Source organism: Kitasatospora sp. NPDC001225 (assembly GCF_053597855.1).
In genome coordinates this window covers 1-46,886 of record NZ_JBSFJC010000068.1, presented here as the reverse complement: position 1 = coordinate 46,886, position 46,886 = coordinate 1, and the positions used below count along the sequence as shown (strand labels likewise).

The following is a 46,886-nucleotide window of genomic DNA, read 5'->3' as shown; positions in this document are numbered from 1 at the left end:
CCTCCGTCGTCGTTCGTCAGCCCTGAACGTAGCCCGTCTGACCTGGGCATTTCCAGCAAAGTAAGGCTGACCGAACACCACTGAGGCCACCCTCCGGGAGCCCCGGGGCGCCGTGCGCCGGGGCAGGGAGCCCCGGGGCGCCGTGCGCCGGACCGCCGTACGTCAGACCGCCGTGCTCAACTCCGGCAGGTCCTGCGGCAGGACGGTGGTCAGGTCCTCGGCCGTCGGGGCGTCGAGGTCGGCGATCCGCTGGGCGTGCCGCTCCGTGATCCACTGGAAGACCTGGCGGGCGGTGCGGCCGTTGCCGAAGCCCTCGTCGCGCGGCAGCTCCGTGAAGTACCCGGCCAGCGCGGCCAGGGTCGGCTCCGGCAGGTCGTAGCGGTGCTGCTCGGCCTGGTGGGCGACGATGTCGACCAGCTCCGGGCCGAGGTAGTCGTCGAAGGTCAGCGTGCGGGTGAACCGGGAGGCCAGGCCCGGGTTGGCGTCGATGAAGCGCTGCATGTCCCCGGGGTAGCCGGCCACGATCACCACGACCTCGTCGCGGTGGTCCTCCATCAGCTTGACCAGCGTCGAGATGGCCTCCTGGCCGAAGTCGCCGCCCTGGCCGTGCGGCACCAGCGCGTAGGCCTCGTCGATGAAGAGCACCCCGCCCAGCGCCCGGCGGAACACCGCCGTGGTCTTGGGCGCGGTGTGCCCGACGTACTCGCCGACCAGGTCGCCGCGGTCCGCCTCGACCAGGTGGCCGCTGGAGAGCATGCCCAGCGCGTGCAGGATCCGCCCGTACAGCCGGGCCACGGTGGTCTTGCCGGTGCCCGGGTTCCCCGCGAAGACCACGTGGCGGCTGGTGGGCGGCGGCGGCAGGCCCAGCTCCTTGCGGCGCCGGACCAGCTGCATCAGCTTGACCATGGTCTCGACGTCGCGCTTGACCCGCTCCAGGCCGACCAGCCGGTGCAACTCCGCGAGCAGGGCCGCCAGTTCGGCCTCGGCGCGGTCCCGCTCCTCCGTCCCGTCCGCCTCGCCGTCGCCCGCCGGCGCGCCGGCCCCCGCCGTCGCCCCGGCCGTCGCTCCGGCCGTCGTTCCCGGCAGCGACCAGGGCCGGGCGATCCCGGCCGGGGTGCCCGGGGCGACCGGCTCGCCGACGGCTGGCAGGGTGGCCTGCTCGACCCGCTCCGTCCGGCAGTCCTCCAGCACGGCGGCGGCCCGCTCGGCCAGCGCGACGTCCTCGGCGGTGTCGTGGACGAGGCAGCGGCGCAGCACCGGATCGGCGCCCGCGCCGACGTACAGGGCCGGGTAGCCGGTCTCGGACAGCGCGCAGTCCTCCAGCAGGCCGTGCGCGCCCTCGTCCAGGTACAGGCCGTTCTTGGCGGTGCGCGCGATCGTGCTCGCCCGCACCCGCGGGTCGGCGCCCGCCCGCACCACGATGCCGCTGCCCGCCGTGTCGGTGATCTCGCAGCCGTCCAGCACGGGGGTGCTCCGCTCGGCGGCGAGCAGGCCGGAGCCGCCGGTGTCGTGGATCCTGGTGCGGTTCAGCAGCACGCCGGTGCGCTCGCCGACCTCCACGCCCGCGCCCGCCGTGGCGGCGATCTCGCAGTCCTCCAGCAGCGGGCGGTGGCGGGTGTCCAGGCGTACGCCGACGCCGGTGGCCCGTACGGTGCAGCCGCGCAGCACCGCGTCGGCCCGCTCCTCCACCGAGACGCCGGCCATCCGGGCCTGCTCGACGGTGGTGCCCTCGGCGCTCAGCAGGGAGTTGCCGGTGACCCTGATGCCGTGCTCCGGCGTGCCGTGCAGGCGGCAGTCGGCCAGGTCGGCGGAGCCGCCCTCGCCCAGGTGCAGGCAGCTGAAGCCCGCGTCCGCCACCTCGCTGCCGCTCAGCGCCAGTTCGGCCTCGCCCGCCACGTACACGCCGTTGCCGGTGGCGCGCAGGAAGCCGCCGCCCTCGACCCGCGCCGAGGCGCTCTGGCCCAGGGCCAGCCCGGTGTCGCCGGTGTCGGTGGTGACGGTGTCGTACAGGCGCAGGCGGCTGCGGTCCACGGCCACGATCCCGGCGCCGCCGGTCCGCGAGACCCGGCAGTCCCGCAGCAGCACCCGGGCGTCCTCGTCGGCGAGGACGCCCACGGTGGCGGCGCCCGTGATCTCGCAGTCCGTCAGCACGGTGCCGCCCTCGGCCGGCTCGGCCGACCCGGCCGCGAGCGGCTCGGGGGTGTCGGCCGAGACGTGCAGGCCCGCCGCGTGGTTGCCGTGCAGGCGGCAGGCGCGCAGCACCGGGGCCGCCGCGTCGGCCACCCGGACGGCCGCGCCACCGCTGCCGGTCACCTCGCAGCCCTCGAACGAGCCGCCGCCGGTGCCGCCGACGTACAGGCCCTGGGCGCTGCTCGGGCCGATCCTGGTGCTCCGCACCTCGGGGACGGCGCCCTCGGCGACCAGCAGCCCGACGCCCTCGGTGTCGGCCACCGCGCAGCCCTCGACCACGGCCCGGCTGTCCCCGCCCAGGCGCAGGCCGACGCCGACCGCCCCGCGGACGGCGCAGTCGCGCAGCACCGGCGCGGCCCGCCCGGCCACCTCGACCCGGCCGCCGACCACCTCGCAGTGCTCCAGCACGGGTGCGCCGCCGCCGATCAGCACGGCCGGCTCCCGCGGGTCGGCGCCGCGCAGCAGCAGCCCCCGCACGGTGGGGCTGCCGCCGGCCACGGTGAGCGCGGGCCCGCGCGCCGGCGCGATCGTGACCGTCCCCGGCCCCTCGGCCGCCTCCAGGCTGACCCCGCGCTCCAGCAGCACGCTCTCCGCGTACTCGCCCGGCATCACCGAGACGACCCCGCCGTCGGCGGCCGTGCGCACCGCCGCGCCGATGCTGCGCTGGACGCCCCAGCCCCGCTGGGCGACCTTGACCCACGTCTTGCTCATGCGCGCACCCCTTCGGGGCCTGGTACCGCACCCACAGGGCTCAATTGCAGGTCGCCCGCATCTGGGCGACCGCCAGGTGGGCGTTGGTCTTCGTCTTCCCGTGCCAGTCCAGGCCCCGGCTGTCCAGCTTGATCATCAGCACCCCGGTCGTGGTCCTGAAGGTGCCGACGTCCTTCCACTCGCCGAGGTGGCCCCGCTGGTCGACGTCGAAGGCGTTCAGCATCGCGGAGGAGAGGCTGGACGACCCGTAGGCCTCGAAGTGCGCCGGCTCCCCGCCGACGTGCGTGATGTCGCCGTCCTTGGGCGTGTACACCTGGACCTGGCAGGTGGCCGTGCGCAGGCCCGCCGCACCCGGGGAGAAGGTCCACAGGGCGTAGTTGCTCCGGTCGTCCTCCTTCGCGTCGCCCGACATCGGCATCGCGTCGAACTGGCCCTTGCAACCGTCCTGCGCCCAGCCGGCGCTGCCCACGCTGACCCAGCCGGCGCTGCCGTTGGAGTACCGGCCGGCCTCGGAGAAGCCCTGGAGGCTGTTGGACGGGCAGCCGTAGCCGGCCACCGCCGTGTAGGCGGCGGACTTGGCCGCCGCCAGGTTGGGCGCCGGGACCGCCGGGGCCGGGGCCGCCGGGGCGGGAGCGGCCGGGGCGGGAGCCGCCGGCGCCGGGGCCGCCTGGTTGTTCCGGGGCGCGAGCGGCGCGCCGCCGGCCGGGGCGGGCGCGTTGTCGCCCGAGGGCGCGGGCGCGTTGTCGCCGGGCGCGGGGGCCGGCCGGCCCTGCGGGTTGCCGCCCGAACCGCCGGCACCGGTGTCGGTGTTCGCCAGGGGCGGGGCCGCGTTGCCCGGGGTGCCGGGCGCCGGCTGGCCGGAGCCGGTCGAGGCGCTCGGCGAGGGGGTGGCCGTCACCGGGTGCTCGGCGGCCGCCTTCGCCGGCCCGTGCTGACCGCCCTTGGCCAGCATGCCGACGCCGACCGCGCCCGCGCCGACGACGAGCACGGTGAGGCCCACCGCCCAGGCGCGCGGCACCACCTTCGAAGGGCCGCCGTCCCCGCCCCGGACCTCCTTGACGAAGGCCGCCACCATGTTCCGCCGGTCCGTACCGTCCTGCTCGGCCTCAGCCATGATCAACCTCCACGGGCGCGGGCGGGCGCGCGGCCCCCCGACCGAATACGACATGTTCCGGTGCGGGCGCCCGGACGAACAGCCCGTGCCGCTCCGCACACTGATGGTTCGACGGAGCGTGCGCGAGCGGGCGCCGTCGCCGTCTCGCAACCGATCCGAACATCTCAGGCCCCGGCTGCGTAGAACGGAGTGACGGCACGTGACGCAGACCTCCCGACGCGGCTCAGCTGGCGCGACCGCACGGGAGACGGAGAGAGGGAAGGCCGGTTATGCCGACCATAGGCATCGTCGAGGACCACCGCATGACACGCATGGGGATCGAGCAGGTCCTGGCCCGCAGCCCCCGGCTGGAAGTGATCGCCTCGGTGGACACCGTGCACGACCTGGCCGAGAGCGGGCTCCGCCCCGACGTGGTGGTGCTGGACCCCACCCCCTACTCCGGCACGTCCGTCCTGCACGTGATCGGCGCCCTGAGCGCCACCAGCGCGGTCCTGGTCCTCTCCCCGTCGGCCGAGCCCAGGGACCTGCTGACCGCGCTCAAGGCCGGCGCGTACGGCTTCGTCACCAAGCACGCCGACGACACCGAGTTCCTGTCCGCCGTCGAGGCGGTCGCCCGCGGCAGCTTCTACCTCGCGGCGGGCCTGGGCGGCCACCTCCACTCCGAGCTGAGCCGTCGCAGCCCCGGCGAGAGCCAGGGCCTGGCCCGCCGCGAGGTGGAGACGCTGCGGCTGATCGCCCAGGGCTACACCCACGGCCAGATCGCCCGGCTGATGGCGCTCAGCGAAGCCACCGTCAACACCTACGTGAAGCGGATCCGGGCCAAGCTCAACGCCGGCAACAAGGCGGAGCTGACCCGCAAGGCGATCGAACTGGGCTACGTCGACGAGACCGGTCCCGAGCCGGCGGCCTCCCCCGGCCCGACGGCTCCCGCCGCGGTGGCGGACCCCCTCCGGTTCGGCGTCCCGGAGCAGCTGAGGGTCCACCAGCTCAGCGGGCGCTAGGCCCTCCGACCAGTCGTCCGACCGGCCGCCCGGGACCGGCCGGGGCAGGACCGGGCGGCGGTCCGCCCGGCAGGCCGTCCGGCTCACAGGTGGTGTCCGAACGCGGCGAGGTTCTGGAACACGCCGAACACCCCGAGCGCCAGCGGCACCGCGGCCACCCCGCAGAGCGTGCCCAGCACGTTCAGCGCCGGCGGCCGCGCGGCCTCGCGGGCCGCCGTACGGCGGAAGGACAGCGCCACCCCGGTGCCCGCCATCAGCACCCCGACCACGCAGAGCGCCACCGGGCCGACCCAGCCGGGAGCCGCCATCGCCTCGGGCGCGAACAGCAGGGTGGTGGCCAGGCCGACCGCGCCGGCCACCACCACGGGGGCCGCCTCGGCCAGCAGCCGGAAGGTTCCCGCCCGCAGCAGCGCGGCGACCGCCAGGCAGCCCGCCAGCGCCGGCGGGTAGCCGCCGTGCGCCGAGCCGAGCACGGCCAGCGCGACGGCCAGCAGCAGGGAGACCGCGGCGGTCCAGCAGAGCAGCAGGGTCCGTGCCCGGTGCACCATCACGCGGACCGCGCCGTCCTCCGACCCGCGCTCGGTGGGCCACAGCGCGGCCAGCTGGCCGGCCAGCCAGGGCGCGATCAGCAGCATCCCGTACCCGACCACGGCCACCGCGGCCGCGCCCTGGGCGAGGTCCGCGTGCACCGCCTCCAGCAGTCCCACCACGGCCGCCCCGGCCACGCCGAACAGCAGCACGGCGGCGGCGACCACCGAGGGCGCCGCCCAGAGCGCGGCCCCGGCGCCGACCATCGCCCCCAGCGCCGCCGCGGTGGCGTTGCCGTCCACGGGGTCGGGCAGGAACCAGCCGGCCACCGCCGCGCAGGGCACGGCGGCCAGCGCGATCGGCAGGCCCAGCCGGGACGGCAGGTCCAGGGTGGAACGGCCCAGCAGCCAGCCGGTGATGACCAGGACGAACGCGGCGCCGACCGCCACCGGGCCGGCCACCGCCCCGGACCAGCCGCCGCGCGAGGCGGCCGTCACGCAGGCGGCGGCCAGGCCGAGCGCGCCCAGGACCGTCGCGCAGACCGCGCGGGCGCGCGAGGTCCAGCGCAGGTCGCCGAAGGAGTCGGCGACGTCGGCGACCAGCTCGTCGACGTCGCGGACCAGCGGTTCCTCGAACTCGCCCTCGGCGGCGTCCCGCAGGTACAGCAGCTGGCCGTCCTGCACCCCGGCCTCGCGCAGCGAGGAGACGGGGTGGAGCGTCGGCCCGCCCGGCACCGCCAGCGACCACGCCGCCGGCAGCGCCTCCAGCTCCTCCTGGCCGACCAGCCGGGCCAGCGTCGTGACGTATTCCGCGATCGGGGCGGCGGCGGGGACCGCGAGGTCCACCCGCTTGTGTTCGCCGACCACTGTCACTCGGCAGTGCCCGTCAGCCATGCGTAGCTCTCTTGCCCTCGTTCATGCGGAATGTCGTACGGATGGCGGCCGCCCACGACGACGGCGGCGGCCCCGGCCTCAGCGCCGGCCGGCGGTGTTGTTCCAGGTCTGCGAGTTGGCCCACTCGGCGCTGCTGTAGTTCGCCCAGTTGACGTTCATGGCGTGCGCGATCTGGCCGAGCACGCCGTCGGGGCCGAACAGCCCCTCGGCCGCGATGTTCCACTCGGCCTGGAGCCCCTGGTAGTAGCCGGAGGCCGCGCCCTGCCAGAGCTCCGGCAGCTGGTTCAGGTACATGGCCAGCTCGTGCAGCTGCTGGGCGATGTCGGCCGCCTGCGCGTTGAGGTAGGGGCCGGCGTGCTCCAGGTCCTGCTGGACGCTGATCGGGACGGCGTCGGAGAAACTCATCGCGGTGCTCCTGGGAGGGGGTGGGGAGGGACGCGGCGTCAGAACTTGGCGGCGGGCAGCGTCACCTTGCGGAGGTTGGCGAGGTTCGCCTGCTCCGACTCGACATAGTTGACGTAGTTGCCGCGCAGGCCGGAGGCGATGTCGGTGAGCGCGTCGTGCATCATGCGCGCGTAGATGTCGTAGTCGGCCATCAGCACCTCGAAGGCGCCGTGCGCCGAGCCCTGCCAGCAGCCGCTCAGCCCCGCGACGTACGTCCGCAGCGTGGCGATCTTGGTGTCGATCTCGCCGGCCTGGTTGGTCACGTAGACGGACGCCGCGGAGACGTCGTCGGGCGTGACCTTGTAGCCGCCCATCGACGGACCGCCACTGCCCGTGGTGTTGCCCGGCGTCGTCATCCCTGGCCCCTTCGACGTCTGCTGACGGAGAGCGAGCGGCGGCCGGCCGCCACCCGTCGGGGCGCGGCCGCGAGCACCACGCCCGGATTGTCGCCGCCAGCCTCCCCCACCACCCCGGGACGCCTCCAGTCACCGTTTCGGATGTCCCTCGCCCCCGCCCCGGCACCGCCCCGCCGTGGCGCCGCCCCCTCCCCGCCGCGGTCCCGGCCGGGAGCCCGGTCCCGGCCGGGGCGGCTCCCGGGAGCCCGCTCCCGGGTGCGCTCTCGTCCTGGGAACCGATGAACTCCCGTGCCCCTGAATGGTCTTCTTGCCGCAGGCCGGGAATCCCCGGCGCCAACCACCAGAGGGGACCCCCGTGTACGAGCACGCACCGCACCACCGCCTTCCGCTCCGCCGCCGCAACGGCCGGCACCGGGTGGCGGTGGCCGTGGCGGCGGCCGCCGCCGTGGCCGCCGGCGTTCTGGCCCCGACCGCGGCGTTCGCGGGCGGCAGGCCCGACAGCGTCCAGTCGAGCCTGGACACCCTGGTCAAGGACGACGGCGTGCCCGCCGCGCTGGCCGCCGTCAAGGGCCGCGACGGCCGCACCCGCACCTACACCGCCGGCGTCGGCGACCTCGCCACCGGGGCCAAGGTCCCCACGGACGGCCAGATACGGATCGGCAGCAACACCAAGCCCTTCACCGCCGTCGTCGTCCTCCAGCTCGTCGCCGAAGGAAAGGTGGGCCTGGACTCGCCCGTCGAGACCTACCTGCCGGGCCTGCTGCGCGGCGACGGCATCGACGGGCGCGGCATCACCGTCCGCCAGCTGCTCCAGCACACCAGCGGCCTGCCCGAGTACGTGGACAAGGGCGCCATCCTCGCCAACCCGAACCGGTACTACGAACCGCGCGAGCTCCTCGACGCGGCCCTGGCCCAGAAGGCCCACTTCGCCCCGGGTACGCGGTGGGAGTACAACAACACCAACTACCTGGTGGCCGGCCTGATCATCCAGAAGGTCACCGGGCGGCCGCTCGGCGAGGAGATCAACCGGCGCGTCGTCGACCGGATCGGCCTGCGCCACACCTACTTCCCCACCCCCGGCGACACCACCTTCCGCGAGGCCCACCCCAAGGGCTACCACCAGGAAGCCGACGGCTCGTTCCGCGAGTACACGGACCTGGACCCGTCCTGGGGCTGGGCGGCGGGCGCCGTCGTCTCCACCACGAGCGACCTCAGCCGCTTCTACGCCGCGCTCCTCGGCGGCCGGCTCCTGCCCGCGGCGCAGCTCGCCGAGATGCGCACCACCGTCCCCGCCGACTCGGTGGGTCCCGGCACCCGCTACGGGCTGGGCCTGCTGAGCCGCCCGCTGTCCTGCGGCGGCCTGTACTGGGGCCACCTCGGGACCATCCCGGGCTACTTCAGCTCCGGGGGCGCCACCGACGACGGCCGCGCCGCCGGTATCGCGGTGACCATGATCCCGGGCGAGGAGGCCGAGCAGCACGTCGGGGCCGCGGTGGACACGGCCCTCTGCCGCTGACCCGGTCCGAGCGTCCGCACCGGCACGACCACGACCAGCGGGTTCCGCGCGCCTCGGCGCGCGGAACCCGCCCGCCCCGCCAATTCCCGCCTCCAGCAGAGGAGTTCCTCCATGAACGAGCGCGTACAGCACAGCCGGACCCGCCGCAGCCGCCGTGGCCGGCACCGGGTGGTGGCGGCCGTGGCGACCGTCACCGCCGTGGCCGCCGGCGTTCTGGCACCGACCGCGGCGTTCGCCGGCGGCCGGCCCGACACCGTCCAACAGAGCCTGAACGCCCTGGTCAAGGACGACGGCCTGCCCGCCGCACTGGCCGCCGTCAAGGGCCGCGACGGCCGCACCCGCAACTACACCGCCGGCGTCGGCGACCTCGTCACCGGGGCCAAGGTCCCCGTGGACGGGCAGATCCGCGCCGGCAGCAACACCAAGACCTTCACCGCCGTCGTCGTCCTCCAGCTCGTCGCCGAAGGAAAGGTGGGCCTGGACTCCCCCATCGAGACCTACCTGCCGGGCCTGCTGCGCGGCGACGGCATCGACGGGCGCGGCATCACCGTCCGCCAACTGCTCCAGCACACCAGCGGCCTGCCCGACTACATGGACTCCCCCGAACTCTCGGACTTCACCACGGTGCAGTACCGCTACTTCGAGCCCCGCGACCTCCTCGACGGCGCCCTCGCCCAGAAGGCCCTCTTCCCCGCGGGTACCGGCTGGGCGTACAGCAACACCAACTACATCGTCGCCGGACTCCTCGTCCAGAAGATCACCGGACGGCCCGTCGGCGAGGAGATCACCAAGCGCGTCATCGACCGCATCGGCCTGCGCCACACCTACTTCCCCGCCGTCGGTGACACCACCGTCCACGAGGCCCACCCCCACGGCTACCTCCCCGGCACACCGGGCGCACCCCGGTTCGACTACACCGAGATGGACTCCTCGATGGCCTGGGCGACGGGGGCGATCGTCTCGACCAACACCGACCTCAACACGTTCTTCGCCGCGCTCCTCGGCGGGCGGCTCCTGCCCGCGGCGCAGCTCGCCGAGATGCGCACCACCGTCCCCGCCGATCTGATCGGCCAGGGGATCCGCTACGGACTGGGCCTGCAGAGCAGGCCGCTCTCCTGCGGCGGCCTCGTCTGGGGCCACGGCGGCACCGCCCCCGGCTACCGGACCCGCGGCGGCGTCACCGAGGACGGCCGCGCCGCCACCATCACCGTCACCACCGTCCCGGGCGAGGCCGGCGCGCAGCACATGACGGACGCCCTGGACGCGGCCCTCTGCCGCTGACCCGGGCCTCGGGCCGGCCCCCTGCCCACGCCGGGGGCCGGCCCGACCCTGCTCGCTTCCGCCTGGTCCGACCCGCTTCAGCCCGACTCCAGCCCTGCTCGGCCCGCTTCAGCCGGCCGGGTTCGCGGACCGGGCCTCGACCAGACCGGACTCGTAGGCCGCGATCACCGCCTGGGCGCGGTCGCGGACGCTCAGCTTGGCGAAGACGCTGGTGATGTAGTTCTTGACCGTGGAGACGCTGATGCCCATCGCCGAGGCGATCTCGGCGTTGTCGAGGCCGGTGGCCAGCAGGTGCCACACCTCGATCTCACGGGGCGTCAGTTCACCCGGAGCGGACACCGGCACCGGCGCCGACACCGGCGGCCGCGGCAGCCGGGGCGAGGTGACGTAGGTGGAGATCAGCCGGGTGAGCAGGCGCGGCGCCACCACCGCCTCCCCGCCGTGCACCGTCCGCACGGCCGCCGAAAGCTCCTCCGGGGAGACGTCCTTGGGCAGGAACCCGGAGGCGCCGGCGCGCAGGGCGGCGACCACGTACTCGTCCATGTCGAAGGTGCTCAACGCCAGGACCCGGCACGCGGGCAGCTCCTGGGAGAGCCGCTCGGTCGCCTGGACCCCGTCGAGGACCGGCATCCGGATGTCCATCACCACGACGTCGGGCCGGTGCTGGTGCGCGAGGTCCACCGCCCGCTGCCCGTTGTCCGCCTCGGCCACCACCTCGAACGCCGGGTCGGGGGCCAGGATCAGCGCCAGGCCTCGCCGCACCAGCGGCTGGTCGTCCGCGATCAGCACCCTGATCCGCTCCGCGGTTCCCGTCATCCGAGCTGTTCCTCTCCGTCCGCCGGCGCCACCGGCAGACTGGCCACCACCCGGAAGCCACCACCGTCGATGCCCCCGGCCACCATGCTGCCGCCCTGCAGCGCGACGCGCTCGCGCATGCCCATCAGACCGTACCCGGTGCGGCCGGCCCGCGGTCCGGGCGCACCACCCGCGCCCACCAGGGCGTCCACCGGGGAGTCGGGCGGCGCGGCGGTGCCGTTGTCGGACACCTCGACGGTGACCCAGTCCGGGTGGTAGGTCAGCCGGACCCTCGCCCGGGCGGCCCGGCCCGCGTGCTTGCGGGTGTTGGTGAGGGCCTCCTGGACGATCCGGAACACCGCCAGGCCGGCGCTCGGCGGCAGCGGGCGCTCCTCCCCCAGGACGGCGAAGTCGGTGGGCAGGCCGGCCCTGCGGGACTCCTCGACGAGCTGTCCGAGCTGCCCGACCCCGGGTTGCGGCGCGGACGGCGCCTCACCCGACGCCCCGCCCGGTGCCTTGCCCGGAGCCCGGTCCGACCCGTCCGGCTCGTCGTCGGCCCGCAGCACGTCGAGCAGGTGGCGCATCTCGCGCAGTGCCATCCGGCCGGAGCCCTCCAGGGTGGCCAGGGCCTCGCGCACCACCTCGGTGTCACCGCCGAGGTTGGCCCTGGCACCGGCGGCCATCAGCTGCATGGTGGTGATGTGGTGGGCGACGATGTCGTGCAGCTCCCGCGCGATGCGCCGCCGTTCCTGCGCCACCGCGCGGTCGGCCAGCAGCCCGCGCCTGACCTCCGCCTCGCGCTGCCACCACGTCAGCCCCTCGGCCGTGACGACGACCAGCGCCGCGGCGACCACGTTGCCCGCCACGTCCCCCACCGCGGGCGGCAGCGGATACCCCCGGCCCACCAGCGGTACGGCGGCCGCCACGAGGCCGGTCGGCACGGCCACCGCGACGCCGCGGGACCGGGCCACGGCGAACAGCGCGACGCAGAGCGTGCCGGTGAAGTGCGGCGGCATCGACACACTCAGGTTCAGCGCCAGGCCGAGGACCAGCACCCCCGCCAGCGACGCCAGCGGGTGGCGGCGCCTGGTGAGCAGCGGCACGGCCGCCAGTACCAGCAGGACCAGCGCGGTCGCGGCGATCGGCGGTCTTCCGTCCGAGCCGCCGATCGTGTAGCCGAGGAGGTCCAGGACGGCCACCCCGACGGCCACCAGCGCGTCACCGGCCGTCCAGGGCAGGCCGGCGCCGCTCGGCTCCGGCGACGGCCGCAGTGGCAGTGGCAGTGGCAGCAGTGGCCCGTGGTGCGTCGACATGCTGTGGCGCTCCTCTCTACGGCCGGTCGGCGGCCCCGGGCCTCGCCGGTCCACCGAGACCGCCGCCCGTGAGCCGTCCCCTCGCGGCGGCCCGCGGCCCGGGGAGCGCTCCGGCGTCCCCGGTCGATCCTCCCAGCGGCCCCCGGCCCCGGGCAGGCTCCCGGGACCGATCCCGGACCGGGCCCCTGGTCCTGGCCGGGGCCGTACCCCGGGGCCCCGGTCCTGATCGCGTTCCCGCCCTTGTTCCCGCCCCCGGCGCCGCCGTCGGCGCCGTTACCGCCGGGCCGGGGCCTGCTCCCAGGCCTGCCCGCCCGCCGGGTAGGCGTACAGCGGCCGGTCCTTCACCGCGCTGGTGCGGAACGGGGTGCCGTGGCCGAGGTCGACGGGCAGCATCCCCTTCCGGTTGCCGCTGGTCCACTCCAGTTCCAGGTACCAGCTGACGTCGTGGGTGGTGGTCTCGGCGGTGACCTCGATGACCGCCGGTTCGCTCTGGGTCACGACCACCGGCAGGCTGCCGCTGCCGTCGGCCACGACCGGGACGGGGCGGGCCGCGTCCAGGTCGATGCGGTAGGAGCGGGCGCCGACTCCACCGGCGCAGCCCTCGCCCATGGAGTAGGCGTTCCAGGCGAGCGGGGCCGCGACCCGGGTGACCCGGACGTTGAGACCCGTCAGCAGCACGGTGTCCCAGCCGGTGCCCTGCACGGTGAGCTTGACCGACCGGGAGTGGCCCGGCACCGCGCCGACCTGGGAGGCCCAGCCCGCCGCCTCCGGCACGGCGGGCGGTCGGGGGACCTCGGACGGCGGGCGGTTGACGACGTACTGGTCGCACTTGGCGTCCCAGCCGGACGGGTGGACGGCGACGCTGATCGGTGCGCTGGTGCTCGGGTCCGCCCCGCCGGTCGCCCCGGACGGGCTCGCCCCGGCAGCGGCGACGGCGGCGGCGACGGCGGCCGCGGACAGCTGCGGGGACAGGGACGGGGCCGGGGATCCGGTGGACGACCCGGCGTCGGCGGCCCGGGCGGGGTCGGTCTCCCCGTCCGGACGGAGCCTCAGGCCGGTGACGACGACCCCGACGGCGACCAGCAGCGCGATGGCCGTCACCGCGGCGAGGACGCCCCGGCGGCGGGTGCGCCGCCGCGACGGCACCGCGGGGGCGCGGTCCGGGACGGGCTCCGGTGCCGGGGCCGCCTCCGGTATCGGGGTCGCGGGCGGTACCGGGGTCGCGGGCGGTGCGGGTGCCACCGGCTCAGGGGCGGCGGTCGGCCTGTTCCCACGCGTCGCACGGACGACGACCCACAGCCGGTACAGCTCGACGCGTTCCTGCGGCGTCGCCTCGCACACCCGCGAGAAGTGGTCCAGCGGGGCGAACTCCGTCGGCATCACATCGCCGTTGCAGTAGCGGTGCAGGGCCGACGTGCTCAGGTGCAGCCGCTTCGCCAGCGCTCCGTAACTGAGCCCCGACCGGCTCTTCAGCTCCTGCAGCAGCCGGGCGACCTCGTCCGTCTCCCTCAACTTCCCGATTCCCTTCGGCACTGTTCCTTCACCCGCCCCCGGCAGTCGGGCTCGGCACCGTCACGTCCCCCGCCCCCGCCCCCGACGGCTGTGGCGCGGGCTCCGGCAGACAAGCACGCGGCACGCCGTCCCACGGTTCCGCCATCCCGCGAACACGTCCCAGGAAGCTTACGTCTTCCCAGCTCAGAGCGGGTACGGGCGTCCCCGGGTCCCTGATCGCCGGCTCACCGTTGTGGCCGGGACGAGCAGCCGGACAAGCTGGCGACCAACACCGAGAAGGAGCACCTGTGAGCACTGTTCGGGCGGCCCGTTCCGCCATACGCACCACCGACCGTTTCAACCGCGGCGCGGTGGCACTGACGATGGGCGGGGTCCTGCTGATGACCGCGGCCTGCGGTGACGAGCAGGGCAAGGGCGGTGCAGCGGCCGGCCCGGCGGGCGCCTCCGCCACCGCCGCCCCCGGCGCCACCGGGGACGGGAACGCGAACACGACCACCTCGAAGACGTCCGCCGCCGTGCTGGACGTCGAGCCGAAGGACGGCGCCCGCGGCGTCGCGCCGAACGCCCTGCGGGTGTCCGTCTCCAAGGGCAGGCTCACCACCGTCGACGTGACCGACAAGGACGGCAAGCCCGTCCAGGGCTCGATCACCCCGGACGGCACCGGCTGGAAGCCCGCCGCCGCGCTCACCCCCGGCACGGCGTACACGGTGAACGCCCAGGCGGCGGACGCCGACGGCCTGGTGGCCGCGTCCACCTCCGCCTTCACCACGCTCACGCCCGAGAAGCAGGTGTCCACCAACGACAACATCGGCGACGGCCAGACGTACGGCGTGGGCATGATCGTCAAGGTGGACTTCAGCACGAAGGTCGTGAACAAGGACGCCGTCGCCAAGGCGATCACCTTCGAGACGGACAACGGCACCGAGGTGAAGGGCCACTGGTTCGACGACAACCGGCTGGACTTCCGCCCGGCCGACTACTGGAAGCCGGGCACCAAAGTGACCATCCACTACCGGCTGAAGAACGTCGAGGTCGCCCCGGGCGTGTGGGGCGACGTCGACAAGGACGAGCCGTTCAGCATCGGCCGCTCCCAGGTCTCCACCGCGGACGCCGCCACGCACCAGATGACGGTCGTCCGGGACGGCAAGAGCACCACCGTGCCCGCCACGCTCGGCGACGCGAAGCACCCGTCGTGGGGCGGCACCATGGTGATCATGTCCAAGGAGAAGGTCACCCACATGAACTCCCAGACCGTCGGCCTCGGCAACGAGTACGACATCCCCGCCGTCCCGCACGCGATGCGGCTGACCAGGAGCGGCACCTACCTCCACGGCAACTACTGGTACGAGGGCGACCCCTTCGGCAAGGCGAACACCAGCCACGGCTGCGTCGCGCTCAAGGACACCGAGGGCGGCAGCGACACCTCCAGCGCGGGGGCGTTCTTCAACAGCTCGCTGATCGGCGACGTCGTCACGATCGTGAACACCAAGGAGAAGACCGTCGCCCCCGACAACGGCCTGGGCGGCTGGAACCTCCCCTGGGCGAACTGGTAGCCCCCGGCGGCACCGACCGGCTCCGGAAGCCGACGGACTGCCACCGACCGCGACCACAACAGCGGAGCCGCCGTGGAAGAGGCCCCCGGGCTCCTCCCCACCACGGCGGCTCCGCCACGCCCGGGCGCGGCCTCGGGCAGGCGGCAGGCGTCAGGCGGGCATGCCCGGCTCGGCGAGACCGCTCTCGTAGGCGATGATGACCAGTTGGGCCCGGTCCCGGACGTTCAGCTTGGCCAGAAGGCTGCTCACATGCGTCTTCACGGTGGGCAGGCTGATCACCAGCCGCTGGGCGATCTCGGCGTTCGACAGCCCGTTCGCGATCAGCACGAGCACCTCCTGCTCCCGCCTGGTGAGCCCGACGAGCCGCGGAGCCGGCCGCGCCGTCGGCCGGGTGCGGGAGACGGTCTCGATGAGGCGGCGTGTGACCGTGGGCGCCAGGACGGCCTCGCCGGTGGCGATGACGCGAATGCCGGCGACCAGGTCCGAGGGCGAGGCGTCCTTCAGCATGAATCCGCTCGCGCCCGCCTGGAGGGCCGGGTAGACGTACTCGTCCATGTCGAACATCGTCAGGGCCAGCACCCGTACGCCGGCCATGGTCTCGTCGGAGCAGATCTCCCGGGTGGCCGCGATGCCGTCCATGACAGGCATCCGCAGGTCCATCAGGACGACGTCGGGCCTGAGCTCCCGGGCGAGTTCCACCGCCCGGGCGCCGTCACCGGCCTCGCCGACGGTCTCCATCCCCGGTGTCGAGTCGACGAGGACGCGGAAGCTCCCGCGCAACAGCGCCTGATCGTCCGCGATCAGCACCCGGACCGCCTCGGCCATCCCGCATTCCCCGCAAACTGCTCATCGAGCCCTCGAAGTCCGCGATTCTAGCAGCAGCGCCTGTTCCGTCTCCTCAACTGCCTTTGGACATAAGCCCTGTTGAGGGCGGTCGGCCGGGGCCGGAGCACGCCGGCCGGCCGCGCCCGTCACGCGACGTCGAGTCCCTCCCCGCCCGTCCCGTCAACCGTCCCAACGCCGGTGGCGCAGCCAGCCGGCCGCCAGTGCCACGACGGTCCACGCGAGGAGGACGGCGAACCCGGTGAGCGCGTCGTCCGAGCCGACCGTGAGCATCCGCATGCCGGCCCGGTCGGGGAGGTACCGGACCATCTCCTTGGTCGCGCCGATGGTGGACAGGATCTGGGAGCCGGCGAGCACCATCGGGAGCAGGACGGCCAGCGGGACGACGGCGCCGCGGGCCGTCGAGGCCACGCCCGCCGCGAACAGGCTCATCATCGTCAGATAGACCACGGCGCCGGCGAGGGCGCGGGGGACACCACTCGTGTCGATGCCGGCGCCGTGGGGACCGAGGGCGAACTGCGTGAGCAGGTAGCCGAGGACGGTGACGGGGATCGCGACGGCCACCGCGGCGGCGGCGGTGACGGCCGCCTTCGCCAGGTAGAGCCGCCCGCGCCGGGGCACGGCGAGCAGCGAGACCCGCATCATGCCGGACGAGTACTCGCTCGAGACGAGGAGCACGGCGAACACGATCAGCGCCAGCTGGCCGTAGAGGACGCCGTCCATGCCGGTCTGCTCGGGGGTGAAGTCGGAGCGGAGCAGGGGGTTGTCCGACTCGATCGCCTTCCTCGCGGACCAGCCGCCCAGGGCGGAGAGGAAGAGGCTGGCGGGGGCGAACAGCAGCAGCGCGACGAACGTGCCGCGGACGCCGCGCAGTTTGGTGAACTCGGCCCGCATGGCCGCGGCCGTCTCAGACACGGGTGCTGCTCCCTTCGGGGCCGGTGAGCTTGAGGAAGGTGTCCTCGAGCGATCCCGTGTGGGTGCTCAGCTCTTCGAGCGGGAGGTCGCCCGCCGCGGCCAGCCGGTTGATCTCGGCCGCCGTCATGCCGTCGACCTCCAGGCTGCCGTCGTGCGCGAGGCTCAGCGAGGCGCCGTTCCGTTCCAGTTCCCGGTGCAGGCGCAGGGGTTCGGAGGTCCGCACCCGCACGTAGGTCCGTGCGTGGCGCCGGATGAACTCCTCCGTGCCGGTCTGGGTAAGCAGTCGTCCGCGGCCGATGACGACCAGGTCGTCCGCGACCACGGACATCTCGGCCATCAAGTGGCTGGAGACGAGGACGGTCCGGCCCTCGGCGGCCATCGAGCGCAGCAGGTCGCGCAGCCATCGGATGCCCTCGGCGTCCAGGCCGTTGACCGGCTCGTCGAGCACCAGGACGGGCGGGTCGCCGAGCAGGGCCGCGGCCAGGCCGAGCCGCTGTCCCATGCCGAGGGAGAACGTGCCGACCCGCCGCCGGGCCGCTCCGGTCAGGCCGACCGCCTCCAGGACCTCCGCGACCCGTCGCCGGTCGATCCGGTTGCTCTGCGCGATCCAGCGCAGATGGTCGGCGGCGGTCAGGCTGCGGTGCGCGACCGCCGTCTCCAGCAGGGCGCCGACCTGCCGGGCGGGGTACGTCAGTTCGTGATAGGGGCGGCCGCCGATGAGGGCGGTTCCGGCATCCGGGCGGGTGAGGCCGAGGATCATGCGCATCGTCGTGGACTTCCCGGCCCCGTTGGGGCCCAGGAATCCGGTGACGGCGCCCGGCCGCACCGTGAAGGTGAGGCCTGCCACGACGGTGGTCTCCCCGTACCGCTTGGTCAGGTTCTGGACTTCGATCACGGGACGAGTCTCGTCGGGCGGGCCGGCCGGCCGCATCGGTCCGGGGTCGGGATTCCGCGGCGGCCCGCGCGGGCCGAACCCATACCTGCGGATGAGTCCGGCACCCGGGAACGGGTCGGGCTCAGTACGGCAGTGTCACCACGATCCGGAAGCCGCCGCCCGGCCGCGGCCCGGCGCCGAAGGTGCCGCTGTGCGCGGCGACCCGCTCCTTCATCCCGACCAGGCCCATCCCCCCGCCGGGCACGGTGGGCCGGTGCCCGGGCCCGGGGCCCTCGTCGGTGATGTCGATCGTCAACGTGCCCTGGACGGCCGCGATCCGGACCCGGCAGCGGGTGGGCGCGGCATGCTTGACGACGTTGGTCAGGGCCTCCTGGACGATCCGGAACACGGACAGCGCGACACCGTTCGGGGGCTCCTCCTCGTACTCGCTCCGCAGGTCGACGCGGACTCCGGCGGCCTCGGCCGTGCGCACCAGGGCCGGCAGGTCCGTCAGCCCCTGGACCGGCCGCAGGTCGCCGGCGCCGCCGTCCTGCTCGCGGCGCAGCACCTTGAGGGTGGCCCGCATGTCACGCAGCGCCCGGCGGCTGATGTCCTCGATCACCGCCAGGGCTTCCCGCGCCTCCTCGGGGCGGGTGGTGGCCACGTGGTTGGCGACGCTCGCCTTGATCGCGATCACGCCCACGCTGTGGGTGACGACGTCGTGGATGTCACGGGCGATGCGCAGGCGTTCCTCGGCCTTCGCCTGCTCGGCCGCGTGCTCGATGGCGCGCCGCAGGCTCTCCCGCCGTTCCCTGACCGCGGCCCCCGTCGCCCAGGTGGCGCCGAGGACGAGCACTCCGAGCACGACCTGTACGGCCCTGCTCCCGCCCTGGTACCCCTGCCCTCCCGACACCGTCATCAGGACCGCGCCGGCCGTGCACAGCCCGGCGACGAGGGCCACGGAAAGCCCCGGTCGCCCCCTCCTGGTGGTGGCCACCAGGTACAGGGCGTAGGCGGCGGCGAGGAAGGGGGTCGGCCCGACCCCGGCGACCAGCGCCACCCAGGCGGCGGTGAACGCGACCGCGAACACCGGGACCGGCCACAGCCTCCGTACGACCAGCGGCAGCGCGGTGCCCAGGGACAGCAGCCACACGGCGGTGGCGCTCACCTCGCCGCCGTCGGCCGGACGCAGCACCGACACCTGCGGGAGGATCACGAACCCGAGCGCGGCCAGCACGTCCAGTGTGATCAGGCGCCGACGAGGAGCATTACCCATGTGCCGAACGTAGGGGGCCGGTTCGAGGCGCGTCCAGTACGGGTGTGGATCAAGGTCGGCGTGTACCGCAATTCGCCCTGCGGGTGTACTGTCGCCCGCCGGCGACCAGGCCCATTGGTCCACACCATATGCCTGTCGACAATGCCCCCCCTGTCTCTGGATAAACATCCGTTCCTCGGGAAACAGTCGTCACCTCCCCGTTTCGGCCACCGTCCGCCGCGCCCGCACGGTGCCCGGCGCGGAGGGAGGGCAACCGGTGACGGGGCCGCGCCGGGCCCATGGCCCCAGGGACTCCGGGCTCACCCGCGAGCCCAGGGGACCGCCGGCGTCCCCGCGCCACACCCGTCCGGCGAAGACATACCGGATGACCGGATAGTCACTCATCAAGCGGAACGATCCCTTGCAGTTAAGAGCGGAACTTGCGTTTCGATCATTCGTCTACCCATACTCGCTGGAGCACCGGACCGGCCTTTCTCCTGCAAAGAATGACGCACCGAAGAAAAACGAGCCGTACGACGTGCCAAACGGGGGACGTACAAATGGAGATCAACCTGTTCATCATCAGCGACAATCCGGTTTCACTCGCCGGACTGGAGACAATCATCGAACAGGATGGCAGATTCACACTCGTCGGCCGGGCCGTGGGCGTCCTCGACGGCATGCGATGTCTCGAGAACACCGAATTACAGCCGCACGTGGTCATCCTGGGCGAGCCGTCCTCGAAGAGGTCCATCTACGAGAACGCCCAGCAGATCGTCTCGACATTCCGCCGCCACAAGACCAGGCCCAAAATGATGGTGGTGTCGCAGAACGACGACGACGACGCCGTCTTCACCGCCCTGCGCGTCGGGGTCAGCGGATACCTCTCGCACATGAGGTCCTCCGAGGAACTCCTCCACTCCATCGAGATCGTGGCCAAGGGGGGCGCCGTCTTCAGCCGGACCATCGCCTCCCGGCTCAGCCAGCATTTCTCCACCGTGCGGATCCTGCCGGAGACGACCGGGCTGTCCGAACTGACCAGCAGGGAACTCGAGATCCTGGAACTGGTCGCCGGCGGACTGAGCAACCACCAGATCGCCCGTCGGATCTTCCTGGCGGAAAAGACCGTACGCAATTACGTCTCGCGGATCTTCGCGAAACTGGAGGTGCACGACCGGGCCTCCGCCGCCGTGCTGGCCCGCGACGCCGGTCTCGGGAAGGAGACACGGGAAGTCCGCACCGCGTAGCACGAGTTCACCTCAGGCGTGGCATGACATAGCTCTGCCGAACGCGCCTGACCCGCAGGAAGAAGCTCCGGTTGGAGCGGGTGGCCGACGACGGCCCCGCCGAGCCGGGGCTTCGGCGTGCCATGCCCGAAATCAGCATTCCGGCCCCATCGGAACACAAGGAGTGAACGAGTCGTGTCCCCCACCGAGTTGCCCCTCGTCTGCCTTCCCTTCGCGGGCAGCGGAGCCGGGTTCTACCGCGCCTGGAACGTCGCACCGCCCGGCCTCAAGGTCGTACCCCTCCAACTTCCCGGCCGCGAGGAGCTGTTCCTGGAGGAGCCGTTCACCGACGCGTCGGAGGCCGCCGCCGCCCTCGCCCCGCGAATACTGGAACTCGTGGGCGGCGAGGCGCCGTTCGCGCTCTTCGGGCACAGCCTGGGTGCCGTCCTCGCGTACGAGCTGGCCCGCGAGCTGGGCGGACGCTCCGGACTCCGCCACCTCTTCGTGAGCGGGTCCCCCGGCCCCGGCAGCGGGCGCGAGCGGCGGGCGACCGGGCTGGACGACGAGGAGTTCCTGGCCCGCGTCGGCGAGTTCGCCGGCTACCGGCACGCGGCCTTCGACGACCCCGACCTGCGGGAGCTGCTCCTGCCCCTGCTGCGCGCCGACGTGGCGATGCACGAGGACTACGTCCCCGCCTCCGACACCCCGCTGCCGCTCCCGGTCACCTCGCTGCGCGGCGCCGAGGACGGGCTCGTCTCCCGGACGCAGGCGGAGGAGTGGCGGAGCACCACCGGGGCGTCCTTCGACTACCGGGAACTGCCCGGCAGTCACATGTACCTGGTCGACTCCCCGGAGGTGCTGCTGGCCACGGTCGCGCAGGTACTCTCCGACGGCGGCGCCGCCCCGGCCGACCCCGACCGCGGAGGGTCGCCGTGCAGCTGAAGGGCAAGACGGCCGTGATCACGGGGGCGGCGCGCGGGCTCGGCCGCGCCTGTGCCGTCCGGTTCGCGGCGGAGGGCGCCGACCTGCTGCTGCTCGACATCGCCGACGACCTCCCCGGCGTGGGCTACCCCATGGGGTCGGCCGCCCAGCTCGCGCACACGGCCGACCTGTGCGCGCGGCACGGCGTCACGGTGCTCCCGGCCCACTGCGACGTGCGCGACCTCCGAAGGGTCACCTCGGTTGTGGCGGAGTGCCTCGACCGGTTCGGACGGCTGGACGTCCTGGTCAACGGCGCGGGGATCGCCGCGCCCTCCGGCCGCAGGGTCCACGAGATCACCGAGGACGAGTGGTCGCTCATGCTGGACGTCGACCTGTCGGGCGCCTGGCGGATGACCAAGGCCGTGGTCCCGGCGATGATCGAGCAGCGCTCGGGCAGCATCATCAACATCGCCTCGACGGCCGGTCTCGTGGGCTACCGGCACTTCGCCGGCTACGTCGCCGCCAAGCACGGCATGATCGGCCTGACCAAGGCGGCGGCACTGGACTACGCGCCGCACCGCGTCCGGGTGAACGCGCTCTGCCCCGGCTCCGTCCGGGACGACCCCCTGGTCGAGGGCCGGATGCTCTCCGAGATAGCGCGCTCGCTCGACGTCCGCGTCGACGAACACGAGGAGGTGTTCGTCCAGGCCCAGCCGATGAACGCCCTCATCGAGCCCCCGGACGTCGCCGGTGCGGCCCTCTGGCTGGCGGGCGACGACTCGCGCCAGGTGACCGGCAGTGTGCTCACGGTCGACGGCGGCTTCAGCGCCCGGTGACCGTGCCCGCCCGCCCCCCTTCGGAGACGGAGATCTGATGACCGTACGCACTCCTGCCTGCCACAGCCTGGTGGTACGCGCCCGGTACCCGGTCGACCGGGAACAGAGCCGGACGTTGTTGGAACAAGAGAGCGGGGAACGGCCGGAGCGGGCGGGGTCGAGGCTGTGGACCCTGCCGCTCGCGGTGGACTCCTCGACCGGCCCCGGGCACGCCCGCGTCCGCCAGGAGGCCGAGCGGCCCCTGCACCCCTGCGGACCCCCGTTGCGCGCCGTGCTCGTGGAGTACGCCGACGGGGTCGTCGACGCGGTCCTGGTGGCGCGGCGTTCGGTGCCCTACGGCGTCCTCGTGCGGCTGGCGGCGCTCCTCCTGGACGGTGAGCCCCTCGACGGCGACCCGCTGCCCTCCCTCGACACACCGGACACACCGGACGCGCAGGACGCGCAGGACCCGTCGGACGGGGACACCACGCCGCTCACGGTGCCCTGGGGCCTGGGGGACCGCCAGGCGCCGGACCCCACCGCCGCCGGGACGGTCCCGCTGACGGACCGTCCGGAGTGGCCCGGGGAGGAGCCGCTGGTGGCCGCGGCGGCGCTGGCGCTGGCGCGCTACCAGGGCGGGCCGGAGGCGCGCATCGCGGTGTTCGACCGCGCGTTTCGGATGGGCGGTCCCGCGGTGCGCTCCGTCCGGGTCGACGCGGACGGCACGGTCGCGGACCTCCTCGCGGCCGGTACCGGCACTCCGCTGCCCGGCGCTGCGGTCGCGAGCGTGGGCGTGGTCCTCGGTGACGCCGCCTCCGGGACGTCCTACACCCCGTTCCCGGGGTCGGGGCTCTCCCTGGTCCTCCATCTGGAGCGGCAGCCCGACGGCACCTGCGCCGCCCGCCTCCACCACGATCCGCGCACGGTGGCCCCGTTGACCGCGGAGTGGTTCGGACGGAGCGTCCTGCACCTGGCCGAGCGGCTGCGCACCCTGCCCGGGACGACTCCGACGGCGCGGCTGGGCCTGCTGGACCACGCCGCGGCCGAGGCCGTGACCCGGCTGGGCGGCTTCCGTCCCGCGGCCGACCCCGGCGAGCCCGCGCCCGCCGGGCCCGGGCCCGGGCCGGAGCGGCGGACGCCGCCGGAGACCATCGACGGGCGGATCGCGGAGCTGGCCCGGCAACGGCCGGACGCCGTCGCGGTGACCGACGACGAGAGCAGTCTGACGTACGGCCAGCTGGACGACCGGGCGGAGCGGGTGGCCGCCGGGCTGCGCGCCCTCGGGGTGGGCGGCGCACGGGTGGGGGTGTGCCTGGAGCGGGACACCACGCTCGTCGCCACCCTGCTGGGCGTGCTGAAGGCGGGCTGCGCCTACGTCCCGATGGACGCCCGGTACCCCGAGGAGCGGCTGCGCTACACCGCGACCGACGCCCGGGTGCCGGTCGTCATCGGGGACCCGGCGCGCTTCCCCCGGATCGAGGGGGTGACCGTGGTCTCGCCCCAGGAACTGATGGACGCGCAGGAACCCCTGGAGACCGGGAAGACCGGCAACACCGACACGGCCGCCTACGTCATCTACACCTCGGGATCCACTGGCCGCCCGAAGGGGGTCGTGGTCCCCCACCGCAACGTGCTGGCCCTGGTCGGTGCCACGTCCGCGGACCTCGGGCTCGGACCGGACGACGTGTGGACGTTCTTCCACTCCAGCGCCTTCGACTTCTCCGTGTGGGAGATCTGGGGCTGCCTGCTCACCGGGGGCCGGCTGGTCGTCGTACCACACTGGGCGGCGCGTGACCCGGACGAGTTCCACGAGCTGCTGGCCCGGCGGCGGGTGACCGTCCTCAGCCAGACCCCGTCCGCGTTCTCCCAGCTCATCGAGGCCGACACCCGGTCGGCCCCGGGCGCCGCACCGCTCGCCCTGCGGCTGGTCGTCTTCGGCGGCGAACCGCTGAACACGGCGATGCTGGGGCGGTGGTTCGCCCGTCACTCCCCCGCCCGGTGCCGGCTGGTCAACATGTACGGCATCACGGAGACGACCGTCCACGTCACCGCGCAGGAGGTGACCCCGCGCGAGGTCCTGGAGCGGTCCCGGTCCGTGGGCCGGGCGCTGCCCGGCTGGTGGGTGTCGGTCCGGGACGAGCACGGCCACGTCCTGCCGCCGGGGCCCGCCGGTGAGATCTACGTGGGTGGTGCCGGGGTGGCCGACGGCTATCTCGGCCGTCCCGAGCTGACGGCGGACCGTTTCGTCGACGACCCGGTGACCGGGGAGCGGGTCTACCGCAGCGGCGACCGGGGCCGGCTGAGGCCGGACGGCCGGCTCGACCACCTCGGCCGGCTGGACAACCAGGTGAAGGTGCGGGGCCACCGGATCGAGCTGGACGAGATCACCTCCGTCCTGGCCTCGGACCCCGGGGTCGCCGACGCGGCGGTCGTCTTCCGGGAGGGCGAGGCGGGGGACCCGGCCGGCGCCCGCATCGACGCCTACGTGGTGCTCCGGGACGGCGGTTCGGTGGACCAGGTCTGGCGGACGGCCCGGCGCGTGCTGCCGGACCACATGCTGCCGGCCGGCCTCACCGGGGTGTCCGGCATCCCGCTGACCCTCAACGGCAAGCCGGACCTCTCCCGGCTCCCGGCCCCGTCCACCGGCCCCGCCCCGGCCCCGGCTCCGACCGCGGCACCGGCACCGGCACCGGCACCGGCACCGGTCACGGACCGGGACGGCGCCACGGCGGATCCGGAGGCGAAGGGCGGCGACCTCGGGACCGAGATCCTCGCCGTGTGGTCCGGTCTGCTGGGCGTCGACGTGGAACCCGACGGCAACTTCTTCGAACTCGGCGGCAACTCCCTCCTGGTGGTCCGCATGCTGTCGGACCTGCGGCAACGGGGGCTGCCCAAGGTGACGCCGCGCGAGTTCTACGGGAACTCGACGGCGCGGTCCTTCGTGGAGCTGGTCCTCGGCCGCGTCGGGGAGACCCCGTAGCCGTCCTCGCACTCAGACCAGCGGTGTTCACACCAAGGGAGCGAAGAAGTACGTGACGCGGTGGGCGAAGAGGCCGGTGCCGTCCGTCCGGAAGAAGTCGGCGAACCGCAGGCTCACCGCGTCACCCCCCTTGAGCGTTCCGGTGAAGCTGCCGCGCACCGCGGCCTCCCGCCCGGACAGCAGCAGCTGGTCGACCGTGTGCCGGCCGTCGGCGATGACCCGCTCCCCCTGGTAGAAGGCGGTCAGTTCGTCCCGGCCGACCAGGGGCTGGTAGCCCGGCCGTTCGTAGGTCGCGTCGGCGGTGAAGAGTTCCACCAGTTCGTCGAAGCGGTTGGCGTCGACCAGTGAGTAGTAGCGGCGGACCGCGTCCTGGATCGGGGAGGCTCCGGTCATGACTGCATGCTCCCCGCCAGGCCGCGCGGCCGCATGTCGGTCCACTGCCGGTCGATGTACTCCAGGCAGGTGTCGCGGGTGTCCTCGGCGTGGGCGACCGCCCAGCCGTCGGGCACCGCGAGGGAGGCCGGCCACAGGGAGTGCTGCCCCTCGTCGTTGACGAGCACGAGGTAGCCGGCGTCCGGGTCCTCGAACGGGTTCGTCATGGGATGTCCTCATCTCTGCGTCTACGGAATCTCTGCGTCTACGGATCTACGGACTTCTGGAGCTGGTCTCCGGTCTCTCCCCGTGGGCCCGGGGAACCGTGGCCGCGGTTGCCCGGGCCCACGGTTCCCCGGCACTCGGTTTCCCGGCACGCGGTTCCCCGGCACGCCGCTCAGGAGAGCCGGCGCATCCTCTCGGCGAGGATCGGCCCGATCACCCGCAGCGCCTCCGGGCCGGCCATCGCGGCGTGGCCGCAGTCGACCGTGCGGTGGTCGAGCGGCCCGTCGATGTACGGGGCCCACATCTCCGGGGTGACCAGGTCGGACGGGTCCTTCCGGGTGGCCGCGAACACGACGGCCTCCGTCGCCACCGGCGTGTGCCGGTGGGCGGGGGTGATCCGGAGGTCGTTGGCCATGACCCGCAGGACGTCGGCGATCCGGTCCTCGGTGAAGTCGGCCACGGCCGCGTGGTGCTCACGGGCCAGCTCCGTGAACCGCGCGTGCGTGAGCGGTTCCCCGTCGCCGACGGGCACTCCGAACGCCGTCAGCAGCGTCCGGTACACCATGGACGTGTCGAGGGTCGCCTCCTCGGCGAGTTCCTCGGCGGTCCTGGGCCGCGCGGGCTGCGCGTCGAGGAGGACCAGGAACGGGACGTCGAACCCGCGCTCCCGCAGCCGGGCCGCCATGGCGTGGGCGACCACCCCGCCGAACGACCAGCCCAGCAACGGGAAGGGGCCCTCGGGACGCAGCCGGAGGAGCTCGGCGATGTAGTCGTCGGCGATCTCCTCGACGCTGCCCGGCAGGTCGTCCGGCTCGGACAGTCCGCGGGCCTGGATGCCGTAGACGGGCACCTCCGCGGGCAGGTGGCGCAGCAGTCCGGCGTACGACCAGCTCAGGCCGCCGCCCGGGTGGACGCAGAACAGCGGCACGCCCTCGGCGCGGGGCCGCAGGGGCAGGACGACACCGAAGGCGTCGGCCGAGCCGTCGTGGTCCGCGTCGAGGCGGCGGGCGAGCCCGGCCACGTCGGAGGTCTCGAACAGGGCGCGCAGCGGCAGCTCCACGCCCAGCACGTCCCGGACGCGGTCGATCAGCCGGGTGGCGAGCAGGGAGTGGCCGCCCAGGTCGAAGAACCCGTCGTCCACGCCGACCCGCTCCACCCCGAGGACCTCGGCGAACAGCCCGGCCAGCACCGCCTCCTGGGGGGAGGCGGGCCCGCGGCCGGCGGCGGCGCCCCGGTCCGGGGCCGGCAGGGCTCGGCGGTCGAGCTTGCCGTTCGGGGTCAGCGGCAGGGCGGGCAGGGTGAGCACAACCGACGGCACCATGTACTCGGGCAGCCGCAGGCGCAGGGCGTCCCGGAGGTCGCGGCGTTCGGCGAGGTGCGGCGCTTCGGCCGACTCGTCGGGCACCACGTAGGCGACCAGCCGTTGGTCGCCCGGCCGGTCCTCCCGTACCACCGCCACGGCGTGCGCCACGCCGGGCTGTTCCCGGAGCAGGACCTCGATCTCGCCCGGTTCGATCCGGAAGCCCCTGATCTTGACCTGCTGGTCGGCCCGGCCGGCGAACTCCAGCAGGCCGTCCCGGTTCCGGCGCACCAGGTCGCCGGTGCGGTACATGCGGGTGCCGGCCGGACCGTACGGGTCCGCCACGAAGCGCTGGGCGGTCAGCCCGGGCTGCCCCAGGTACCCGCGCGCCACGCCGGCGCCGGCGATGTACAGCTCGCCCACCACGCCGGGCGGCACCAGGCCGAGGCGCTCGTCGAGGACGTGCACCCGCGTGTTGGCGATCGGCGTTCCGATGGGCGTGCGCTCCGGTGCCGCCCCGGGGGCGATGCCGGCCGCCGTGGACCAGATGGTGGTCTCGGTCGGTCCGTACAGGTTGACGACCTCGGCGGCGCGGGCGGCGAGGGTCCGCGCGAGGTCGGGCGGGAGCGCCTCGCCGCCCACCAGGACCCGGAGCCCGTCGAGGCACTCGGGCTGCTCGTCGGCGAGGGCCCGCCACAGCGTGGGGGTCGCCTGCATGACGGTGGCTCCGGTGGCCCGGAGCAGACCGGCGAGCGCGGCGGGCGTGCGGGCCGTGTCACGGTCGGCGAGCACCAGCGTGGCGCCGCTGGTCAGCGGCAGGCAGAGCTCCAGCACGGAGATGTCGAACCCGACGGTCGTCACACCCAGCCAGCGGTCCTCGGTGGTCAGCGGGAAGCGCGCGGCCATGTCGGCGAGGAAGTTCGACAGCGCCCCGTGCTCCACGACCACGCCCTTGGGCGCGCCCGTGGATCCGGAGGTGTAGAGGACGTACGCCGGGTCCGCGGTGACGGCGACCGGCGCCGGGTCGGTGTCCGGGCACAGTGCCAGGGCGGCCGCGGTATCGGGGGCGTCGGTGACGACCGTCGCCGAGGACGGACGCTCCGCCAGGGCGCCCGCTCCGGCGCCCGTGGCGACGGCGTCGCTGGTGAGCAGGAGGGCGGGAGCGGCCTCGGTGAGGATGTGCGCCACCCGGGCGCTCGGGAACTCCGGGTCGACCGGCAGGTAGGCCGCACCCGTCTTGAGGACGCCGAGGAGCGCGGCCACCAGGTCCGCTGACCGCTCGTACATCAGCGCCACCGTGTCGCCCGGTCGGACGCCCCGGGCGAGGAGCCAGTGGGCGATCCGGTTGGCCCGGGCGTTGAGCTGGGCGTAGCTGAGCCGTTCGGCCCCGGCGACCAGGGCCTCGGCCTCGGGCGTCCGGGCCGCCTGTGCGGCGAACAGCTCCGGCACGGTCGTCGCCGGCACGTCCCGGCCGGTGTCGTTCCAGCCCGACAGGAGGTGGTGCCGCTCCTCGGGCGTGAGGATGTCGACCTGGGCCACCGGCAGTTCCGGCCGCGCGGCCAGCCCCTCCAGCAGCCGCACCCACCGGCCCAGGAACCCCTCGACGGTGGACCGGTCGAAGAGATCCGTCGCGAACTCCGCGACCCCGCGCACCCCGCCACCCGGCTCCTCGACCAGGCTGAGGGTGAGATCGACCCGGGACACACCCGTGCCCACCGGCTCCTCCGCCACCTCCAGACCCGGCAGTTCGAAGCGGGCCTGCTCGGTGTTCTGCAAGGCCAGCATCACCTGGAACAACGGATGCCGAGCCGCCGACCGCCGGGGATTCAACTCCTCCACCAGGTACTCGAACGGCACATCCTGATGCGCGAACGCGCCCAGACCCGCCTCACGCACCCGGCCGACCAGCTCGGCGAACGACGGATCACCCGACACGTCCGTCCGCAGCACCAGCGTGTTCACGAAGAACCCGACCAGGTCGTCCAGGGACCCGTCGGAGCGACCGGCCACCGGAGAGCCGATGGGGACGTCCTCCCCCGCACCCAGGCGGGACAGCAGCACGGCGAGACCCGCCTGCAACACCATGAACAACGTGGCGTTCGACGACCGCGCGAGCTCGCCCAGTGCGCGGTGCAGGTCCGGGCCCAGCTCGAACGACGCCGTCCCTCCCGCGTACGAGGCCACCGCCGGCCGAGCCCGGTCGGCGGGCAGGCTCACCTCCTCCGGAAGTTCCGCCAACTGGCCGCGCCAGTAGGCGATCTGGCCGTCGCGCACCTCGTCCAGGACCTCGCGCTGCCACAGCGTGTAGTCCGCGTACTGCACCGGCAGCGGCTCCCACCCAGGCGCCGAACCCTCCAGCCGGGCCGTGTACGCCTCCGCAAGATCACGCGCCAGCGGCGCCATGGACCAACCGTCACCCGCGATGTGGTGCAGCACGACGAGCAGGACGTGCTCCGACGGGCCCGAGGCGAACAACCACGCCCGGAGCGGGATCTCCGCCGCCAGGTCGAAGGCGTACCGGGCGGCCTCGGCCATCGCGTCGCGCAGTCCGCCGGCGTCGACCTCCACCGTCACCAGCGGGACCGGCGCCTCGGCCAGCACCCGCTGGCAGGATTCGCCGTCCACTTCGGCGAACACCGTCCGCAGCGACTCGTGCCGGCCCACCACGTCGTCCAACGCGGCCGCCAACGCACCCCGGTCCAACGCGCCCGACAACCGCAGCCCCAAGGGCATGTTGTACGTCGCCGACGGCCCCTCCAACCGGTGCAGGAACCACAGCCGCTGCTGAGCGAACGACAACGGCAACCGCTCCGGCCGCACCCCCGCCACCAACTCCGGGCGCACCACACCACCGGAAGACAACCGCTCCGCCAACCCGGCCACCGTCGACGACTCGAACACCGCACGCAACGGCAGCTCCACACCCAGCACCGAGCGCACACGACTCACCAGCCGTGCCGCCATCAACGAGTGACCGCCCAGACCGAAGAACCCGTCGTCGATCCCGACCCGGTCGACCCCCAGCACCTCCGCGAACAGACCGCAGAGGATCTCCTCCTGCGGCGAGCGCGTCGTCCGCACCGCCCGCAGCGCGTGGTCGGGGTCGGGCAGGGCGGCCCGGTCGAGCGCACCGTCCGCCGTCAGCGGGAGGGCGGGGACGGGCATGACCACCGCGGGCAGCCGGTGGTCCGGCAGCCGGTGCTTCAGGTCCTCTTGCAGGCGCGACACGGAGAACTGGTTCATGACGAGCGGCACCACATAGGCCACCGACCGCGTCGCCTCGCCGTCCACCACCACGGCGGCCTCGGCGACGCCGGGCAGTGTCCGCAGGACGGCTTCGATCTCCAGGGCGGCGGCCAACGGGTCGGCGGGGCCGACGAGTTCCAGGTGCCCGTCGTCGGTCCGGCGGCGGGCCAGGTCGCCCGTGCGGTACATCCGCGCGTCCGGCGCACCGAACGGATCCGGCATCCAGCGCTCCGGGTTACTGCCGGCCAGGTCGCTCTCCGCGCCCCTGGCGTACAGCTCGCCCACGACACCCCGTGGCACGAGTCGGAGGTTCCGGTCCAGGACGTAGTCCAGCCGCGACAGTTCGCGGTGTTCGTCGGAGGTGAGGATGTCGGCCTGGCCGACCGGCAGCTCCGGCCGCGCGGTCAACGCCTCCAGCAAGCGCACCCACCGGTCGAGCAGCACCTCGACGGTGGACCGGTCGAAGAGGTCCGTCGCGAACTCCGCGACACCCCGCATCCCACCGCCGGGCTCCTCGGCGAGGCTGAGGGTGAGGTCGACCCGGGACACACCCGTGCCCACCGGCTCCTCCGCCACCTCCAGACCCGGCAGTTCGAAGCGGGCCTGCTCGGTGTTCTGCAAGGCCAGCATCACCTGGAACAGCGGATGCCGCGCCGCCGACCGCCGGGGATTCAACTCCTCCACCAGGTACTCGAACGGCACATCCTGATGCGCCAGGGCACCCAGACCGGCCTCGCGCACCCGGCCCACCAACTCGGCGAACGACGGATCACCCGACACGTCCGTCCGCAACACCAACGTGTTCACGAAGAACCCGACCAGATCGTCCAGCGCCTCGTCCGAACGCCCCGCCACCGGCGAACCGATGGGAACGTCCTCCCCCGCACCCAGGCGGGACAGCAACACCGCCAAGGCCGCCTGGAGCACCATGAACACCGTGGCGTCATGGGCACGCGCCACCTCGCCGACGGCACGGTGCAGAGCCGGATCGAGGACGAAGGACGTCATGTCGCCGGCATAGGAGGCCACGGCCGGCCGGGCCCGGTCTGTGGGCGGGCCCACTTCCTCGGGAAGGCCCGCCAACTGGCCACTCCAGTAGGCGATCTGGCCGTCGAGAACGTCGTCCATGACCTCACGCTGCCACAGCGTGTAGTCCGCGTACTGGACCGGCAGCGGCTCCCACCCGGGCGCCGCACCCTCCAGCCGGGCCGCATAGGCCTCGGCCAGATCACGCGCCAACGGCGCCATGGACCAGCCGTCACCCGCGATGTGGTGCAGCACCACGAGCAGGACGTGCTCCGACGGACCGGTACTGAACAGCCAGGAACGGATGGGCAGTTCAGTCGAAAGGTCGAAGGCGTACCGCGCGGCCTCGTCCAACTCCCGGCGCAAAACTGCCGGTTCGACCTCGGACACCTCGAACGGCACCCGGACCCCGGTCAGTACCCGCTGACACGGCTCGCCGTCCACCTCCGCGAACACCGTCCGCAGCGACTCGTGCCGGCCCACCACGTCATCCAACGCGGCCGCCAACGCACCCCGGTCCAGCACACCGGACAACCGCATGGCCAACGGCATGTTGTACGTCGCCGACGGCCCCTCCAAGCGGTGCAGGAACCACAACCGCTGCTGCGCAAAGGACAGCGGCAACCGCTCCGGCCGCTCCCCCACCACCAGCTCCGGCCGCACCGCACCACCGGCACCCAACCGCTCGACCAGCCCGGCCACCGTCGGCGCCTCGAACACCGCACGCAACGGCAGCTCCACGCCCAGCACCGAGCGCACACGACTCACCAGCCGCGTCGCCAGCAGCGAATGACCGCCCAGGTCGAAGAAGTCGTCGTCGATCCCGGCCCGGTCGACCCCCAGCACCTCCGCGAACACCTCGCACAGCGCCGCCTCACGCGCCGAACGGGGCCCCCGGCCATCCTCCGACACCGACCCGCCGAAGTCGGGCACCGGCAACGCGGCCCGGTCCACCTTCCCGCTCGGGGTGAGGGGAAGCCGGTCCAGGGGGACGACGGCCGCCGGGACCATGTGGTCCGGCAAGGTGGCCCGCAGGTGTTCCCGGAGCTGCCGGGTGTCGATCCCGGCGCCCTCCTCCGGCACCGCGTAGGCCACCAGGGTGTTCTCCCGGGCGACGACCAGGGCCTGGCGAACCGCCGGATGGGTGGAGAGAGTCGCCTCGATCTCGGCCGGCTCGATCCGGAAACCCCGGATCTTGACCTGCTGGTCGGCCCGGCCGAGGAACTGGAGGACCCCGTCGGTCGTCCAGCGGGCGAGGTCTCCCGTGCGGTACATGCGGTCGCCGGGTGCGCCGAAGGGGTTGGCCACGAACCGCTCGGCCGTCACTCCCGGCCGCCGCAGGTAGCCGTCGGCCAACTGGACTCCGGCGATGTACAACTCGCCGGGGGCGCCGGGAGCCACCGGTCGCAGCGCCGCGTCGAGCACGTACAGGCGGGTGTTCCAGACCGGCCGGCCGATGGGTACGACCCCCGGGTCGGCGACGCTGTGCCAGGAGGTGACGTCCACCGCGGCCTCGGTCGGGCCGTAGAGGTTGTGCAGTTCCGCCTGGGGCAGCGTGTCGTGGAACCGCGCGGCCAGGTCTGCCGGGAGCGCCTCCCCGCTGCACATCACCCGAGTCAGGCCGGTGCAGCGGGCGGTGGACTCGTCGGCGAGGAACGCTTCCAGCATGGACGGCACGAAGTGGACGGTGGTGACGGCCTCCGTCTGGATCAGCCGGCTCAGGTACGCCGGGTCCCGGTGGCCTCCGGGTTCCGCGACCACGAGCGTGGCGCCGGTGACGAGCGGCCAGAAGAACTCCCAGACGGAGACGTCGAAGCTCGACGGGGTCTTCTGGAGCACCCGGTCGTCGGGGCCGAGCCCGTACTCGTCCTGCATCCACAGGAGCCGGTTGACGATGGCCCGCTGCGGGACGACAACGCCCTTGGGGCGCCCGGTGGAACCCGAGGTGTAGATCACGTAGGCGGGAAGGCCGGGGTGCTGTTCGACGGCCGGCCCGGTGGCGTCACCGCCGTCCCCGTCGAGCAGCCCGCTGATCAGGTCGAGGTCGTCGACCACGTACGCGGGCTCCGCGTCACGGCACATGAACGCGGTGCGCTCCGCCGGGTAGTCCAGGTCCAGCGGCAGGTACGCGGCACCGGCCTTGTGCGTGGCCAGGAGCACGGCGACCAGTTCGACCGACCTCGGCAGCGCCACGGCCACCGTGTCGCCCGGTCGGACGCCCTGGGCGAGGAGCCAGTGGGCGATCCGGTTGGCCCGGGCGTTCAGCTGGGCGTAGGTGAGCCGTTCGGCCCCGGCGACCAGGGCCGTGGCCTCGGGCGTCCGGGCCGCCTGCGCGGCGAACAGCTCCGGCACGGTCGTCGCCGGCACGTCCCGGCCGGTGTCGTTCCAGCCCCACAGCAGCTGTTGCCGCTCCTCGGGGGTGAGGATGTCGGCCTGGCCGACCGACAGTTCCGGCCGCGCGGCCAGCCCCTGCAACAGGCGCACCCACCGGTCGAGGAACAGCTCGACGGTGGACCGGTCGAACAGGTCCGTCGCGAACTCGGCGATTCCCCGCATCCCGCCGCCGGGCTGCTCGGCGAGGCTGAGGGTGAGGTCCATCCGGGACACGCCCGTGCCCACCGGCTCCGCCACCACCTCCAGGCCGGGCAGTTCGAACCGGGCCTGCTCGGTGTTCTGCAACGCCAGCATCACCTGGAACAACGGATGCCGCGCCGCCGACCGCCGGGGATTCAACTCCTCCACCAGGTACTCGAACGGCACATCCTGATGCGCCAAAGCACCCAGACCCGCCTCACGCACCCGACCCACCAACTCGGCGAACGACGGATCACCCGACACATCCGTCCGCAGCACCAACGTGTTCACGAAGAACCCGACCAGACCGTCCAGCGCCTCGTCCGAACGCCCCGCCACCGGCGAACCGATGGGGACGTCCTCCCCCGCACCCAGACGGGACAGCAACACGGCGAGACCCGCCTGCAACACCATGAACAACGTGGCGTTCGACGACCGCGCGAGCTCGCCCAGTGCGCGGTGCAGGTCCGGGTCGAGGGCGAAGGTGGTCACGTCACCCGTGTACGAGGCGACTGCCGGCCGCACGCGGTCGGCGGCCAGGCTCACCTCCTGCGGGAGCTCCTCCAACTGGCCGCGCCAGTAGGCGATCTGGCCGTCGCGCACCTCGTCCAGGACCTCGCGCTGCCACAGCGTGTAGTCCGCGTACTGCACCGGCAGCGGCTCCCACCCGGGCGCCGCACCCTCCAGCCGGGCCGTGTACGCCTCGGCCAGATCACGGGCCAGCGGCGCCATGGACCAGCCGTCGCCCGCGATGTGGTGCAGCACGACGAGCAGGACGTGCTCCGACGGACCGGTACTGAACAGCCAGGACCGAATGGGCAGTTCAGTCGAAAGGTCGAAGGCGTACCGCGCGGCCTCGTCCAACTCCCGGCGCAGAACTTCCGGTTCGACCTCGGACACCTCGAACGCCGCCCGGACCCCGGTCAGCACCCGCTGGCACGGCTCGCCGTCCACCTCCGCGAACACCGTCCGCAGCGACTCGTGCCGGCCCACCACGTCATCCAACGCGGCCGCCAACGCACCCCGGTCCAGCACGCCCGACAACCGCAGCCCCAACGGCATGTTGTACGTCGCCGACGGACCCTCCAACCGGTGCAGGAACCACAACCGCTGCTGCGCAAAGGACAGCGGCAACCGCTCCGGCCGCACCCCCGCCACCAGCTCCGGCCGCGCCACCGCACCCGAAGCCAGCCGCTCGACCAGCCCCGCCACCGTCGGCGACTCGAACACCGCACGCAACGGCAGTTCCGCAGCCAGCCGTTCACGGACACGGCCCATCAACCGCATCACCAGCAGCGAATGCCCGCCCAGGTCGAAGAAGTCGTCGTCGATCCCGACCCGTTCGACTCCCAGCACCTCCGCGAACACCTCGCACAGCGCCGCCTCACGCGCCGAACGGGGCCCCCGGCCACCCTCCGACACCAAGGCGCCGAAGTCGGGCGCCGGCAACGCCGCCCGGTCCACCTTCCCGTTCGGCGTCAGGGGTATGGCGGGGACGGCCGTGATCAGGGCGGGGACCATGTACTCCGGGAGCCGCCCGCGCAGTTCCCCGGCGATCGCGGACGGGTCGAACCCGGTGCCGGGCTCGGTCACCACGTAGGCGACCAGACGGACATCGCCCTCCCGGACGGTGTGGACGACGACGGTGGCGTGCGCCACTCCGGCGCAGCGCCGCAGCCCCGACTCGACCTCGCCCGGTTCGATCCGGAAGCCCCGGATCTTGACCTGGTGGTCGGCCCGGCCGGCGAACTCCAGCAGGCCGTCCCGGTTCCAGCGGGCGAGGTCGCCCGTGCGGTACATGCGGGTGCCGGCCGGGCCGTACGGGTCCGCCACGAAGCGCTGGGCGCTCAGCCCCGGCTGCCCCAGGTACCCGCGCGCCATACCGGCGCCGGCGACGTACAGCTCGCCCACCACGCCGGGCGGCACCAGGCCGAGGCGCTCGTCGAGGACGTACACCTGCTTGCCGGTGACCGGCCGGCCGATCGGCAGGGACGGCTCAGGGTCGTGGCCGGGCACCATCGCGTGCAGGGTGGCGAAGGTGGTGGTCTCACCCGGTCCGTAGCCGTTGACCACGGTGAGGTCCGGGCAGGCCGCCATGACGCGCCGCACCGGGCCCTGCGGGACGACCTCGCCGCCGGTGAAGACCTGGCGCATGGACGCGAAGCAGTCGGGGTGGTCCTCGGCCATCGCCTTGAACAGTCCCGCGGTGATCCACATGGAGGTGATGCCGTGGTCGCGGACGATGTCGCGCAGATGCGGTCCGTCGAGCGGCACGTCGGGGGCGATGACGACCCGGCCGCCGAGCAGGAGGGGCATCCACAGCTCGAACGGCAGGGCGTCCCAGGCGGTCGGCGAGTGGAGGAGCACCCGTGCGGGGTACCCGCCGACCACGGGGTCGTCGGCCAGGGACGTGATGTCGGCGTGGGTGAGCCCGATGCCCTTCGGGGTGCCGGTGGATCCGGACGTGTAGATGACGCAGGCCAGCTGGTCGGGGTCGGGGGCCGCGCCGCGGTCGCCGGCGGACGGGGACGTGGACGTGGACGGGACGTGTGCGGCGTCGTCCTGGACGAACAGCACCTGGTCCCCGGGCACGAAGGCCGGGACGCGGGTCGGCGAGTCGGTCAGCAGCAGGTTGACGTCGTTGTCCGCCCACATCCTGCGGACCTGGCTCTCCGGGTACCGCGCGTCGAGCGACAGGTACATTCCGCCGGCCTTGACCACGGCCAGCACCGCGACCACGAAGCCGATCGACCGCGGCATGGCGATGGCCACCAGGCATTCCGCGCCGACCCCACGGCCGATCAGCTCATGGGCGAGGCGGTCGGCCCGCTCGTCGAGCTGGGCGTACGTCAGCCGGGTGCCGTCGGCGACGACCGCGACGGCGTCGGGGACCCGCTCGACCTGCGCCCGGAACGCCGTGACCAGGCTGCGCGCGGGCAGGTCCGTGTCGTTCCGGCCCGACAGCAGCTGCCGGCGCTCCTCGGGCGTGAGGATGTCGACCTGGGCCACCGGCAGTTCCGGCCGCGCGGTCAACCCCTCCAGCAAACGCACCCACCGGTCGAGGAGCACCTCGACGGTGGAGCGGTCGAAGAGGTCCGTCGCGAACTCCGCGACCCCGCGCATCCCGCCGTCAGGGTCCTCGGCGAGGCTGAGGGTGAGGTCGACCCGGGACACGCCCGTGCCCACCGGCTCCGCCACCACCTCCAGACCCGGCAGCTCGAACCGGGCCTGCTCGGTGTTCTGCAACGCCAGCATCACCTGGAACAGCGGATGCCGCGCCGCCGACCGCCGGGGATTCAACTCCTCCACCAGGTACTCGAACGGCACGTCCTGATGCGCCAAGGCACCCAGACCCGCCTCACGCACCCGACCCACCAGCTCGGCGAACGACGGATCACCCGACACGTCCGTCCGCAACACCAGCGTGTTCACGAAGAACCCGACGAGGTCGTCCAGCGCCTCGTCCGAACGCCCCGCCACCGGCGAACCGATGGGAACGTCCTCCCCCGCACCCAACCGGGACAGCAACACCGCCAAGGCCGCCTGCAACACCATGAACACCGTGGCGTCATGGGCACGCGCCACCTCGCCGACGGCACGGTGCAGAGCCGGGCTCAGCCCGAACGACGCCGTCTCTCCCGCGTACGAGGCCACGGCCGGCCGAGCCCGGTCGGCGGGCGGGCTCACCTCCTCCGGCAGGCCAGCCAACTGACCGCGCCAATACGCGAGTTCATCCTCCCGTACACCGTCCAGCAGCTCGCGCTGCCACAGCGTGTAGTCCGCGTACTGCACCGGCAGCGGCTCCCACCCCGGCGCCGCTCCCTCCAGCCGGGCCGCATAGGCCTCGGCCAGATCACGGGCCAGCGGCGCCATGGACCAGCCGTCGCCCGCGATGTGGTGCAGCACCACGAGCAGGACGTGCTCCGACGGGCCGGTACCGAACAGCCAGGACCGGATGGGCACTTCGGCCGCCAGGTCGAAGGCGTACCGCGCCGCGCCCGCCAACACCGCGTCCAGACCGCCGGGTTCGACCTCGCACACCTCGAACGGCACCCGCACGCCGTTCAGCACCCGCTGGTACGACGCGCCGTCCACCTCCGCGAACACCGTCCGCAGCGACTCGTGCCGGCCCACCACGTCGTCCAACGCGGCGGCCAACGCACCCCGGTCCAGCACACCCGACAACCGCAAGGCCAACGGCATGTTGTACGTCGCCGACGGACCCTCCAGCCGGTGCAGGAACCACAGCCGCTGCTGCGCGAACGACAGCGGCAACCGCTCCGGCCGCACCCCCGCCACCAGCTCCGGGCGCACCACAGCACCCGAAGCCAGCCGCTCGACCAGCCCGGCCACCGTCGACGACTCGAACACCGCACGCAACGGCAGTTCCACGCCCAGCACCGACCGCACCCGGCTCACCAGCCGCGTCGCCAGCAGCGAATGCCCGCCCAGGTCGAAGAAGTCGTCGTCGATCCCGGCCCGGTCGACCCCCAGCACCTCCGCGAACAGGCCGCAGAGGATCTCCTCCCGCGGTGTACGGGGCCCGCGCGCCGACCGCGACGCGTAGTCGGGAGCCGGGAGGGCCCGCCGGTCGAGCTTGCCGCTGGAGGTGAGCGGCAGCGCGTCGAGGGCGATGACGGCGGACGGCACCATGTACTCGGGCAGCCGTTGCCGCAGGGCGTCCCGCAGCCCGGCCAGGACGCGTCCGGTCGTCCGGGAGCCCAGGGGGTTGTTCACCAGGGCCGACAGGGGCTTGTCCTGGGTGTACGCCGGTCGGTGCACGTCCGTGTAGACGGCGTCCGCGCGCCCGCCGGGAACGAGTACGGCGTCGAGGGCGTCCGGCGCCCCGGGCGCCCAGGTGGTCAGCACCTGGCAGCCGTGCCGCTCGCCCCACTCGTGCAGGGCCTCCGGGTCGACGGCCTCGGGCGTGTTCCCGTCGGCCCGCCCCGTGCTCAGCCGGGCGCGGAGCCGCTGCGGCGACGCCTCGTGCGCGAGTTCCTCCGCCGCCGCGACCTCTCCGGTCAGCCGGCTGTTGACGAGGCCGGTGACCCGGACCGGCCCGGCCCCGGAGGTGAGGGCGTCCAGGCCCGCCAGGTCCTGGAGGCTCGTGAGATCGCGGCCCCAGACGAGTTCCGGCACGTTCGCGAGGGACTCGGCCCGGGCGGTCCCGTCCGCCTTGTGCAGGACGACCTCGTAGCGGTGCCTGGTCAGCTCGTTGTGGTGGGCGCCGCGCTTGAGCCGGATGTCGACGCCGGCCACCGCCTCGGGGTGGCGCCGCGCCCAGACGGTGAAGAAGTCCGGGTCGATGACCAGTTCCTTCTCCATGATCACCGCGTGTTCCACGGCCGCCCTGAGCTGCTCGCCGGTGCTGTCCTCCGCCGCGTGGCCGAGGTGGATCCCGGTCTGGAAGGCGCGCAGCGAGCCGCGGTGGCGGACGTCGCCCACGACGATGCGCCCGCCGGGGGCGAGCCGGCCGAGCGCGCCGTCCAGGACCCGGGCCAGGTAGTCGGCGTCGGGGAAGTACTGGATGATCGAGTTGAGGACGACGGTGTCGAAGTACTCGGCCGGGATGTCGTCCACGACGTCGGCGGGCCGGCACAGCAGCCGTACCCGGTCGGCGAGTCCGGCGGTCTCGCACTGGGCGGTGAGGCGTTCGATCACGGGCGCGGAGAAGTCCGTCGCCCAGTAGGTCTCGGCCCGGGGGGCCAGCGGGCCGAAGAGCAGGCCGGAGCCCACGCCGATCTCCAGGACGCGCCGGGGCGGGCGTTCCGTGATGCGCCGCACCGCGGCGTCGCGCCAGTCGCGCATCTCGTCGAGCGGGATCGGCTCACCGGTGTAGGAGCTGTTCCAGCCGGTGAAGTCCTGGCCGAACCCGGGCGTCTCCGTCCCGGCACCGCCGTAGACGTCGTCGTAGATCTCGCGCCACTCGTCCACCTGGTCGTCCTCGGCGCCCTCGCCCTCGGGCACGATGTACGCGACGAGCCGCGGGTCGCCCTCGCGGTCCTCGCGGACCACCACCACGGCCTGGGCGACACCGGACTGCTCGCGCAGGACGGCCTCGATCTCGCCGGGTTCGATCCGGAAGCCGCGGACCTTGACCTGCTGGTCGGCCCGGCCCAGGTACTCGAGTTGCCCCTCCGCCGTCCAGCGCACGACGTCGCCCGTGCGGTACATGCGGGTGCCGGCCGGGCCGAACGGATCGGCCACGAAGCGCTGGGCGCTGAGCCCGGGCCGGTCGAGGTAGCCGCGGGCCAGGCCCGCGCCCGCCAGGTACAGCTCGCCGGGGACGCCCGGCGGCACCGGCCGCAGGCGTTCGTCCAGGACCCGGACCCGGGTGTTGTCGACGGGGCGTCCGATCGGTACGTCACCGCCGGTGAGCGGCTCGCTGATGGCCGCGACGACCGTGGACTCGGTCGGGCCGTAGGCGTTGACCATGCGGCGTCCCGGCGACCAGGTCCGCACCAGGTCGGCGCCGCACGCCTCGGCTCCCACGATCAGGGTGCGGAACCCGGTGAGCGCCTCGGCGGATCCGGCCGGCAGGGTGCCGAGCACGGACGGCGGGATGAGCGCGTGGGTGATCCGGCGGTCGGCCAGGACGTCGGCCAGTTCGGCGCCGACGAGGCGGTCCCGGCCGCCCAGGACGAGGGCGGCGCCGGCCGCGAAGGCCATGGTCAGTTCGAGGACGGCCGCGTCGAAGCCGGGCGACGACAGCTGGAGCACCCGGGAGTCGGGGGTGACCGCGCACTGTCGCAGCAGGGTGCTCGCCAGGCTCCCGAGGCCCTGGTGGGTGACGACGACGCCCTTGGGCACGCCGGTGGAGCCGGAGGTGTGGATGACGTAGGCCGGGTGGCCGGGGTGCGGCGGTGCGGCGGGCTCCGGGTCGTGGTCGGGGCAGCCGGCCAGGGCGGCGGCCGTCCCCGGGTCGTCGGTGGCCACGGTCTCGGTGCCGTCGTGCAGGGTGCCGATCGTGTCGGCGAGCGCCCGGGTGGTCAGGATCAGCTCCGGGGCGGCGTCGGCCAGGATGTGGCCGACCCGCTCGGCGAGGTACTCGGGGTCGAGGGGGACGTAGGCGGCGCCCGCCTTGAGGACGCCGAGGACGGCCGCGATCTGCTCGGGCGAGCGCTCGTAGAGGACGGCCACGTGCTGCTCGGCGCCGATGCCCCGGGCGCGCAGCCAGTGGGCGATCCGGTTGGCGCGGGCGTCCAGTTCCCGGTAGGTCAGTTCGACGTCCTCGCAGACCAGGGCCGTCGCGTCGGGGGTGCGGGCGGCCTGGGCGGCGAACAGCGCCGGCAGGCTCGACCCGGTGGTGTCGCGGGTGGGGCCGGCGTTCCACCCGGTGATCCGCGCGTGCTCCCGCGGGGTGAGGATGTCCGCCGCGCCGATGGGGGCCGCGGGGTCGTGGAGCAGGGCGCGCATGAACGCGGTCCACCGGTGGATCAGGGCGTCGACGGTGGAGGCGTCGAAGAGCTCCGTGGCGTACTCGACGTACGCGTCGATGCCGGCGGGTTCGCCGTTCGCGCCGTGGCTCTCCGTCAGGCTGAAGAAGAGGTCGAAGCGGGAGGTCCCGGTGCCGACGAGTTCCGGGCGGACGTCGAGTCCGGGCATCCGGAACCGGGCCTGCTCGTTGTTCTGCAGGGTCAGGGCCACCTGGAACAGCGGGTGGTGGGCGGTCGAACGGTGCGGGTTGATCTCCTCCACCAGGGACTCGAAGGGGACGTCCTGGTGGGCGTAGGCGGCGAGGCTGGTCTCCCGTACCCGGCCGACGAGTTCGGCGAACGACGGGTCGCCCGAGGTGTCCGTGCGCAGGACCAGCATGTTGACGAAGAAGCCCACCAGCCGGTCGAGCGCCTCGTCGGTCCGGCCGGCGATGCCGCTGCCGAGCGGGATGTCGGTGCCGGCGCCGAGCCGGGTCAGCAGGGCGGCGAGAGCGGCTTGCAGGACCATGAAGACGGTGGCGTCGTGGGCGCGGGCCAGTTCGCTCAGCGCGCGGTGCAGGTCCGGGTCGAGCGTGAAGGGGGTCACGTCTCCGGCGTACGAGGCCACGGCGGGCCGCGCCCGGTCGGCGGGGGCGCTCACCTCCGTCGGGAGGTCGGCCAACTCCTGTCGCCAGTAGTCCACTTGGCGGCCGAAGAGGCTGTCGGGATCGTCCGCCCCACCCAGGAGGTCCCGCTGCCAGAGGGTGTAGTCCGCGTACTGCACCGGCAGCGGCTCCCACTCCGGCGCCGCACCCTCCAGCCGGGCCGCGTAGGCCTCGGCCAGGTCGCGGGCCAGCGGCACCATGGACCACCCGTCGCCCGCGATGTGGTGCAGCACGACGAGCAGGACGTGTTCGGTCGGTCCGGCGCTGAACAGCCAGGACCGGATGGGCACTTCGGTCGCCAGGTCGAAGGCGTACCGGGCGGCCTCGTCCAACTCCCCGCGCAGGTCGGCGGTTTCGAGCCGCCGTGCCTCCAACGGCACCTCGAACTCGGCCAGCACCCGCTGGCACGGCTCGCCGTCCACCTCCGCGAACACCGTCCGCAGCGACTCGTGCCGGCCCACCACGTCGTTCAGCGCGGCCGCCAGCGCCGCCGGGTCCGGCTCCCCCGACATCCACAGCGCGAGCGGCACGTTGTACGTCGCCGACGGGCCCTCCAACTTGTGCTGGAACCAGAGGCGTTGCTGCGCGAAGGAGAGGGGAAGGACGTCCGGCCGGGAGACGGGCGCGAGGCGGGTGCGCCGCTCCCCGGTTCCGTGACCGAGACGGAGTGCCAGGGCGCCCGGGCTCGGGTGCTCGAACAGCTCGCCGGGCTGGATCTCGGCGTCGAGGACACCGCGGACACGGCTGATCAGGCGGGTGGCGAGCAGGGACTGGCCGCCGATGTCGAAGAAGCTGTCGCCGGGTGCCACCCGGGTGAGGCCGAGCAGTTCGGCGAAGAGCCCGCAGAGGACCGCCTCCCGGGCGTGCGGCTCGTCGGCGCCGAGGATCTCGACGGGGGCGAGGTGGGCCGGCAGGCGGTCGCGGAGCTCCTGGAGCACCTTCGGGGACGGGCCGGGCAGGACGTAGGCCACGAGCCTGGTCTCGGCCCGGGCCGTCGTCCGCTCCTGCTCCTGCTCCTGCTCCTGCTCCTGCTCCTGCTCCGCGGGATCTTCGGCCCGCACCAGGACGGGGATCGCGTGGGAGACCTCGGGGTGTTCGAGCAACTGGTCGCGCAGTCGGTCGAGCAGACGGCGGCCGCGCTCGTCCTCCCGGCCGCCGGACAGCAGGCCGGCCAGGGAGAACGACTCGGCACCGGTGGCCGCGATCCGGCGCGGGCGGCGTACCAGTCGGCGCAGGACGGAGGGCACCGGCCCGGTGGAGCGCTCGCGCAGGCCGACGGAGTCCAGGCGGACGGGAGCCACCACGGGCCGGCGGGCGCGGATCGCGAGGTCGAGGAGGGCGAGGGCCCGCGGCGTGGGCAGCGGCAGGACGCCGGAGCGCCGGATGCGGCCGAGGTCGCCCTCGTCGAGGCCGGCGGTCATGCCGGACTCCTGCTCCCACAAGCCCCACGCGAGCGAGAGGCCCGGCAGCCCCCGGGCCGACCGCTCCTGAGCCAGCGCGTCCAGGAACGTGTTCGCCGCCGCGTAGTTCGCCTGACCGGCACCGCCGATCAGGCCCGACACCGAGGAGTACACGACGAACGCGGCCAGCCCGGGGCACCGCTCCCGCGTCACCTCGTGCAACGCCCACGCGCCGTCCACCTTCGACCGCAGCACCTCCCCCAGCGCTTCCACACCCAGCGACACCAGCACCCCGTCGCGCAGCACACCCGCCAGGTGGAACACGCCCGTCAGCGGACGCTGGGCCACCGCCTCGTCGACCAGCACCCCCAACGCCACCCGGTCGGCCGCGTCACACGCCCGCACCTCCACAGTGCGCGCGCCCAACCCCAGCAGCTCGTCCCGCAGTGTCGCCGCCCCGGGCGCCTCCACGCCCCGACGGCCCACCAGCACCAGGTGCCGCACCCCGCACGCCACCACCAGATGACGCGCCAGCAACGCCCCCAACACCCCCGTCCCACCGACCAGCAGCACCGCCCCCTCCGGATCCAACGACACCGGGGCCCGGAACTCGGCCGGTGCCGTCCGGGTGAGTCGGGGGGCGAGCAGGGTGCCGCCGCGCAGGGCGAGTTGCGGTTCGCCGGTCGCGAGGGCCGCGGCCAGGACGCCGCGGTCCGGGTCGGTGTCGACGTCCAGGAGGACGAAGCGGTCCGGGTGCTCGGTCTGGGCGGAGCGCAGCAGACCCCACAGGACCGAGGCTGGCAGCGCGCTCACGCCCTCGTCGGGGGCGGTCGCGACGGCCCCGCGGGTGAGGACGACGAGGCGCGAGCGGGCCAACCGCCCCTCGGCCAGCCAGTCCTGCAGCACCTCCAGTGCGCGCTGGGCGACGGCCCGGGCCGCGCCGGGCACGTCCCGCCCGTCGCCCTCCGCGTCCAGGCAGGGGAGGATCACCGTGCCGGGCACCTCGGCGGCCCGGGCCAGGGCGGCCGGGTCGGGGTACGCCACGGCACCGGGGAGAGCGAGCACGTCGGCGGAGCCGAGCATGCCCCAGGAGTCTTCGGAGGAGGGCCGGACGGCGTGGCCACCGAGTGCGGTCCAGTCCAGGTGGAACAGGTCGTCGTGAACCTCGGCCTCGACCTCGACCCTGCCCTCGGTTTGTTGACTCATCGTCACTTCACCGATGCTCAGCACCGGTTCGCCCATCGCGTCCACCGCGAACACCCGCGCGGTGCCGGCTCCCGTGGGCGTCAGCGACACGTGCAGCGCGGTGGCCCCGGTGGCGTACAGCTCGACGCCGGACCAGGTGCGGGGCGCACCGGTTCCGGCGAACGGTCGCAGTGCGGCGGCCAGCAGCACCGGGTGCACGCCGTACCCCACGGGGTCGGTGTGGGCCGGGAGTTCCACATCCGCCCGGAGGACGTCGTGGTCCGGGCCCGTGGCGGCCGGCGCCGGCCCGGCGTCGACCGGGGTCTCGGTCAGTTCCCCGGTGGCGTGCCGGATCCAGGTTCCGGAGGCTCGCGAGAAGACGGCGAGGGAGCAGCGGCCGCGGCCCAACGCCTCGACCACGACCTGCACGTCGGTCGCGGTCCGTCCGAGGCTCAGGGACGTCTCGACGGTCAGCCGCTCCAACCGGTCGCACCCGGCCCGGTCGGCCGCGGCCAGCGCCAGTTCGAGCAGCACGGCGTGCGGAACGTCCGCGGCCCAGGGGTGGGTCGTGGGCGAGAGCCGGCCGGTGAGCACCCAGCCGTTCCCGTCGGGCCGCTCGACCGCCGCGCCCAGCAGCGGGTGCCCCACCGTTTCGAGACCCGCGGAGGCCACGTCCGCGACGGCGGTGTCCTCCTTCAGCCAGTAGGACCGGCGCTGGAAGGCGTACGTCGGCAGCTCCACCGGCCGCGCGCCCGGGAAGAGCGGGGACCAGTCGACGGGCAGTCCGCCGGTGTGGAGGCGGGCCGCGTTCGTGAGGATCTGCCGGACGGCCCCGAGGTCACGGCGCAGGGAGCCCACGACGACCCGCTCGCCGCCGAGGGTCTCCTCGATGCCGGCGGTCAGGACGGGGTGCGGGCTGGATTCCACGACGAACCCGTGGCCGCCGTCGGCCGCGGCCTGGACGGCCTCCTGGAACCGGATCGGCCGCCGGAGGTTCTCGTACCAGTAGTCGGCGTCCAGCCGCGCGGTGTCGAGGGCGGTCGCGGTGACGCTGGAGTAGAAGGCGGTGTCGCAGGTCGTGGGGGTGATGCCTGCCAGCTCCGCCAGGAGCTGCTCACGCAGCGGCTCGACGCTCGCGGAGTGGGAGGCGTAGTCGACGTCGATGCGGCGGCTCACGATCCCGCCCGCCTCGCAGCGGGCCGTGAGCCGGTCGAGGGCCTCGGGGCCGCCCGAGACCACGGTCGAGGAGGGGCCGTTGACCGCGGCGATCTCGGCATGGCCGTCGACGGTGGCCAGCAGTGCGCGCACGTCCTCGACCGGGGCGGCGACGGAGACCATGCCACCGGTGCCCGCCAGGCGCAGCAGGGCCCGGCTGCGGATGGCGACGATCTTGGCCGAGTCGTCCAGGGACAGCGCTCCCGCGACATGGGCGGCGGCGATCTCGCCCTGGGAGTGGCCCACCACCGCGTCGGGACGCACGCCCAGGGAGCGCCAGACTGCGGCCAGTCCGATCATCACGGCCCAGAGGGCCGGCTGGACGACGTCGACCCGGTGCAGCGGGGGTGCGCCGTCACGGCCGTTCAGCACGTCGAGCAGGGACCAGTCGACGTACGGGGTCAGGGCCTGGTCGCAGGCGCGGAGCTGTTCCTCGAACGCCGGTGACCCGGCGAGCAGTTCCCGTGCCATGCCGGCCCACTGGGAGCCCTGGCCGGGGAAGACGAAGACGGTGCCGCGCCGACCGTCGGGGGGTGTGGTGGAGGGCGTGACGGTGACGTTGTCCGCCGTGCCGCCCTCGGCAAGGGTCCGCAGTCCGGCGAGCAGTTCCTCCCGGTCGGCGCCCGTCACGACGGCACGCTGCTCGAACAGCGAGCGCTGCGCGACCAGCGACCAGCCGGCATCGCCTGCCCCGACCTCCGGGTGCTCCGTCAGGTGCTCCGCCAGCCGGCCCGCCTGCGCCCGCAACGCCTCCACCGACCGCCCGGACACCACCCACGGCACCACACCCGGACCCTCAACAGGGCTCTCAGCAGGGGCTGTTAGCTCTTCGGCGACCCCTTCCACGATCACATGCGCGTTCGTCCCACTGATCCCGAACGACGACACACCCGCCCGCCGCGGCCGGCCCACCTCAGGCCACTCCCGCGCCTCGGCCAGCAGCTCCACCCCGCCCGAGGACCAGTCCACATGCGACGACGGCACCTCCGCGTGCAACGTCCGCGGCAACACCCCGTGCCGCATCGCCAGCACCATCTTCATCACACCCGCCACACCCGCCGCGGCCTGCGTATGACCGATGTTCGACTTCACCGACCCCAGCCACAACGGCACTTCGCGCCCCGCCCCATAGGCGGACAGCAAGGCCTGCGCCTCGATCGGATCACCCAACCGCGTCCCCGTCCCGTGCGCCTCCACCGCGTCGACGTCACCCGCCGCCAACCCGGC

The 46,886-nt window shown here is 73.8% G+C and carries 23 protein-coding genes and 1 pseudogene; 8 read left to right on the top strand and 16 right to left on the bottom strand.

Going from position 1 to position 46,886, the window contains the following annotated elements; translation table 11 throughout:
* Window positions 1-162: 162 nt before the first annotated feature.
* The gene (locus ACWDCZ_RS23180; RefSeq protein WP_449816866.1) at window positions 163-2,901 is read right to left on the bottom strand and encodes a right-handed parallel beta-helix repeat-containing protein; all 2,739 of its coding nucleotides are present in this window, start codon (window positions 2,899-2,901) and stop codon (window positions 163-165) included.
* Between the two features lie 40 nt (window positions 2,902-2,941).
* Window positions 2,942-4,015: a hypothetical protein gene (locus tag ACWDCZ_RS23175; protein ID WP_449816865.1), complete on the bottom strand. Its 1,074-nt coding sequence runs from the start codon at window positions 4,013-4,015 to the stop codon at window positions 2,942-2,944.
* Between the two features lie 269 nt (window positions 4,016-4,284).
* Here ACWDCZ_RS23175 and ACWDCZ_RS23170 point away from each other — a divergent pair, with 269 nt between their 5' ends.
* A complete protein-coding gene (locus tag ACWDCZ_RS23170; RefSeq protein WP_049660980.1) occupies window positions 4,285-5,016 on the top strand; it encodes a LuxR C-terminal-related transcriptional regulator in 732 nt (243 codons plus the stop codon).
* A gap of 83 nt (window positions 5,017-5,099) precedes the next feature.
* On the opposite strand, the gene ACWDCZ_RS23165 is transcribed toward ACWDCZ_RS23170, so the two are convergent.
* From ACWDCZ_RS23165 to ACWDCZ_RS23155, 3 genes are all read right to left on the bottom strand, one after another.
* Window positions 5,100-6,437, bottom strand: a complete 1,338-nt coding sequence (locus ACWDCZ_RS23165; RefSeq protein WP_387826794.1) for an EsaB/YukD family protein — start codon at window positions 6,435-6,437, stop codon at window positions 5,100-5,102.
* Window positions 6,438-6,515: 78 nt separating this feature from the next.
* Window positions 6,516-6,842, bottom strand: coding sequence for a WXG100 family type VII secretion target (locus ACWDCZ_RS23160; RefSeq protein WP_049657206.1), 327 nt, complete (start codon window positions 6,840-6,842; stop codon window positions 6,516-6,518).
* Between the two features lie 38 nt (window positions 6,843-6,880).
* The gene (locus ACWDCZ_RS23155) at window positions 6,881-7,237 is read right to left on the bottom strand and encodes a WXG100 family type VII secretion target (RefSeq protein ID WP_049657205.1); all 357 of its coding nucleotides are present in this window, start codon (window positions 7,235-7,237) and stop codon (window positions 6,881-6,883) included.
* Window positions 7,238-7,592: 355 nt separating this feature from the next.
* On the opposite strand from ACWDCZ_RS23155, the gene ACWDCZ_RS23150 reads away from it, so the two are divergent.
* Complete coding sequence (locus ACWDCZ_RS23150) at window positions 7,593-8,753, top strand: serine hydrolase domain-containing protein (RefSeq protein ID WP_449816864.1); 1,161 nt, start codon at window positions 7,593-7,595, stop codon at window positions 8,751-8,753.
* A 111-nt stretch (window positions 8,754-8,864) separates the two neighbouring features.
* Window positions 8,865-10,034: a serine hydrolase domain-containing protein gene (locus ACWDCZ_RS23145; RefSeq protein ID WP_449816863.1), complete on the top strand. Its 1,170-nt coding sequence runs from the start codon at window positions 8,865-8,867 to the stop codon at window positions 10,032-10,034.
* Between the two features lie 108 nt (window positions 10,035-10,142).
* On the opposite strand, the gene ACWDCZ_RS23140 is transcribed toward ACWDCZ_RS23145, so the two are convergent.
* The 3 genes from ACWDCZ_RS23140 to ACWDCZ_RS23130 all read right to left on the bottom strand — a co-directional run bounded on the left by ACWDCZ_RS23140 (window position 10,143) and on the right by ACWDCZ_RS23130 (window position 13,654).
* Entirely contained in the window at window positions 10,143-10,850 is a 708-nt protein-coding gene (locus ACWDCZ_RS23140) for a response regulator transcription factor (protein WP_117490385.1), read from the bottom strand.
* Window positions 10,847-12,142 carry a sensor histidine kinase gene (locus ACWDCZ_RS23135; protein WP_449816862.1) on the bottom strand — a complete coding sequence of 432 codons (1,296 nt, stop codon included), beginning with the start codon at window positions 12,140-12,142 and terminating at the stop codon, window positions 10,847-10,849. The genes ACWDCZ_RS23140 and ACWDCZ_RS23135 overlap by 4 nt, the downstream gene beginning before the upstream one ends.
* A 273-nt stretch (window positions 12,143-12,415) precedes the next feature.
* Complete coding sequence (locus ACWDCZ_RS23130) at window positions 12,416-13,654, bottom strand: helix-turn-helix domain-containing protein (RefSeq protein WP_449816861.1); 1,239 nt, start codon at window positions 13,652-13,654, stop codon at window positions 12,416-12,418.
* 287 nt (window positions 13,655-13,941) lie between these two features.
* On the opposite strand from ACWDCZ_RS23130, the gene ACWDCZ_RS23125 reads away from it, so the two are divergent.
* Window positions 13,942-15,207 (top strand): L,D-transpeptidase, encoded by a 1,266-nt coding sequence (locus ACWDCZ_RS23125; RefSeq protein WP_449816860.1) that lies wholly within the window; start codon window positions 13,942-13,944, stop codon window positions 15,205-15,207.
* Between the two features lie 150 nt (window positions 15,208-15,357).
* On the opposite strand, the gene ACWDCZ_RS23120 is transcribed toward ACWDCZ_RS23125, so the two are convergent.
* The 4 genes from ACWDCZ_RS23120 to ACWDCZ_RS23105 form a co-directional block, all read right to left on the bottom strand.
* Window positions 15,358-16,032: a response regulator gene (locus tag ACWDCZ_RS23120; protein WP_049649020.1), complete on the bottom strand. Its 675-nt coding sequence runs from the start codon at window positions 16,030-16,032 to the stop codon at window positions 15,358-15,360.
* Between the two features lie 180 nt (window positions 16,033-16,212).
* Window positions 16,213-16,965, bottom strand: coding sequence for an ABC transporter permease (locus ACWDCZ_RS23115; protein ID WP_063780012.1), 753 nt, complete (start codon window positions 16,963-16,965; stop codon window positions 16,213-16,215).
* Window positions 16,958-17,860, bottom strand: a complete 903-nt coding sequence (locus tag ACWDCZ_RS23110) for an ABC transporter ATP-binding protein (protein ID WP_049649023.1) — start codon at window positions 17,858-17,860, stop codon at window positions 16,958-16,960. Before ACWDCZ_RS23110 ends, ACWDCZ_RS23115 begins: the two co-directional genes overlap by 8 nt.
* Window positions 17,861-17,981: 121 nt before the next feature.
* Window positions 17,982-19,115: a sensor histidine kinase gene (locus ACWDCZ_RS23105; RefSeq protein WP_117490369.1), complete on the bottom strand. Its 1,134-nt coding sequence runs from the start codon at window positions 19,113-19,115 to the stop codon at window positions 17,982-17,984.
* A 539-nt stretch (window positions 19,116-19,654) separates the two neighbouring features.
* On the opposite strand from ACWDCZ_RS23105, the gene ACWDCZ_RS23100 reads away from it, so the two are divergent.
* The 4 genes from ACWDCZ_RS23100 to ACWDCZ_RS23085 all read left to right on the top strand — a co-directional run bounded on the left by ACWDCZ_RS23100 (window position 19,655) and on the right by ACWDCZ_RS23085 (window position 25,036).
* A complete protein-coding gene (locus ACWDCZ_RS23100; RefSeq protein ID WP_049649017.1) occupies window positions 19,655-20,341 on the top strand; it encodes a LuxR C-terminal-related transcriptional regulator in 687 nt (228 codons plus the stop codon).
* Between the two features lie 174 nt (window positions 20,342-20,515).
* Entirely contained in the window at window positions 20,516-21,262 is a 747-nt protein-coding gene (locus tag ACWDCZ_RS23095) for a thioesterase II family protein (RefSeq protein WP_449816859.1), read from the top strand.
* Complete coding sequence (locus tag ACWDCZ_RS23090; RefSeq protein WP_049649015.1) at window positions 21,253-22,077, top strand: SDR family oxidoreductase; 825 nt, start codon at window positions 21,253-21,255, stop codon at window positions 22,075-22,077. Before ACWDCZ_RS23095 ends, ACWDCZ_RS23090 begins: the two co-directional genes overlap by 10 nt.
* Before the next feature lie 37 nt (window positions 22,078-22,114).
* Window positions 22,115-25,036: an amino acid adenylation domain-containing protein gene (locus ACWDCZ_RS23085; RefSeq protein ID WP_449816858.1), complete on the top strand. Its 2,922-nt coding sequence runs from the start codon at window positions 22,115-22,117 to the stop codon at window positions 25,034-25,036.
* A gap of 27 nt (window positions 25,037-25,063) precedes the next feature.
* On the opposite strand, the gene ACWDCZ_RS23080 is transcribed toward ACWDCZ_RS23085, so the two are convergent.
* The 4 genes and pseudogenes from ACWDCZ_RS23080 to ACWDCZ_RS23065 all read right to left on the bottom strand — a co-directional run.
* Window positions 25,064-25,429 (bottom strand): nuclear transport factor 2 family protein, encoded by a 366-nt coding sequence (locus ACWDCZ_RS23080; protein ID WP_449816857.1) that lies wholly within the window; start codon window positions 25,427-25,429, stop codon window positions 25,064-25,066.
* Window positions 25,426-25,635, bottom strand: a complete 210-nt coding sequence (locus tag ACWDCZ_RS23075) for an MbtH family protein (protein WP_449812184.1) — start codon at window positions 25,633-25,635, stop codon at window positions 25,426-25,428. The genes ACWDCZ_RS23080 and ACWDCZ_RS23075 overlap by 4 nt, the downstream gene beginning before the upstream one ends.
* A gap of 170 nt (window positions 25,636-25,805) precedes the next feature.
* The gene (locus tag ACWDCZ_RS23070; protein ID WP_449816867.1) at window positions 25,806-46,682 is read right to left on the bottom strand and encodes a non-ribosomal peptide synthase/polyketide synthase; all 20,877 of its coding nucleotides are present in this window, start codon (window positions 46,680-46,682) and stop codon (window positions 25,806-25,808) included.
* A gap of 24 nt (window positions 46,683-46,706) precedes the next feature.
* Window positions 46,707-46,856: pseudogene (locus ACWDCZ_RS23065) on the bottom strand (hypothetical protein); the annotation flags it as partial.
* Between the last annotated feature and the right edge of the window lie 30 nt (window positions 46,857-46,886).

Coding starts and splice junctions, on each gene's coding strand:
- ACWDCZ_RS23160 (WP_049657206.1), bottom strand. CDS start 6,842: ATGAGTTTCTCCGACGCCGTCCCGATCAGCGTCCAGCAGGACCTGGAG.
- ACWDCZ_RS23100 (WP_049649017.1), top strand. CDS start 19,655: ATGGAGATCAACCTGTTCATCATCAGCGACAATCCGGTTTCACTCGCC.
- ACWDCZ_RS23105 (WP_117490369.1), bottom strand. CDS start 19,115: ATGGGTAATGCTCCTCGTCGGCGCCTGATCACACTGGACGTGCTGGCC.
- ACWDCZ_RS23165 (WP_387826794.1), bottom strand. CDS start 6,437: ATGGCTGACGGGCACTGCCGAGTGACAGTGGTCGGCGAACACAAGCGG.
- ACWDCZ_RS23080 (WP_449816857.1), bottom strand. CDS start 25,429: ATGACCGGAGCCTCCCCGATCCAGGACGCGGTCCGCCGCTACTACTCA.
- ACWDCZ_RS23170 (WP_049660980.1), top strand. CDS start 4,285: ATGCCGACCATAGGCATCGTCGAGGACCACCGCATGACACGCATGGGG.
- ACWDCZ_RS23180 (WP_449816866.1), bottom strand. CDS start 2,901: ATGAGCAAGACGTGGGTCAAGGTCGCCCAGCGGGGCTGGGGCGTCCAG.
- ACWDCZ_RS23085 (WP_449816858.1), top strand. CDS start 22,115: ATGACCGTACGCACTCCTGCCTGCCACAGCCTGGTGGTACGCGCCCGG.
- ACWDCZ_RS23155 (WP_049657205.1), bottom strand. CDS start 7,237: ATGACGACGCCGGGCAACACCACGGGCAGTGGCGGTCCGTCGATGGGC.
- ACWDCZ_RS23120 (WP_049649020.1), bottom strand. CDS start 16,032: ATGGCCGAGGCGGTCCGGGTGCTGATCGCGGACGATCAGGCGCTGTTG.
- ACWDCZ_RS23070 (WP_449816867.1), bottom strand. CDS start 46,682: ATGCGGCACGGGGTGTTGCCGCGGACGTTGCACGCGGAGGTGCCGTCG.
- ACWDCZ_RS23175 (WP_449816865.1), bottom strand. CDS start 4,015: ATGGCTGAGGCCGAGCAGGACGGTACGGACCGGCGGAACATGGTGGCG.
- ACWDCZ_RS23135 (WP_449816862.1), bottom strand. CDS start 12,142: ATGTCGACGCACCACGGGCCACTGCTGCCACTGCCACTGCCACTGCGG.
- ACWDCZ_RS23075 (WP_449812184.1), bottom strand. CDS start 25,635: ATGACGAACCCGTTCGAGGACCCGGACGCCGGCTACCTCGTGCTCGTC.
- ACWDCZ_RS23140 (WP_117490385.1), bottom strand. CDS start 10,850: ATGACGGGAACCGCGGAGCGGATCAGGGTGCTGATCGCGGACGACCAG.
- ACWDCZ_RS23145 (WP_449816863.1), top strand. CDS start 8,865: ATGAACGAGCGCGTACAGCACAGCCGGACCCGCCGCAGCCGCCGTGGC.